The sequence below is a fragment of the Aquimarina sp. I32.4 genome (assembly GCF_002924285.1).
GTDB lineage: Bacteria > Bacteroidota > Bacteroidia > Flavobacteriales > Flavobacteriaceae > Aquimarina.
In genome coordinates, this window is sequence record NZ_PGUB01000025.1 from 1 (window position 1) to 51322 (window position 51322).

The window sequence follows — 51322 nt, forward strand, 5'->3', positions numbered from 1 at the left end:
TTTATTTCTTCTTCTCACAACCTAAAAATAAGGATTTTTAAAACAAAAGATAAACTAATTTATGCTCTTATTAATAAGTGAAACAATACAGTAATGGTTACTATCTCACTTGTAGCCATTCTAAATTTTCGATTTCTGGTCTTTTTGCCTGTAGTAACTTGTCTTTTTCGCATAGCAGGCTCATAAACAGCACAAAAATCATCAATAGAACAAAATATTTCAGTAATTTTATCTTTAAAAATCATAAGTAGAATTTAATTTAAATATTTGAATGTTAGATACTTAAATATAATTATTTTCTGCTTTTTCTACAAGTAAAAAAAACTATTCCTTACGTCGAACTCAGGTTGATAGGTAAAGGTTGGTAATTTCTTTTTGAGATATACCTATGAATTCATTGGATGTAAAATGAGTTTTTTTTAACGCTATTATTTGTTTAGCAGGGTATATAATGTATGCATTTTTGAATGATGGAGCTATTTCTGGAAAATTGTTTTTTTGATGAGAATAGTGTGATAAAAAATCATTTAACTCTTTGTATCCTTCATTGTTTTTGGCAAGTCCTACATATAAAGGTTGATGATTGTTTCTGAAATCGATACCTATAATTGGTTTGATATGATGTTCTTTTGCTTTTCTAACAAAATTTAAACAGGCAGATGTGTTATTGATATCAGTTAGTGCAAGGCAGTCTATATTGTTTTTTTTTGCTAGTTCCAGAAGGTCTGTTTCAGAAAAGGTTCCATAACGTAAACTATAGTATGAGTGGCAGTTGAGATACATAATAGGGATTTTTGTTTTTACTCCTGATTATTGTTTTCTGTGTGCTAATACAATTGGTGGTTTACCATCGAATGGGTTTTGTATTCTGCCTATGGTGGATGCTCCTATAGCAGCAGCTCTGATAACACTGCGATCACCGTATCGCCCTCTTATAGTATCTAGTGCTTGGTATAGGTTAAGTTGTTTTTGATCATCGTCAAATAGATTAATTTGATAGTTACCACTGACTAGGTGGCTATATCGTATGCCTATTAATCTAATTAGTAATCGTTTTTGATATAGTTTTTCAAATAATTCTAGAATTTTAGGAATCAGAATATGATCTGCACTGGTATATGGTATTTTAACTTGTTTGGTATAGGTGTTAAAATCAGAGTATCGAATTTTTATGGCAATACATGCTGTTAGCTTATTTCCTCTACGCAATTGGTAGGAGAGGTTTTCTGTCATTGCTATGAGTAGGTTTCTGAGCATATGTATGTTGGTAGTATCTTTGTCAAATGTTCTTTCTGTAGATATTGATTTACGTTCAGAAAAAGCAATAACTGGAGTGTTGTCTATTCCGTTTGCTCTTTTCCATATGGTTACTCCATTTGTACCTAGTACTCTTTTCATAAGATCAGGGGGCATATCTTGAACGGTTTTTATATAACGAACTCCTAAGTTGCGCAAGATTTGATATGTTTTGTTACCTACCATTGGTATTTTTTTGACTGATAAAGGAGCAAGAAATGGTTTTTCTGTGCCAAAATCTATTTTTAATTGATTATTAGGTTTGGCTTCATTGGTAGCTACTTTGGATACTATTTTGTTACTAGAGAGGCCAAAAGAGATGGGGAGTCCAGTTTCTGTAATTACTTTTTGTCTCAACTCTAGTGAGTATTTATAGGCGCCAAAAAATTTATCCATACCTGATAGGTCAGCATAGAATTCATCGATACTTGACTTTTCAAGTACAGGAACATTCTCTTTGATTATTTCTGTAACTAGATCAGAGTATTTGCTATATGTATTGGTATTTCCTTTTATAACAATAGCTTCAGGACAGAGTTCTTTGGCTATTTCCATAGACATGCCAGAGTGGATACCATAGGATCGTGTCTCATAGCTACAGGCGGCTACAACACCTCTATCACTTACTCCACCAACTAGCAGAGGTTTTTTTTGTAAGGTGCTATTAATCATGCGTTCTACGGATACGTAGAATGTATCTAGGTCAAGGTGTAGTATAGTTCTCAATATAAAATATTATGGAATAATTCCATTTAATTATATGGTGATGTGAATTTTTTATTCACAAAAGAGATAAAAAAAACGACACCTTGGAGAAGGTGCCGTTTCCGAAAAAATTTTATTTTGGGGCTACAAAATAAAATTCAGTATCGATTAATTTTCTGCCATATTATAGGTGGCAAATTGTTGCATAGCGGTTTGGGTTAGTTCTTTTGCTCTATTTACATAGAAGTTTTTTGTATCATCGAGAGATTCGTTTTTCAACTCGTTTTCACTTCGTACGTAATCGGCTTGTGCTTCGAATTTGGATTCTTCATTTAGTACAACACTTAATTCTTGTAGTGCGTTTTCTAATTTTTGAAGAGCTTGTTCTGCTTTTGATTTTATAAGGGATTGTTTTTCTAATTCAACAGCTCGTTTTGCTTCAAATTCAGCTTTTATTTTATTTTGTTCAGCTATTCGTTGTTCTAGCTTTTGTTGTTCGATTTCTAATTGACGACGTTTTGCTTCTAATTCTTTTTGTTTATTTGCTACTTCTTGCGTTGCTTCAGCTAATACATTATCCTCTTCGATAGATGCTTCTTCTGTATTAGAGTAGCTAGCGCCGTTAGCTTGGCAAGAGGTGAGTTGTTCTAGAAGTTTGGCTCCTAGTTCTTTTGCGCGTTTAGCATAATACCTACTACGCTCATAGGTGTCTTGTTCTAATGAGCTTTCCATATCTACTCGAGCTTGATATGCAGTTTCATTTGCTGGTTTGCAATCACATTTATCTGATAAATCTTCTACTTTAATAAAGGCAGTTATGGCTTTGTCTGCATATTCCTGTGTATGGAAGACATTATTCGCCCCATGTGCTTTCTTACTATGTGAGTATGCATAACTAGCAGCTGTCAACGCGTCTTCATATGCGTCTTGTGCATTAGTTGTTGGTATAAGAAATAACAATACTATGGGGAGTGCAATTTTTTTCATTCTTTTGGGGCTTTTAAATCACATACAATAATACAATATTTTATTAGTAAACTCCAAGAAAAAACGTCATTAATCGATAAAAAGCGCATTTTACCTTGATTTTTACGGTAAAACCTTGATAAAGGTGATAAATATCCTACTGTATGTGAGGGAATAGGGGGTTTATATTCTGTGTTGCTAATAGAAACGATGGGATATATGTAATATTATGTTTTTTCGTAATTTTTTAAAAATAAATTAATGATTTGTGGTATTCTTTTGTAAGCTAATTACGTACCTTACGTCTAAATACCTTATGAAACAATTAGTTATATCTTCAATAAATCATAATCTTAATAATGCGATTGCTTTACTTAAGGCTATAGATACTGGTACGTATCAAAACAACTCTGTAGGTCCGTATTATTCGAGTATAGGTTCTCATATACGTCATACGCTTGATTTTTTTGATTGTATTATTAGTGGATTAGACTCTAATAATATTGATCTTACTGCTCGTAAACGGGATGAATTATTAGCGACCAATAAGGAGGTTGCAATAGAATATATATACAAACTTCAAGAAACATTAGTTTCCTATATTGATGTAAACACGGGATACCTGATTCATGTTACAGATAATATGGGGAAAGGAAAGATAACTGTTAATTACACTTTAGAGAGTATCCTTTTGCATGCAAATAGCCATGCAGTACATCATTATGCTACTATTGGATATATTCTTGATCGTTTGGGTGTGCGTATAGAAATTCCTGAATTTGGTTATAATCCTACGACTCCGATCAATAAAAGAGAGGGGATATAGTCAAGGTTATATTATAGGGAGTTATTTTTTTTGCCAAACATTGATTCCATAATAGTTTTTAGACCTCTAAAAGCCATAAAAATGGCAAATGCGGCACCAATTATTCCTAGTATTAGTATTAGAATATATAATGGGTGATCTTGGTTTTTGAAAGCAGAATGAATAATCACTGGGCTGATAAACATGAAAATAAAAGCAATTGCCATGCGTTGTACGCCTTTACCTAATATTTCTTTATTTGTTCTTTTGGGTTCCATAATTTTTTATTGCATTGCGTACACTTTTGTACTGTTTCAATAATTTTTCTGCTTGCTCATAGTTGATAGTCAATTCTTCCATGATCATTCGTACTCCTCTGTCAACTAATTTGTTATTGCTTAATTGCATGTCAACCATTTTATTGCCTTTTACATGCCCTAATTGAATCATAGTAGCTGTAGAAATCATATTCAGGACTAATTTTTGGGCTGTTCCTGCTTTCATACGAGAGCTTCCAGTTACAAATTCTGGGCCTACTGTAACTACAATAGGAAATTGTGCGGTGGTTGACAAAGGGCTTCCTTCATTGCATGTAATGCACCCAGTGGTTATATTATTTTTGTTACAATGTTGTAATGCATGGATAACGTATGGGGTGGTTCCTGATGCGGCAATACCGATTACAACATCATTTTTTGAAATATTTTGTTCTTCTAGGTCTTTCCACCCTTGATTAATACTGTCTTCTGCATATTCTACTGATTTTCTGATTGCGGTATCACCTCCAGCAATTAATCCTATAACAACATCATGGGGAACGCCAAAAGTAGGAGGACATTCACTGGCATCTACAATACCTAATCGACCACTTGTTCCAGCACCTATGTAAAAAAGGCGACCTCCTTGCTTAAGTTTTTGTACTGTTTGAGTAATCAGGTTTTCAATTTGAGGTATTGATTTCTCTACAGCGTCAGGAACTGTTTTGTCTTCTTTGTTGATGTTGGTAAGCAATTCATTGATATTCATTTTTTCTAAATGATTATATGTTGAGGATTGCTCGGTAGTTTTTATAAAAGTCATGTTTCAAAAATACTGATTTTTGATTTAGAGAAAGGCTTGCTTTTCTTTTTAATATTGAAATACTATTTTTTTATTGTTACATTAAATTTATCAGCCTCAGAAAGGTTAAAATATCCTAATGCATAATTATCTGTATTGGTAGTGTTAATGATATTACCTCTTAATTGTGCAGGGGGTGTTTGAAAAGGATTTCCTCCTTGTTGATCACTTTGCTCAATAAGTAAACTAGTATACTTATAATACCGTTTATCGATTCCTAAAATCTTGATAGTTACATCACGCCCGTTGACCATATCTTCATAAAAATAAGAGAAATTAAATGGTTTGCCTTGATAGAAACGATCTTCACTTGCCAAAAATAAATCAAAGTCAAAGTCAAAAAGATAAAAATCATTTCGGGTTCCGTCGTCTGTAAAAAAGATTATAATTTCTGTTTCATCATTAAATAAGGTGTTTTCTCCTTGCTTTATAGTATCAATAGGAACTGTAGGAATAAGTTGTGTTGTTGCTTTATAAGTTTCGTTATTGTACACTACAGTTAGTTCATAGAGAGTACCAAATTGTGGGGTAGGAAATTCTTCTGCGGGAACATATAAACCACTATCTGGTACTTGCTCAAAATTGATAATTGTATTATTATTTGTATTGGTAATATAAACTATTGCACCTTGTACTTCTGGGATGTTTTGATCAAAGAATGGAGCAGAAAGAGTAAGCCGTACTTTGGGGGCAAATTCTATAGGGGTTTCATTAAGGTATAGTTCAAAAGAGGCATCGATTACTAGTTTTGGTTCTCCGTTTGGAACATCTACTTCTACAACATCTTCACAGCTTACCAATACTAATATTCCAAGTATAAGAATTATTAATTTCTTCATTTTTTTTAAAATTTAAAATTATAAGCTATCGCAGGTATAATACCAAAAATAGAAGTCCTGACAGCTTCATTTGCATAGGTGTCTTTGTTTCTTGCAAAATTAATTGATGCTGCATTTTTGCGATTATATAAGTTATAAATACTGAATACCCATTCTCCTTTCCATTTTTTTGTTTTGTTCTTTCTAGGAGTGAGTGTAGCAGATATATCTACTCTGTGATAGGCTGGTAACTGCTCGCTATTTCTTAGCCCATCAAATAGTGGAATTGATAGTCCTTGATATTCAAATTGACCTGTGGGGTAGTTGGTAGGTTGCCCTGTTTGAAACACAAAATTAGCTCCAAATTTCCATTTTTTATTTACCTCATAACTTCCATTAAAAGAGATGTCATGAGTTTTATCATAAGAGGTTCTATACCATTGCCCGTTATTAATTCCAGGCTCTTGATTTGTTCGGCCTAATGTTTTTTGTTCTGATCTTGATAGGGTATAGGCTAACCAACCTTTAAACTTGCCTTCATTTTTTCTGACTAAAAATTCTAGACCATAAGCGCGTGCTTTTCCATTAAGAATATCTTGTTCGATGGCATTATTAGCGATCAAGTTTGCACTGTCAATATAATCAATACGGTTTTTGATGTCTTTATAAAAAAATTCTGTTTCTATTGTGTACTTATCATCGTTTATGCTTTTGAAATATCCTACTGCGTATTGATTAAGCAATTGTGGTTTTATGTATTTACCACTGGGGGTCCAGACATCTAGTGGAGTCGGGGAGTTGGTGTTGGAGAGTAAGTGAAGGTATTGTGACATTCTGTTATAACTTGCTTTTATAGAGGTATTGTTATTAAAAGCGTAGGCAAGGGTAATTCTGGGTTCTAGATTGGTAAAAGTCTTGATGATATTACTTCTGCTATATTTTTTGATACCAATACGATCGTTTCCTTCATAGAATTGTAGTTCTTGATTATAAGAAAGAGGGTTGTCATTTTGATATATGTTTAATTCTTCTTGCCCAAATCTGATAAAATGACTTGCTCTAAGACCGTATTGAAGTGTTAAATTGTTTGATATTTTATGCTGTGCATCTATATATACAGCGGATTCATTGGCGTATTTATCGATAAGTTTTTCTCTATTGATTCCCGATTTTTTGTTATTAGGTTTAATTTCACCAGGGTTAAACTTAAAATAAATGGAGTTGATTCCGTAATTGAGTTGAAAATTATCACTTATATAATGCTTGAAATCGTATTTGAGATTAAAGTTTCGTATACCAGAATCCCATTTGAATCCTACAAAATCTAGTTCTAATCCATAAAAATAATCAGAGTATATAAGGGATAGATTAGAGAATAATTTATCAGAAAAAAGATGATTCCATCTAAGATTAAGTACAGTATTACCATAGGTGTTTGTGAAAATTTCATCTAGTGCAAATACATCTCTACCAAAATATCCAGATAGATAGAGGTTGTTGTTACCATTGATTTTGTAATTGAGTTTGGTGTTTAGATCATAGAAATATGCAATGTTATCATTATCAAAAAGAGGTAAAAATAGATGTGCGTATGATGCTCTTCCTCCTACCAAAAATGCTCCTCGGTCTTTTGCAATAGGGCCTTCTGCGAGTAATCTACTGGCTACAGCACCTAAACCTCCATTGATTTTATATTTTTTACTGTTCCCTTCTTTTTGGTATATGTCTAATACAGAGGATATACGCCCCCCATATTTTGCAGGAATTCCTCCTTTGTAGAGTTTTATATCTTTTATAGCGTCGGGATTAAAAACAGAGAAGAAACCAAAAAGGTGTGATGAGTTAAAAATCATAGCTTCATCCAATAGAATTAGATTTTGATCGGCTGCTCCCCCTCTTACATTAAAGCCAGAGGCACCCTCACCACCACTAGTAACTCCTGGTAAAAGAATGATGGATTTGATAATATCAGCTTCTCCCAAAACAACAGGTATTTGTTTGATGGTTCCTGCAGTAAGTTTATTAATACTCATTTGAGGGGTCTTGATATTTAGTTTTTCTGTTTTTTCTGTAAGGATTATTTCATCAAGCATTTCTGATGCTTCTGTAAGCTGAATGTTTAGTTTTTTGTCTGTATTCAAATCGATTTCCTGTATGTTGTCTTTGAATCCTAAATAGCTAATTTGTAATTTGTATTTTCCTTTGGGTAGGGTTATAGAATAAAAACCATATTCATTGGTAACGACTCCTTTTGCTATTTCTGGAAATAAAACATTGACACCAATTAGTGTTTCATTACTGGATTTTTCTGAAATAATACCATTAAGAGTAAATTTCTCCTGACTGTAGATAGAGAATGGTGTTATAAATAAGAGTAGTCCAAAGAGAGTGTATATCTGTTTTTTCAAAAGAAACTATTTTATCGATTAAGATTTAATACTGTGGTTCTGTAAAGGAAAAGATATGTTAGGAGTTCTACAACTATTATTTTGTTAATTCTGATTTTTTTGGTATTGGTTTTTTGTATCAAAAAATAGTTGTTATTGTTTAGGTAACATATGATATGATTATGACATAAATAGTTACTTATTTATTATATATTAAAATTATTTAATTATAAACTATTATTTAAAATACAAGTTTTTATGTGCAGAACCCCATTTTTATTAAAAATAGTAATTTTAGTTAATATTCTATCTTGTGGAGTCTCTATACAAGCTCAATATTTAGGAAGAACAGTGTATAAACAACTTACGAATAATGATTTTAAAGAAGTAATTTCTCTGCAATCAGATACTCTTGATGTTATTAGTGGCAAATTAATAAGGCCTGTCAAAATAAAGTTATTAGGTAATTATCTACTGGTTGCTGATATCAGTGCCCAAAAAAATATACATATCATAGATGTTAAAGAAAACACATATTTGGGAGGGTTTATTGATATAGGCAGTGGCCCTGATGAAATATCAAGCCAATGGGGTTTATCAAAAAGTAGTGATACCACTTTTATACTATCAGATACGTATTACAAGAAGTTTCTAGGGTTTAATATTAATGAATTATTGGCTACAGGAAAATTTTTTATACGTGGTAAAATCAATAAAGACGAGATCCCTTATTTTTTTGATTATAATGATGATAAGAATAGTTTGTTATATGCTGGACATTCAACAAAAGAATTTCGTTTACATGAAAAAGACCTAGGCTCTGGAGTAATTAGTGGTTATGGTGGGATATTACATACTCCTGATGGCAAATCGAATGTAATTGAAGTTAGAAATTTTTTATCAGTAGCAAATGTATCCAGTAATAAGACTCATGTTGCTTTTGCATATATTTTTGCTCCAATGGTGGAAGTTTTTGATTATCAAAAAAAAGAAATGAAAACTATTTTATTGCCAGATAATAAAGAACCAACATATCATGTTCGTGAGGAAGAAGGAGGGTTAAGTGTGGGGTCTGCCAGAGATACAACTTTTGAATTTGATGATATCGCGATGTCTGATAATTACATTTAAGCTCTTTACACAAGAAGAAAGATAAGCAATGACCACCCAAAAAATAGTAAGGTTTATGTGTTTGATTATGACCTAAACCCAATAAGAATATACAATTTGGATCGGTATATTCAATTTCTTGATGTGGATAAGGATACTATGATTTACGGATTGCATACAGAACAATTAGGGTGGGAAAGTGCTAAGCAAAAAGTGTTTATCTATAATTTAAAACATTGATAAATAAGGCTGTTTTATGAGTCAATATTTGGTTGCTTAAATTGATTACAATCAATGCTTTATAAATCCACCTGTACATTGTATTTATTAAGGATTTCTAGGTGTTCCTCAATCTCGAATTCTGATTCTTTAAATCGATTACGCCTAGTAATACTTTCTTCTTTGCGTATGATACTTCTTACAAAACGACGCACAGCAGTTTTATCTTCTATAATTAATCCAGGGATAGGGGTGCTTTTGCCTTTATTGTTTTTTGCTACCATTGTAAAATAGCTAGAATTGCAGTGTTTTACTTTTCCTGTTTGTATGTTTTCTGATTCTACACGTACGCCTACTACCATAGATGTATTTCCTACATAGTTTACAGATGCTTTGAGAGTTACTAATTCACCTACTTCTATTGGTTTTAAGAAGTCTACCTTGTCTACGCTTGCAGTAACACAATATGTTTCTGAATGTTTGGAAGCGCATGCAAATGCAATTTGATCCATAAGAGACAAAATATAACCACCATGTATTTTACCACTAAAATTAGAATGAGAAGGAAGCATCAGCTCAGAAATGGTTACTCTGGCTTCTCTATTGGTTTTATGTTTTTTCATAGTGTTTAATTTTACAAGGTTTACAAGGAGATTACTTACTTATTCCTAAAATGAGGAGAAACTTCTTCGACAACATCGATTACAAAATATTTGGTATCCCCAAGCCAAGAGATTTTGGCAAAGCGTTCTTTGTATTTTAATTTTACATATCTACCTTGAAACTTCTCTAGTTTTTTTATGACGTCTTCATTCTTATCTTCAACAGAAAAACTAAATATTTGTGCCCCAGAGATTCCTTGACTAATTTCACCTTCCCAGGTTTTTATTGCTGCTCCTTTGTAGCTAAACTTGATTAATTCACCACTTCGAGTTCCTTCACTATACGAAGCGTAATATATAAATGCATACCATCCTGTAAAAAGCAGTGTAATGGATATTATGATTATAATAAGTATTTTTTTCATGATCAAAGAAATTATAGTATTGGCTCTTCTTTATTTGATAAATCAGTTTTGTTTTTTTACTGAAACAACTTTTCTGATTAATAAAATAAATCCAATTGTAAATATGATTCTGGCTATAATAGAAATAACATTAACACCCATTATAAGTTTAGCATAGGTTTCAACTCCCCATTGGCGACTTACATAAAAAGCGCCTATTAGAGATGCAATAGCGCATAATAACTCAAGTATAGATCCAATAACTAATAGAACACCAGATGGCGATATTCCTTTTTTTGCAACATAGTATAAACAGCTAATTAGAATAAGAATTTGAGCAATAGGACCTATTATACCAATAATTACCCCAGATAGTATTTCAACAAAATTCTGCTCCATTTTTTATGTCGTTGTATTATTTCCTTTTATTGCTTTTTTGATAAGTAAATAAAAACCTATAATAAAAAGTATAGATCCTATAAAAGCAATAAAGTTCACTCCTGAATTAATGATACTATATAGGTTGAATCCCCATGAATCTACTAGCATAAAAAGGAATTGATGTATAATGGCTACAATAAATAATAATATATTACCTATAAGAATTAAGATTCCTTCTTTTGTAGAACCAACTTTACTTATATAATAGATGGCAAGAATTATAAATACAATAATTGGTATGATATAGAATATAATCCCTGTGATTCTAAGTAGGATTTCTGAAAAATCAGTATCGATCATGATTAATTTTTTTTGATTAATTTTTTATGTATTGTTTTATTCATTCTCTTCTGTAGCTCTTTTTATAACAGCTTCGGGAAGAGATTTTTTGGCTTTGGCTCCCATTTTTTTGAGTTTTTCTACACTTGTGATAAGATTACCTCTACCATCTACCAGCTTATTCATAGCTGCAGAATAATCTTTTTTTGCATCATCAATTTTTTTACCAACTCCTGTAAGGTCTTTTACCAAACCTTCAAATTTATCATATAATGCTCCTGCTTGTCTGGCTATCTCAATTGCATTACGTTGTTGTTTTTCATTATTCCACATAGAATCAATAGTACGTAGTGTGGCCAGAAGGGTAGATGGGGTTACGATAACTATATTTTTCTCAAATGCTTGATTGTATAATTTGTTATCTTGATTGATGGCAATAGCAAAGGCAGGTTCTATAGGTACAAACATGAGAATAAAATCAGGAGATTCTATATCGTATAAATCCTGATAGTTTTTTTCTGATAATTGGTCTACGTGACGTTTTAAAGAAGTAATATGCTCTTTAAGATGTACTATTTTTAGCTCTTCATTCTCTTCATTAACATAGCGTTCGTATGCAGTAAGTGCAACTTTGGAGTCAATAATCATTTTTTTATTGTCGGGAAGATAAATAACCACATCAGGCATCACTCGTTGACCGCTGTCTAATGTAAAACTTTGTTGTACAAAATATTCACGGTCTTTTTCTAATCCTGATTTCTCTAATACACGTTCAAGTACCAATTCACCCCAGTTTCCTTGCATCTTACTATCCCCTTTTAGTGCTTTAGTAAGATTGGTAGCTTCTTTACTCATTTGTTCATTAAGGTCTTTAAGCCCTATTATTTGTTGACGCAATGCAGCATGATAGTCTATACTTTCTTTATGAGTTTGTTCTACTTTTTTCTCAAAAGTATTGATCTTTTCTTGTAGAGGGTTTAAAATATTTTTGATATTTTCTTTATTCTGCTCAGTGAATTTATTTGATGTTGAATCTAATATTTTATGAGCTAGGTTCTCAAAATCTTTGGTGAATTTATCTTGAAGCTTTTCTACTTCTTCTTTTTGAGAAGCGTTTTTGAGCATCAGATTTTCGTATTCAGAATTGCGACGTGTGAGCTCTGTGTTGAGAAAATCCTTTTCTCTACGAATCTCTTCACGTTCTTTTGATAATTCTGTATATCGATTTTCTGAAGCTTTTTTGAATTCATCAAATTGAGACTGAATCAAATTTGATCGCTCATTGATAGCACTTTCGTCACTTTTTTTTTGTAATTGGGTTACATATTTACCAATAAAAAAACCAGCAATAATTGATATAATGATTCCTCCAATAGCAATGAAGATGGGTGTGTATTCTGACATGTAACCTATTGTTTATTTTGTTCAAATATAAAGAAGTGAATTCAACTTTTTTCAATTCATTATAAAAATGCCCTTTTTCTCTCAATTTTCCTCTTTTTTTAGCTTCGTAGGGTTGCTATCAAGTGTGAAAAACACTTCAATAGTGCAAAAAAAACTATTTTTTGTTAGAATCAACCAATTAAACTACTCAAAAGATACACAATGAAACTGCTGAAGAGGTATAAGAAATTTGACTATTCATTTTGAGTATTATTTTTCTAGCTTTTTTCTTTCCCGAAGCGGTAATTTTTTGACAATTAAATTATAAGAATCATCAATCCATTGTTTGATAAGTGTATCTGGGATAGAGTGATCTATTATTACTTTGTTCCAATGTTTTTTACTCATATATGAAGGAGGCACTATAGCAGGGTATGTTTCTCTAAGATATTCTACATGATCTGGATTACATTTTACACTGATCGACATAAATGTAGATATATCGGTAGCGGTAAACATTTTTCCTAGTACTTTGAAAACCAAAACATCAGGCAGTCTACTGAAAGGGAAAGATTCTGTAACTCCTTTTTTTGCAATACAATACTCTCTGTATTCTTCAATATTCATTACGATGTGATTTGTAGTGAAATTATGAAATTAATTTCAATAGAAAATTAGTATAACTTGAAAGATTTGTATGCTTTAAATCAACACAAAAAAAAGAGGCTATCTTTTTATGGATAGCCTCTGGATTTTTTTTAAAGAATGGATTCTCTTAAAAAATTATGGATTTACTTCTGTTAATGTTGTTGTTTGCACTTTTACATCAAATGTAATTTGACCATTATTTCCATCACCAGCAACTAATGCTGTGATTTTTATCATTCCCTTATTACCATAGCTGTCTACAAAGTCAATTACATCACCAACTGCCAAGTTATTTATTCTCTGGCTTGCAGGTTGTGTAATGAAATCTAAGTCACTTTTTGTGCTTATTGCATCAAAATCAGCAATAGTTTTAGAGGATAAACCAAAATAAACTTTGTTTAACTCTTCAGTAGTTACACCTCCTATAGTTGGCACATCTATAATATTAGTTGGGTAGTTATTAGAAGAAGCTAAAGAAGCTTTTCCTGTTAGTCCATAGTAATACCCAAAATCCCACAAAGCACTATATTCTTCTCCTTGGTTAATTTTATATACCTTACCATCAAAAATAGACATAAAAGTAGATGAAGAACCATCTCCAAGAGGAGCTTCTAAAAGAGTTTGAGTATAAGATTTTACACCATTACCAACAGCACCATTTCCTGCTTTGATCGTAATTGTACCAAAGTCGTAATCTCCGATAGCATTTCTTTTTGATACATTTCTAAAATCACCTCTTCCTGTAGTTGCCCATAATACATAGGTTACAGTACCGTTTGCACTAGAAGGTGTATCAAAGTCAATATTGAATGTGAATTCTTTTTTATTATCACCTACTAAATCAATAGAGCCATCCTTTTTTTCATCAACAGCTTGATTAGTGAATGCAAATGGCTCATTGGCAGTACCATCTACGTTTTTAGAAATATAGAGTCTTTTCATTGACTTATCTGCAGTAAAAGTCACATTTACTTTTACTGTAGAATTAAGTTTATCTGTTGTGATCTGTATATCACGTTCTGTAGTATTACTGGCATTGGTAGTGTTTACGATAAGATCATAAGTGGTTTCCTCACTAGGGCCTTCTATATCTGTATTGTCATCAGAGCTACAGCTAGTGATCAATGCTGATGAAGCCACTAAAAAGAAGATTGATTTAAGTTTTAACATGTTGTTCATAATAGATTTGATTTTTTGATTCTGCGCAAAAATATTGCTTTTTAAAATAAATTGTACGCATAAGTAACGCCAAAATTGTACAGTTATTCCGTAATATGCTTATTTATTCGATAAAAAGCATGGATAAAGAAGAAGGTAAGAAAGATAATGGAGTTAGGGATGCTTAATTTCTTACCTTGTATGTACCAGATTTAGTGTCAAAATGGATTAGGTCTTCAGGGAAAAGAGAAGAAAACGCACGACATTGTATAAGTTCTTTTGGTCTACCGAATTCAAAACCATCTGGATTCATTACAATCATCTTATCACATAGCTGTATGGCAAAATCAATCTCATGGGTTGAGAAAAGAATTGTTTTCTTGGTCTCAAAAGCTAAACGCTTCAATAGTTTCAAGATGTATGCTTTATGATATATATCTAAATGTGTTGTAGGTTCATCTAGGATGATAAATGGAGTGTCCTGCGCTATTGCTCTGGCAATAAGGACTTTTTGAAGTTGCCCGTCACTAAGTTCAAAACACCGTTTGGTAATAAGATCTGTAATATGAGTAACTTCTATTGCTTTTTGTGTTTTTTTAAGATCTTCTTCTGCCATTTTACCTACCCAGTTGGTGTAAGGTTGTCTACCCAGTGCTACTAATTCCTGAACAGTAAGATTTTTTGAGGCAATTTGTTCTGTAAGAACAATACTGAGTTGTGAGGCGAGTTCTGTAGACTTATAGGATTTTAATTCTCGGTCAGATAATAAAATTTTTCCGTGTAACTGTGGTTGTACTTTTGATAGTGTACGTAATAAGGTAGATTTTCCGATACCATTGGCTCCAACTAATCCAACTAATTCCCCTTCGCGTAACTTTAGATTGATATCAGTAGCAATGACATTAAGCTTTTTGTGTGTACGGTACCCTATAGAAAGGTTTTCTGTTTTGAGAACGATATTTATAGTTTCAGAATTAATAGATTCGTTTTTTATGTTTGGTTATAGTCGTATATCAAATAAGCTTAAATTACTTTAAAGATAAAAAATAGAATTTTAATCTGCTTTTTGATATTTTTTCTTTCTTATAAATAGGAATATCGCTCCAAAAATCAAAAGTATAAGTAATGGGATTAGAATATTGATAACTTGCCATAATGTTTTGTCGGTTACAACTTTTTCAACATTCAAAAATGGAATGTTTACTTCTTTACTTCTGATTTCTATAAGACCTGAATCATCTAGTAGGTAATTTACAGCATTTAATAAAAACTCTTTATTTCCATATTTCAGATTCATAGTAGGGTCATATCCTAATTCTATTGGTCGTCCTTTTTGAGTCTGATTTTTGATAATATCTCCATCTGCAATAACAATCATTTTTGATGAGGTACTCTTATCTTTGTGAGATTCTATTTTATATGGTTTTATACGATCTTTATAGGTTGATTTAAAGTTTCCTTCTAGCAATACGGCTAGGTTTTGTGGTCCTTCTATATAACTTGCCATATTTGGCTTACGTCTAATGATATCTTCTAGTCGGATTTCTTTGGGTACTCCTTCTACTTTGGATTTGTCAGAACTGGTAAGTAATATGGTTTTTTTTATATCATTTTTTAAAGTATCTATTTGGTTTGAAAACTCAAATTTCACAGATTCAATATTTTTTACAATAGGATGGTTTTCTGTACTTTTTGTTAGTGATCCATAATACCAAGGATATGGGGTAAATTGAGTGTCGTTACCTTGGCCAGATGCTAATACTAGTGGTGCAGAGTATAGGTCATTAACCAAAACAGGATTGACTCTTACTCCGTATGAAAATAAAGCGTCCCCAAGTCTTAAATCTTGCATAATTGCAACGGCAGAACCTTCTGGATTCATTAGACTATCAATCTCCATTGTTACAGATTCTAGCAACCATAATGATTTTCCGCCATTCATAATATATTGATCGAGTACGTACTTTTCTTTTTCAGAAAAAGCTTGTGTAGGCTTGGCATTGATTACGAGATCAAATTTTTGTAGCTCTTGCAACGTTTTTTTAGGATTACTGGCTACAGAATCAAGAGTGAATGCTCCTATAAAGTAATAATCTTGTAGTGTTTTGATAAAATCAGCAATATTGATATCAGGCATTTGCCCATTACCTTTTAGGACTGCTATTTTCTGTTTTTTAGGATGTAAAAGTTTGGTTAATCCATCTGTAAAAACATATTCTAATTGCTGTATTGAATTCAGTACACGCTCTTCTGAGGTGGCTCCTATTGTATTTTTGATCAAAGGAATCTTGACACTCCTTTTTTGGTAGCTTATGATTGCCCAGGGAACTACGGTTTCTATTTCTGTTTTTCCGTTTTCTTGTACACTTACTTCCATTGGAGTAAGACCATATTTTTGTAACTCTGTAATAGTTTGAGGGCGTATTTCTTCCTCTTCTAATGGATTTGTAAAAATGTACCGTATATTAGGGTTTATAGCATTGAATTCTTCTAATAATTGTTTAGTTTCTGATTGTAAACGCTTGAATTCTGAAGGGAAATCTCCTTCTAGTAATACATCTACAAGTAGAGGAGCAGAGGCTTCAAATAGGAGGTTTTCTGTAGCTTCTGATAGTGTAAAACGGTGATCTTGGGTGAGGTCAAAACGTTTATAGAGAGAGTTTCCTAGAGATATTATTGCAATAGAGGTGATCAATGTGATACCAACAAATTTTAGTTTTTGTAGTAGTGTTCCTTTCTTTAAGGTGATAACTGTAAGGACGATAAAGAAAAAAATGATTCCTATAAAATAAAGAACATCTCTAGTATCAAGAATACCTTGACTCATTCGCTCATAATGCATTTGCATTCCTAATTGTTCAAAGGTATTATTCAAGATTGCTAGTAAATCATAAGATGCTAATCCGCTAAAGCCAAAGAAAAAGCTAAAACATAAAAAAAGAGCTACCAAAAAAGCAACAATTTGATTATTGGTTATTGCAGAAGAAAATATTCCGATAGCAGTGTATGATGCACAAAGAAGTATGAGAGAGATATAAGATCCTACAATACTTCCTATGTCAAGATTTCCTACGGGATTTCCTAATTGATAAATGGTATATATAGAAATAACACTGGGAATCAGAGAAATACAAATAAGAGATAGACTTCCTAGGTATTTACCTGTTGCCAAATGCCAGTTTTTGATAGGTTTGGTGAGTAATACTTCGAGGGTTCCTTGTTTTTTTTCTTCAGAAAAACTTCTCATGGTTATTGCAGGGATAAGAAATAATAATATCCATGGTGCTATTCTGAAAAAAGGAGAGAAATCAGCAAATCCACTATCTAGAATATTATATTGCCCTTTGAATATCCATAGAAAGAGTCCGTTCAGAATTAAAAATATGGCAATAACCAAATATCCTACAGCAGAGGAGAAAAAGGTATTGATTTCTTTACGTATTAATGCAAACATAGGCTTTCTAAATGTTATTTTTTTAAATATTACGGGTCTTATTTTAACAGTTGGGGTATATGGTATAACTATTTTTTTAAACTTGACTTAGACTCCATGCTTCTGGTTTCTGATTGAATTTATTTTTGGTATTTGCCCAAACACCTTTGAATAACGTAGAGTTTCTATAGTTATTGAGATGCTCTTCTGATTCCCAGTAGCTATAGGTAAAAAATTGAGTTGGTTGGTGTATATCTCTTACTAATTGTAGGTGACTACAACCTTCAAAATTTCTAATTTTGTCTTTGTTTTGTTCAAAATTGTTTAAGAAAGCATCAATTTGATCGGGTAAAAATCCCATTTTTACTATACGTATAATCATTTTTTTTGTTTACATGTTATTCAAAACTAACGCTTACTGTATCTCTATAGTGTAACCCAAAGAGGCTTGAGGCTCCTCCTACAGTTTTGGGATTACTTTTATATATAGCTAATTCTAAATATCCAGAAGAATTAAAAACAGCTAACTTTTTACCATCTTCTTCTCGTTTACTTTTTTCGATATCAAAATTGATAGCATCACTATATCGTTGATATACATTTTCAAATACAGCGGTACGAGCGGTAATTTTAAATTTTCGTCCTTTTCCTATTTCTTCAAATAATTTACGAGTGATATTGGTAATCAAATTTCCATAATTATCTATATAGATAATACTACCTACAATTTGTTTATCACCTAAATTTACAATTGGAGTGATTCCTGTAATAGTTTTGATGTCTGATATCGTTTTACCAATCACTTCTAGAGTTCCTCCTCTGGCAATGTGGCAAGCTACTGTTACAAAAACATCTAATACAGGAAAATTAGATACAATAGTATCGTGAATATTTATTTCTACAATTTTTTCTGGATTGAATTCTGATGTGATCAAACAAATTAATCCATTGTTGGCACAAATAAAATAATGATCATCTAATTTTACTGCAATATGTTTATTCTCAGGATTAAGTTCACTATCAATCCCTATGATATGAATGCTTCCTTTTGGAAAACTTTTATAAGCGTTTTGAATAATATAGGCAGCTTCTGTAATATGAAAAGGTGATATTTCATGAGATATATCAACAATATTAGCTTCTGGTAACTCAGAATAAATAGCACCTTTGACCGCAGATACAAAATGATCTTTAGTTCCGAAATCCGTAGTTAAGGTGATAATTGACATGTACAAGAATTGTTAATATCTTTTGGTTGTAAGCGCTTAAAAATATGTAAATTTGTTATGAAGTTATTCAAAGTTTTTCTTGGGATAACAAAACAAGGTAAAAATCATACGCTATTGTATTTTTTTAATGACTCTGTTGCAGAGTGATTTGATAAATATTTTGTTTCGTTTTAATACTTATTTTGTTTTCCCTATAAAAACATAAAAAAACTTTAGCAAACTTAGTCAATCCTAAAAAAAAATCATACTAAAATCCGTATAGCTTTTGAATGAACTTATTATTGAACTAACAGAAATCAATCCGAGAGAGTTTTTCGGACTTCAGAATAGCAATATTCAATTATTAAAAAAATACTTTCCTAAACTAAAAATTGTAGCAAGAGGTAGTAAGCTGAAGGTGTATGGAGATGAAGATATGCTCGAAGAGTTTGATATGCGCCTCAATATGCTTTTAGAGCATTTTGGAAAGTATAACAAGTTGGATGAGAATGTAATAGAGCGTGTTCTTACTAGTGATAGCAAAGCAGATTATGAAACTTCTGCCAATAGTGGAGAAACATTACTGCATGGAGTAGGAGGTAAATTGATTAAGCCTCAAACGGCAAATCAACGCAAGCTAGTAGAGTCTTGTGGTAAGAACGATATGGTTTTTGCTATTGGTCCTGCGGGAACGGGAAAAACATATACAGGAGTTGCATTGGCTGTAAAAGCACTAAAAGAAAAGCAGGTTAAACGTATTATTCTTACACGTCCTGCTGTAGAAGCAGGAGAAAACTTAGGTTTTTTACCTGGTGACCTCAAAGAAAAACTGGATCCTTATATGCAACCTCTTTATGATGCACTACGTGATATGATTCCTAATGAAAAACTAGATAGCTTTATAGAAAAAGGGGTCATCCAGATTGCTCCAATGGCATTTATGAGAGGAAGAACCTTGGATAATGCCTTTGTTATATTAGATGAAGCACAAAATACTACGCATGCGCAGATGAAGATGTTTTTAACTCGTATGGGTAAGAATGCCAAGTTTATTATTACTGGTGATCCTGGACAGATAGATTTGCCAAGAAGAGTAACTTCGGGACTTAAAGAGGCTTTATTGGTGCTTAAGAATGTACAAGGAATTGGTATGATTTATCTTGATGATAAAGATGTAATTCGTCATAAATTGGTTAAAAAAGTTATTGCTGCCTATAAAGAAATAGAACATAGAAACGAATAAAACAAGTTAGATACTAGTGTTTGATAGGTGGTAATAAACATACAAACATATATTTGACCATAGAATAACGCTTATAAATCACGTGACCCTAATATTCACAAATTAACAAATGAGTACGATACTAAATACAAACTATAATTTTCCTAACCAAAAATCTGTTTACAAGGGAAAAGTAAGAGAGGTGTATAATATAAATGATGAGCTATTGGTGATGATCGCTACAGATCGACTATCTGCATTTGATGTAGTAATGCCAAGAGGAATTCCTTTTAAAGGACAAATTCTTAATCAGATTGCCACCAAAATGATGAAAGATACCGAGGATTTGGTGCCAAACTGGCTAATTGCTACTCCTGATCCCAATGTTGCTGTAGGTCATCTGTGTGAGCCTTTCAAAGTAGAGATGGTTATAAGAGGATATCTTTCTGGTCATGCTGCCAGAGAATACAAAGCTGGTAAACGAACCTTGTGTGGTGTGGCTATGCCAGACGGTATGAAAGAAAATGATAAGTTCCCTGAGCCAATTATAACTCCTTCTACAAAAGCAGATAATGGAGCGCATGATGAGGATATCTCTAGAGAAGAAATATTGTCTACCAATATTGTGTCTGAAGAAGATTATATCGTGCTAGAAGATTATACACGCAAATTGTTTCAAAGAGGAACAGAGATTGCAGAAAAAAGAGGGTTGATCCTAGTGGATACTAAATATGAGTTTGGAAAAACAAAAGAGGGTAAAATTGTGTTGATTGATGAAATACATACTCCTGATTCTTCTCGTTATTTTTATAAAGAAGGGTATGAGGAAAGGCAACAAAAAGGAGAATCACAAAAGCAATTGTCTAAAGAGTTTGTAAGACAGTGGTTGATTAGTAATGGTTTTCAAGGAAAAGAAGGACAACAAATCCCTGAGATGACAGATGAGTATATTCAATCTGTATCAGAACGCTATATTGAGTTGTATGAAAATATTGCGGGTGCTGGCTTTGAGAAAGGAGCAATTACCGATATAGAAAGACGAATTGAGGATAATATTTTAGAATATTTGAAAGGATAACCTTGTCTATAGAGTTATATAGAATTAAAGCTGTTATTTGTAATGAATAACAGCTTTTTTTAATGTTTTTTGTCTCGTGATAAAATATTATGGGTATCTGTTGTATGTAACTAATACCAACTAAAATTTAAAATACCATATTGAATGCCTTTAGACGGATGAATAGAAAAAGAAAACCAATGTTGGTATTTCAAGGCTAAAGCACTAAGTGACTACAAAGGCAAATATTTAAGAAAAAATAACAAACATAATTTATGAGTTACGAATTTAGGGCGTTACTTAATGTAGTACTTTACAGACATACAAGTGGTTTTATATTTTTCCTTTTTAAGAATATCAAAGTCTATAACCCACTGATAACATACCCGAAAAGGCATTGTTTTTTAAATCCATAAACTCTGTACTTGCTGCTGTTGTTAAATCGTGTAGATACGAAAAATTTATCCCTATTCGATATTTATCAAAATCATGAACCAACCCCATTTCAGCTTTTCCTCCAAAAGTGGTAGTATTCATTTTAAAACCAGAAGAGTATAAGGAACTTTTAAATTTTTCTGACCCTACTAAAAAATCCATTTTTGGCCCAATACCGATAAAAATATGTGTATTGTCTTTTAATTTGAATGGAAACCTCATGGTTGTATTTAAGTGAATATAATTCCAAGCTTCTTTGAATTTTGCTTGATCTCCACTCAATAAGGGGTTTTCTTCTTTTCCTCCTTTTCGTAAATAACCAACTTGACTAGAAAGGTAAAAAGATTTAGTCTCCCAATAATCCATCCCGATCAATGCAGAATAAGTAATTATTTTTTTGTTCAAAACATCAATTGCACCATCACTCATAGAACTTGCAACAACTCCGTTCTCTAATTTGATAACTTGTGCAAAAAGTAAAGGTTTTGTAAAAAATAAAATTAAACTAAAGATTATGAGTTTTTTCATAAAAAAATGATTTTTAAGTATGACAAAAATTAATTTTTATTTAAAAAGGAACTGTGAAATATTTTACAGTTCCTTTTTCGATTTTTAAATCTATATCTTTAATATTTAAGGTAATAATATTTATAATTAACTCGTTGAAGAGAACTCGGAATCTTTACAGAAAGACTCTGCCCCAAAACATTACTTCTAACATGAATCATTAATGTATAAACAATAAATTCATTTTTAGTTGGACCACTATTTTGGTAACTAGTTACTCCAAGATCTTGATCAATTAGGTTATTATATCCTACGGGACTAGGAATATTAACAATACAGGTATTAAAAAATAAATTTTCATAATGTTTGGTTTTAAGAGTTAATTATTGATGAAATTTCATTTTAGCATGAAATACTATGTACAAGTAAATGTAATTTTTTTAAGGTTATTTATTCAACTAAATCGTACTAATTTAATGTTAAAAAACGATAGCGTTCAAAACGTTTTGAATAAAACAAAAAAAAGAGAATTAGATTTTGTACCTCAAAAAGATCTTTGAGTTGCACAACAAATTTCATATTTTGACTGAATTAAACTCAGGGATCTTCAAAAATTTAGTCAAAAAGCAGAAGGCAAATAAACATTGTAAGGGATTTATTGTAAAGTAACAATGTGTCAATGCCCCTTTTCATCAAATACCAAAGAAACTTCCTGAAATAAGATATGCAGGGAGTTCTTTCTTAAAACATCTTGGACACTATTGATATAAGACTTGTATTCTATTTAAAATTAAAGTTAAGCGACTTTGTACTCTAATAATTGTATATTATCCTGTAAGCGCTCTTTTACAATATTCATCATACGTTTGTTTAAAGAAGACGAACTTTTGAGATAAGACATATACTCTTCTATGGTAAATTGCCCTATAATCATTCCTTTGAGACTGTTTCTGAATTTCATATCTTTCTGGATCGCATTTTCGATATAATCAAAACGTTTTTCTAGAGATAATTCATAAAATGTATTCTTTCTTTTTTGAATGTAATTTTTGAATACTTCAATTAATAATTCTCCTTGTAATTTTATAATAGGACGAATTGTTTTGTTCTGAAATTGTTCATCATCAGACATGTTTGCAGATACTCTTGCATTTAATAATTGTGGTCGTATTGCTAATAAATTTGTTTCCCTGTTTTCCATATTAACGAAAGTTTACTAAAAATAATTAATTTTTAGGCTTAAAATAAATACTACTTCTATAGTTTTAAATGACTTATAAACAATAGAGAAGTTGCATATGAGGATTAAGGAATAAGGTAAAGTAGTTTATAAAACTTATAAAAAATTGAAGGGTATAGCCAAAACTTAGAATGTAAAAGTATTGGCTATACCTTTCGGGTTTTTAGGTACTATGATATTTTTGATCAATTACTTATTTATAAATTCTTCTTTGGTTATTATTTTGAGAGGAGTACCTCCTGTTTTTTCAAGATATTTATTGAGTTTAGTAATCTGTTTGTTTTCTATATTTTTATATGCTTCTTTAGCATTGTGTAACCTGGTTTCTAATACTTCTTTATTTTCTAATTGAGCAGATGAAGGCTTCTCGAATAAGTTTGTAACATCACTATAGACTTCTGATAGTTTTTCTCGTAACTGAGGTTCTGCCTCGGCAACATAGTTATCACCTGTTGTAACTACCAATGTTTTTTTTAAGGCTACTAATTCATTAATTACAGATGAAGTAATTTTTTGAGAAGCAGAATCTTTTTTTGATACGTTTTTTGCACTTTGTATATTTTGGTCAATTTGATATACTAGATATGCTAACTCTTGCATGTCATCAAATAACTGTTGAGCAGCCTTTCTTTGAACAATTCTATCTTTTTCTGATACTAATGAAATTGGATCATTTTGTAAGGTGATAGTACTTTTATATTGATTTTTACCTTTTGTAAGAACAATATTGTAAGTGCCAGCAGCAACTCTTGGGGCTGTAAATCCACCAAAGGTAAGTGTTTTTCCAGCGGCTACTTTAGGTGCTTTTTTTCTGAAATTCCAGTTAACAATATTGATCCCTTTGGATTTTCCAGGAACAAGATCGACAACTTTATTACCGTTTTGATCTTGAATAGAAAGTGTCATTTTTCCAAAAGTATGCCTCTTCTTTAGGTAGTAAATGATTTTTGCATTGGTATTTGGGTTTTCTCCTTTGAATTGAAGTTTTGTGCTACCTCCACCAAAACCACTTTCTTCTTTGATAGTAAAAGGTGGATTCTCAAAAAAGTGAATATTTTTGGTAAGAACTTCTTGAGTTATTTTTCGCAAAGGAGAAATATCGTCGATAATTATGATACCTCTACCATGAGTCCCTAATACCAGATCATTGGTTTTCTTTTGTAAATCAATAAAGTGAACTGCGGTTGCAGGCATATTATTGGTAAAACGAGACCAGTGTTTACCACCATCAATGGTAATGAATAACCCAAACTCTGTACCTAGATATAGAATGTCTTGGTTTACATAGTCTTCTTGGATATTTCTAGCAAATCCAACAATGTCATTGGTAACAAGAGAGCTCCATGTTTTTCCGAAATCTGTGGTTTTGTATACGTATGGCTTCATATCTCCTGTGGTATGACCATCAAAAACAGCATAGGCAGTTTCTTTGTTATGTGTACTTGCTTCTATATGATATACCCAAGTGTTTTTTGGCAGTCCTTGTATATTGGCTACTGTATTGGTCCATGATTTTCCACCGTCTTGTGTTACTTGTACGTTACCATCGTCTGTACCTACCCAAATTATATTTTGATCAATAGGAGATTCTGCAATAGTAAAAATGGTAGTATGTGTTTCTGCTCCTGATTTGTCTACAGAAAGCCCACCAGATTCCTTATCCTGTTTGGCAGGATCATTGGTGGTAAGGTCTGGTGATATTTTTTTCCAGTTATCCCCCATATCTTCGCTTATGTGCAGAAATTGACTTCCCATATAAAACCGATCAGGGTAATGATTGCTCACTGCCATAGGAGCGTTCCAGTTGAAGCGCAGTTCAGCTTCTCCTTTTATGGGTAATGGTTTTATATTTTTTGTATAGTTTCTATCAATGTCATATCTCCATACATTTTGAGCACCCTGCATTTCTGAGTAGATAATCTTTTTGCTAGGATGTCTTAATACTCTAAAACCATCACCATATCCAACAGGTTTCCAGTCTCTGGCCTCTATTCCACCTGGAGAAGATGAGGGACCCCACCAAGATCCATTGTCTTGTAGCCCTCCGTAGATGTTATATGGTTCTTCGTTATCTACACTGATATGATAAAACTGAGATATAGGTAGGTTATCTACCATGTCCATAGTAGCTCCGCCATCCCAGCTTCTATATACACCGCCGTCTGTACCAACATATATTCTATCAGAATTATTAATATCAAAAACGATATCATGAATATCAGCATGCATACTACCTAAATTCTTAAATGTCTTCCCACCATCTCGGGAGATAGATCCAAATAATCCACCTTTGATAAGAATATCAGGATTTTTGGGATCGACAACAATTCTAGAGAAATAAAAAGGTCTTACCACAAGCCCAAAATCTCCATTTAATAACTTCCAATTGGCTCCTGCATCATCAGAACGATATAATCCTTTATTTTCTTTACTTTCTATAACGGTGTATATTATTTGTGGATTTGAAGGGGAGATTGCCAATGCAAGTCTACCAAGATCTCCTTTGGGGAAACCATTGTGTATTTTGTTCCATGTTTTTCCTGCATCTGTTGATTTATATAATGCACTATTTGGTCCTCCAGAATTAAATCCCCATGGTGTTCTCCTAAACTCCCACATAGCAGCATATACAATGTTTGGGTTTTTGGGATCTATAATCACTTCATTAGCCCCAGTTTTTTGATTAATGTAGAGTATTTTATTCCATGTTTTTCCTCCATCTATTGTTTTATATACTCCTCTGTCAGAACTATCACTCCATAGCGCACCTAGGACACCTATATAAATTTCATTAGAGTTTTTTGGATTGATTTGTATACTACTGATCCGTTCTGAATTCTCAAAACCCATTTTTTTCCAGTTAGCACCCCCATCAGTAGATTTGTATAATCCATCACCAATAGATACACTATTACGAGTCCATATCTCACCAGTTCCTACCCAAATTGTAGTATCTGGATCGGTGGGGTCTACTTTTACAACTCCAATAGATTGTGCATGCTTATCAAAAACCGAAGAAAAACTAGCACCTCCGTTTGAAGATTTCCAAACACCGCCTCCTGCGGTACCAGCGTATATTATTCTGTCATTGGTAGGGTGGTTTTCTAGATCTATGATCCGTCCACTCATTAATGCGGGGCCAATCTGTCGTGCTTTTAGGTTACCAAATAATTCTTTTCCTTTTAGTACAATTTCTTGTGCCTGCAAGTTTATACAAAAGAGTATAGCCAAGCTTGCAATTATAAATTTATTGTTCATAATTACGGATTGTTTTAAATATTAAGAATAAAAAATCCCCAGTTTAATTTGGGGATGATGATTTGTGATTATTTTCCTTCAGGAAAAGCGAATAACGCTTGATCTACTTCTGGGTCGATATCAAACTCTTTAAAATCGATACTTTGTAGTTCACTGCTTTGAGAAAATGGAAAATATAGTCCTTCTACTTCTTGATAATCACTAACTGACATTTTTATTGTTTTACCTTTCATTGGTCCGTCTTGAACCGCTTCTTCTATAACAATCGGGACATAGTTTTCTGTATCAAAATAATAGTGAGAAATATTAGGCTCGGATTTACCATTGATCATTATAGGGTCTTTGGTGACCTTTATTTTGAAAGTATCTGCCCCATCTATAGTTTCATTACCTATAAGTTCTATTGAATATCCTTTTTCTTTATAATTAAGAAATGGAGAAGGCCAGTCTTTGATAAGGTTTTTCATTTTTTCGGTAGCTTCATTATCATTTTTTTCAGCTTCCATTGTCATTTGGTTTCTTGACCAAGAAGTTTCTCCATCATAAGCGGCCCAGATCATTTTATTTCCTTGTAGTTCTATTGAGGTCGATTGGCGACCATCTGTCATCATTATTTGCTCAAAAGGAATTTCCATATTTTGCATTTTCATGACTCCAGTCATTTTTATGCCTTTTAGCTTTTCCCAATTTTCTTTTCCTCCAGTATTTTCAAAATAATTGTTAATAATTTCATCAGCAGTTTGTGCTTGAAAAGAAGTGGTAATAGCTAATATAATGGCTACAAGAATTGATTTTAAAGCATTCATTAGTTGTGAATTTTGTTGTTTATAAAATTAGTCAATAGATTTATTGTTTTGTTACACTTATCTTTATTTTTTTTGTTAATTGATCATTAAAATAATAATATTAGTTTCATTTTTTTATTTAAATTTCGGGATGAAATTTTAAAAATATCAACACACATGCAGTTTGGAAAAGTAGCAGATCCTCAGAATATTGATTTTACCTTACCTCAGGATCATAAAGATACTTTAGAGATTCTAAAAAAAAGAAATGCAGGTGAGTTGTCTCTTTATGTTGGTTGCGCCAAATGGAACAGGCAAGATCTGAAAGGGTTTTACCCTAGGGGAACAAAGGATGAGTTGGAGTATTATTCGAGACAGTTCAATGCCATTGAGATGAATGCTACTTTTTATAGAATTTTTCCAGAAGAACAATTCAAAAAATGGTATAGTAAAACTCCTAAGGGGTTTAAGTTCTTTCCTAAATTAGTACAGAATATTTCTCATCTAAAAAGATTAAACGATGATGTACAACCTTATGTTGATGAATATTTGTCTAGTGTAGTTCATTTAAAAGAGAAACTAGGTACTATCTTTTTACAGTTACATGGTAATTTTGGTCCTAAAAATTTTGATAGAGTTATCCAGTTTATAGAACGATGGCCAAAAGAGATACGTTTGGCGGTAGAGTTTAGGCATACTGATTGGTTTAATGATGTTGAGGTAGCGAATGAGCTATATGATCTTCTTGAAGAGAATAATATAGCTAATATTATAACTGATACTGCTGGTAGAAGAGATTTGTTGCATATGCGCTTGACTAATGATGAGGCTTTTATAAGGTATGTGGGTGCTAATCATGAGACAGATTATGCTAGACTAGATGATTGGGTGAAAAGGCTTTCTGTATGGAAAGATCAAGGGATTTCTAGAATACATTTTTTTGTTCATCAAAATATAGAAGTAGAATCTCCTTTGTTATCTAATTATTTTATTAGAAAACTAAACGATCAGATAGGTAGTAAATTACATTTACCAAACCACTTGTCTAATGATTTGAAGTTGTTTTGAAATTAGAAAGGTAATAGTATTGTTTGTTTTTGTCAAGGATTTTACGGTAATCCCCTCATCTTTAATTGTTAAAATATAAAATAGATTTGCTTTTTAGCGATGATATATGTACTTTGCCGATGTGTTTAATATTAGTTTTGTAGGAAAATACGTAATTTGTTTCTGAAATAGCTAATTTTGAATTCATAAAATGATTCTCTATAAATTATTAAAAAAAATATATATGAATAGATTTTTACTATATCCTTTTTTATTGGTTTTTTTATTAGTTGGAGCTATAGGAAACTCACAATCAGATCATTCAATCAATCATTCTTATGACGAACAGGGTCATTCATCATCATCATACGAAGGAACTTTTCTAGTTGATAGTCAGTCAATTGTTAAAGAGAAGTCTCTTTTTTATAGTGAGAATTCTATTTTATCAGAAGATCATATGTTAGAGAGTAATCATGTACATCAAATTACTTTACTTGACATCATATCTTCTGAAGAAGAGTCAGATTTTAATTGTTCAGGAGGTTTCTGTATGAATAATTTTCATTTTCATAAGAAAGGAGTGACCTTAACAAAACAGCTTTTTGATTACTTTATATGGGTTTCCTGTTAATATAATGTCTTTTTAACTTTGGAAAAGTATAAATAGATTCAATTTCTATAGACACGATTTCAAAGTTAAAAAGGTATAATTAATAATTAAACACGTTATTTTTTGATTAAGTTGAATTATGAATAGATATTCAGTTACTTTTGCAACTTAAATTAAGCATGGTATGACGTTTTTAGAGTTAGGAGTGTCTAAGGATCTTAATAAAGGCCTTAGTGAAATAGGAATAAAAACTCCAACTAAGATTCAGGAGCAAGCAATCCCAGTTTTGATGAGCCATCAAACCGATTTTGTAGGAAAAGCTCAAACAGGAACAGGTAAGACTGCTGCTTTTGGGATTCCGATTTTATCTCAGATTGATACTTCTAAAAAACATGTTCAAGCCTTAATACTGGCCCCAACACGTGAATTGGGACAGCAGATAGCAAAACAACTTTTTAAATTTACGAAGTATACGGATAAGGTGTTTACAGAATCTGTGTATGGGGGAGAAAAAATAGAAATACAACTTACCAGATTAAAAAGGCCCACTCATATCATTGTGGCAACTCCAGGAAGACTTATTGATTTGATAAACAGAAAAGCTGTTGATATATCAAAGATACGAACATTGGTTATGGACGAGGCTGATGAGATGTTGAGTATGGGATTTAAAAAAGATTTGACTACTATTTTATCTAAAACAAAAGGAAATAGAAATGTTTGGCTTTTTTCGGCAACAATGCCATCTTCATTAGATGATATAATAAATTCTTATGTGCGCAAAGATGCTGTTAAGATAAGTATAGATAAGAATGATGCTGTAAATAAAGGGATTTCTCATCAGTTTGTGGTAGGGGATGAATCAGCCAAATTAGATACACTTACTTATTTCCTAAAAACGCAGAAAGGAAGTAGAGGGATTATATTTACAAAAACCAAAATCGCCGCAAGAACACTTAGTAAGCAATTAAAATCAAAGGATTATGAGGTTGGTTTGCTAGAGGGAGAAATGACTCAGAAAGATAGAGATAAGGTGATGAGAGCTTTTAGAAAAAAAACATTACAGTTATTGGTGTCTACTGATGTTGCGGCAAGGGGGATTGATGTTGCAAACTTGGCTTTTGTAGCACATTATCAATTACCAGATCAAATAGAGTATTATACGCATAGAAGTGGTAGGACAGCAAGGGCAGGGAAAACGGGTATATCTCTAGCTTTAATTGTGAAACAAGAAGTTCAGGTAATAAGAGAGTTAGAGAAGCAGCTAGGGATACGATTTGATCAGATCAGGTAATTATTAGTGGTAACCTGCTGATGAAGAAAAAGGTATTGTTATTGTTATGTAGTTTGTTTTCTATCAAAAGAAGCACCAATTTTGGATATTACTGATAATAATTTCTCAAAATTTACAGGTTTAGAAAAATATTTATCAAAACCTATATTTATAAAACGCTGTTCGTCTCCAGGCATTGCATAGGCAGTTACGGCAAATACGGGAATATTTTTGAGAATTTCTAATTTTCGAAATCTTTGAAGTAGTTCACAACCATCCATTTGGTTAAGTCCTAGGTTGATATCAACGAGAATAAGATCTAATTCTTCTTCTTTTACAACCTCAAGGGCTTCAGAGCCATTTTCTGCAATGATCACATTAGAATCATTTCTGGATAACATCTTATCCATTACCATTGCATTTATTTTGTTGTCTTCTACGTAGAGAACATTCATAAGCATTGTGGAATTATTATGTTAAACTGGGTGCCTTTACCTATTTTACTTTTTACTTCTATTTTACCATCTAATATCTCGATATATCGTTTTGATAAGCTTAGTCCGATACCTGTACCTTCATATTTACGACTTAAACCAATACTTTCTTGCATAAAAGGGTCAAAAATTTTCTTGAGATTCATTTTATCTATTCCAATTCCAGTATCAGTAACGGAAATATAAACATTATTTTTGGAATTTTTAGAATTAACCTTAATAATTATCCCTCCTTTGTTGGTGTATTTTACTGCATTATGGATTATATTGTTTAATGCTGCTCTAAAAAGACCTTTGTCAATACATACTGTAGGAGAAACTTGATCAAGCTCTAATTGATAAGAAAGTTCTTTTGCTTGAGCCATATGTTTGTATTCTCGAAACGAAGTTTCTATAGTGTAATTGATATCAAGTTTTTGTAGATTAATATTCTTTTTTATGGCTTCTATCTCACTAAAATTGGATAGATTATTGATGGTATCTAAAAGTCTGTTTTTACTTTCTTCTAGGTATTTAAGTAGTTTTTCTTTTTCCTGAGGGTTTTTTTCATCCAATAATAACTTGCTTACCGTCATTATTCCATTAAGAGGAGTTCTTATTTCATGGCTAAAGTTTGATAATATGTTTGATTTTAAGCTATTGAGTTCTTGTTCTTTGATATGTGACTCTTTGATGGCTATTTCTGCTAATTTTTGCTCCGTTATATCGTGAAAACTAACAAGGATAGAATTTACTTTTTCTTCTTCTTGATCAAAAATAGGTGTGTATTTTGCTTCTAGCCATTGGGTATCGCCTTTATAAGTTATGCGTTCGATTTCTTTTTTTACAATATTCCCTTTTAGAGTTTCATTAAATTCATGTGCAAAAGAGTTTTTGAAATTAAGAGGTACAACATCAATTAGTTTACATACTTGTTGCGTTGGGTCTACATTAAATCCTTTTTTGATAATCTTTACAGATTTTTCGTCTGTCATTAGGATTTCTCCTTGGGTGTTTAATAGTACAGTATAAGCAAAACCATTATTTACAATTGCTTGTAGTCTGTTTTTATTTTCTTCAATAGTTTTTTCGTTGAGCTTTTTTTGATGTACATCGATGAGGTTTCCAATAATTCTAGTGGTTTTCCCTTTTGCATTCTTTCTTTTAAAACCATAAACCTCATAGTTACGGTAGCCACCATTGAGATGTTTAATTCTATAATAATTGTAATAATGATTTCCTTTTTCGGTAAGGCTATTGTCGTATCTTTCTAGTGCGCTTTCTACATCATCAGGGTGGATCATTTGTATAAATTCTTTTCTAGATACAAAATCTTGATCCATTGGCAATCCTAGCATTTTCTTAAAATCGGTACTATAGAAAACTTCATCTTTATTAATATAGTGATCAAATAGCCCTGATTGTATGCCTTTTAAAGCTAAATGTTTAGTCTCTTCGCTGTGTTTTAGTTTTTCTATATAATTATATCTATCGGTAACATCTGCAATTGTTCCGTTTACATAGATAACTTCGTTTTTGTAGATTACAGGCAGACCAATCACTTTGATCCATTTTTCGTTTCCTTTTTCTGTAATTATTTTTTCTGTGTATTCATATGGTTTTTTGTCTTTGAGCAAATTATCAAGATAGCTTTGTACTTTTTCTCTAGAATCCTTGAGAAAAAAATGAGAAGCTTTCTCTCTAGTGATAGGAATGTTATAATCTAATTCTTTGATAGCATAACATCCTTTTGACCAGTACATCTCATTGCTTTTAGGGTTAAAATACCAAGCTCCAATTTTGGTAAGTTTAGAGATGGTCAATAACGCTTTATGTTCTTTGTATTCTTCGGTAGTGTCAATTGCAGCTGCATAGATTAGATCATCGTGCAATGTGAAATCAAATTTTAAAGAGAGAACCCCATTGTTTTCGGTAGGGAAACTTAATGAAGAATTTATAAAAGAACTTTTGTTAGAAAGATTGGTAACTAGATTATGAAATAAGGTTACATCTTGATCAATTATAAAATTAGTTATGTTTTTTCCTTTGATTTTACCTATATCAAAAGGAAATAATACTTGGCACCTGTTATTAGAAGCAACTATTTTTCCATCTTTTTTTAAAATGAATAGAAATAGTAATGTTTTTTCAGATAATACTTCGAATTGTTCTAACGTAAAAGACATATGTACTGGTTAATTCCACTTAAAGTTACAAAATGATTTGTAATTCTATGTGGGTTCCAAGTTGTAAAAGGATAATTAAGAAAAAGAGGAAGCCTTATGTAACTCAAAATTAGTGCTTAGTGTTTTTGCTTACTAAGTGATATTTTAATGCTCTGAAGCTAGCTCCGAAATTAAAGATTGATTTCAAACGAATATTTCTTGGGCATATCCTAAGATAGCTTATTAGGTTTAGTAATAGTAATGATTGATGTAATTGTAATGTTATTTTGAATACAGCTCTATTATATTTTGTTTTTTGATATACCTTACGGTATATTTGTAGTATGGTACGATCAGAAAAAACAAGACAGTTTATTATAGAAAAAACAGCATCTATCTTTAACAAGAAGGGGTATATAGGTACTTATTTGTCTGATTTAACAAATGCAACTGGTCTTACCAAAGGGAGTATTTATGGGAATTTTAAAGATAAAAATGAAGTTGCATTAGAGGCTTTTAGGTTTAACTATAAATTACAAACAGAAGAGGTGTTGTCTCAGGTGAACAAAGAAAAAAAAGCAGATAAAAAACTGTTGGCATTTCTGGATTATTATAAAAAGGAATATGAAGTTATTTTTGAAAATGGGGGATGTGCTATATTGAATGCAGCTGTAGACTCTGATGATGGAAATGTATTATTGAAACAAGAAGTAATCGGTAAAATAGAGAATTGGGTTTATAGGGTTGAGACGATTCTTGAGGAAGGAATACAGCAAAAGGAACTTAAAGAGGTAAATGCTTTAGAGTATGCATATAGAATAATTGCACAGATAGAAGGAAGTATCTTCTTGTCAAAAACATTGAGTCAACCAAGTATCTTATTAAAAAACATTGAATTATTGAAACAAGATATTGAATTATTAAAATTGAATTAAAAATTTTTTGAACACACATATACCGTAAGGTATATGTGAAAAAAACAATATTATGAAAAGAGTTGTAATAACAGGCTTGGGGGCAATTACTCCTATTGGAAATGATGTAAAATTGTATTGGGAAAACTTATTGAGAGGTGTTTCTGGTGCAAATATGATCACTCGTTTTGATACAGATAAGTTTAAAACCAAATTTGCATGTGAACTAAAAGGGTATAGTGATGTTGATTATTTTGAAAGAAAAGAAGCACGTAAGTTAGATAGGTTTAATCAATATGGTCTTATAGCAGCTACTGAAGCGATAGGGGATGCGGCTTTGGATTTTTCAAAACTAAATACAGAGAGAATAGGGGTTATTTTTTCTAGCGGAATCGGCGGTTTTGAAACTTTTGAGAAAGAAGTGATTAATCATGTAGAAGGCGAGTTTGTTTCTAGGTTTAATCCTTTTTTTATAACCAAAATAATATCAAATGCTTTGTCGGGTATGATTTCTATCAGACATGGGCTGAGGGGAGTTAATTATTGCCCTGTTACAGCCTGTGCTTCATCCACGCAAAGTATTATACATGCTTTTAATTATATCAAATGGGGCAAGGCGGATATTATTATTACAGGAGGATCTGAAGCTCCTATAACAGCATCGTCTATAGGAGGGTTTAATGCAATGAGAGCAATGTCTGTAAATAATGAAAATTATAAAATGGCATCTAGACCTTTTGATACACATAGAGACGGATTTGTAGTGGGAGAAGGTGCTGGTTCGTTGATTGTAGAGAGTTTGGATTCTGCCTTGAAAAGAAACGTAAATATCTATGCAGAGATTGTAGGAACAGGAGAGAGTTCTGATGCTTATCATATAACAGGAACACATCCTGAAGGTGAAGGTGCTTTTCTGGCAATGAAAAATGCTATACAGGAAGCTAATGTTTCTACAGATCAAATTGATTATATAAATGCACATGCTACTTCTACAGAAATAGGAGATTTGTCAGAAATTAATGCGATAAAGAAATTGTTTGCTTCAAATTTGAATAAAATCCAAGTGAGTGCAACAAAATCAATGACAGGGCATTTGTTGGGGGGAACAGGTGCTATAGAAGCAATAGCTACTTGTTTATCTATTATGAATGATAGTATTCCTCCAACAATAAATACTAAAGAAATTGATGTAAACATACCAAAGGAATTGAATTTATCACTAGGAGAGAAAACTGTTAAAACTATAAACTACGGAATTAGTAATAGTTTTGGGTTTGGAGGCCATTGTGCGGCACTGTTATTAAAAAAATATATAGAGTAAAGATGTCTCTTATTGTATCTGAAATAGACATATCAGCCTTTAGAGGACTTACATGTTTTTGGAATAGTGTAAATTGATTTTAAATTAAAATGCCTGCGGAAACATCAATACTACTAGGTAACTTCTAATATAGGTACTTTTTGTGTGCCTTTTTTATCTTAAAAAGAAAACCCCTTGAATATCAAGGGGTTTCAATAATAAGCGGAGAAAGAGGGATTCGAACCCCCGGAGGTGTGACCCTCGCTGGTTTTCAAGACCAGTGCATTCGACCACTCTGCCATTTCTCCAGTGTTTAGTCTCATCAGGTATTCCCTGAATGCGGGTGCAAATATAATATCTTTTTTAGATCTAAAAAGAATATTTTTATTTTTTTTTTAAGTTATTTTCTTTTGTGAAAATATTCGTACAATCATATACAAGGAATTAAGTATCTTGTGCTTTATTAATTAAATAATTACATGAAGAATAGTATAATATTAGTCAGTTCATTTTTAGCATGTTGTTGTGGAACTTCGCATAATTCTAAAACTAATAGTATAAAATCAGATGCTAATTCTGAAATCAAAACTGAATCTGCTACTACTTATGCAGAGAGTATTAGTCCAGAAGAGTTAAAAACGTACTTATATACTTTTGCTGGAGATGAGTTTGAAGGTAGAGATACGGGAGAACCTGGTCAGAAAAAAGCAGCTGAATACCTAAAAGAACAATACAAGAAAATGGGAATTCCTTCTCCGTTAGGAGGAGATGACTATTATCAAGAAATACCAGAAAGCTATTTTAGAGGAGGAATCAAATCATCTGAGAATGTATTGGCGTTTATAGAAGGTACAGAAAAACCAGAGGAAATTGTGGTGCTCTCTGCACACTACGATCATATAGGGGTTGATCAAAAAGGAAATATATATAATGGGGCAGATGATGATGGATCAGGAACTGTGAGTTTATTAGAGATTGCTCAAGCTTTTATGAAAGCAAAAAAAGATGGAGTAGGGCCAAAAAGATCTATTCTGTTTTTGCATGTCACGGGTGAAGAAAAAGGACTGTATGGATCAAAATTCTATACAGAAAACCCTGTTTTTCCTTTAAAAAATACTGTGACAGACCTTAATATTGATATGATAGGAAGGATTGATAAGAAACATGAAGCTAGTGATGCTAGTAATTATGTGTATCTAATAGGTAGTGACCGATTGAGTACAGAATTGCATGAGATAAGTGAAAAAGTAAATAAGGAATATACTAAGCTGAATTTGGATTATACGTTTAATGCAAAGAATGATCCGAATCGTTTTTATTTTAGAAGCGACCATTATAATTTTGCAAAACATAATATTCCTATCATATTTTATTTTAATGGAGTTCATGAAGATTATCACAAACCAACAGATACACCAGATAAGATAGCATATGATCTTTTGGCTAAACGTGCCCAATTAGTGTTTTATACAGCATGGGAAGTAGCGAATAGAAAGGAGAGAATTATTGTTGATAAAACTGAATAATATAAAACAGATTTATATATCTAAAAATGAGATACAAAAAAAGCCCTTTTATTAAAAAGGGCTTTTACAATGGGTGGAAGATCGGTTTCGAACCGACGACCTCCTGAACCACAATCAGGCGCTCTAACCAACTGAGCTACAACCACCATTTGATTTCAGGGTGCAAAAATAAAGGATTTCTTCATATCTGCAAACTTTTTTTTGAATTAAATTAAATCAAAAATAGAATTTACTGCTACAGAGCGTTCTACAGTGAATCCCTCTGCATAAGAGACACCTATTATTCTACCTAAATCGGAAGCTCTATAGGTTATGCTGTCCAAAAAATTCTTACTTGATATAGGAGTAGAAGGTTCCTTGCTGTCTATATTATAAAACTGAGAAGCGTATGCCATTACACTTTCTACCTTTTTATCTATATGGTTACTGATATCTACAACAAAATCAGGTTCTATATTCATCCATTGAATATAGTGATATACGTGTTTGGGTCTCCAAGGTTCTTGAATAACTCCATCCAGACTAGTTTCAATTTTTTTTAACCCTGATAAAAAACAGGAGTCACTAGTTAATTTACTTCCTTTACCATGATCGATATGCCGATCTGTTATGGCATTACAAAGCACGATATCTGGCTTGTATTTTCTTAATACTTTTATTATTTCTAATTGATGGTGTTGATCGTTGGTAAAAAATCCGTCTTTAAACCCTAGATTTTCACGAACATCAACTCCTAAGATTTCAGCAGCTTTTTTTGCTTCTTGATCTCTAATTTCGGGAGTGCCTCTTGTTCCTAGTTCGCCTCTTGTAAGGTCAAGTATTCCTGCTTTTTTTCCAGCAGCAATCTCTTTAGATAGTGTGCCAGAACAACTTAATTCTACATCATCGGGATGTGCTCCTATTGCTAGAATGTCTAATTTCATCTAGTGTATATTTGTTGTTTTTTAATTGTATGATAAAGTATAGTTAATCATTTTTAGGTACGTGGGTAACCTAATGTATAATCTTAATGTATAATCTTAATGTTTAAACTCAAGTGTTTTTACTTTTTCTATAGCTTGTTGTATGTCATGTATAAGATCTTCTTTTTCTTCGATACCTACACTTAGTCGTAACAATCCATCTTTTATTCCTTGTAAATTACGTTCTTTTTGAGAAAGTAGTGCGTGAGAGGTGAGATGTGGTGATAAGATTGTACTTTCTACACCAGCAAGGCTCATAGAGCTTTTGATGAGTTGTAATTCTTTTTGAAATTGTTTGGCATCTAATCCTTCTTTGAGTTCAAAAGAAAGCATTCCGCCATATCCTTTCATTTGTTTTTTTGCAATCTCATGATCAGGATGAGATTTTAATCCAGGGTAGTATACAGCAGAAATATCAGGATGTTTTTTTAGCCATTTGGCAATTTTTAGAGCATTTTTATTCTGTTGTTTTACTCTGATACCTAAAGTTTTGATACTTCTTTCTAGCATCCATACGGTAAAATCGCTCAAACTACCTCCAAAATTTTTGGCGACTTGAAAAATCTGATCAATATTTTTTTCTGTGGCAATTACTGCTCCTGCCAGAATATCACTATGACCACCTAGGTACTTAGTAGCAGAATGTAGTATGATGTCTATTCCCAGTTCAATTGGGTTTTGATTTACAGGAGAAGCAAAAGTATTGTCGATGATAGTAGTGATACCATTTTCTTTGGCCAAAGTTCCTATTCTTTTTATATTAGTGATAGTGAGTAAAGGGTTAGAAGGTGTTTCTAGATAGATAACTTTTGTATTTGGTTGTATTTTTTTTTTAAACCCTTCTACATCTTGAGTATCAGTATAAGAATACTCTATTCCATGTTTTTTAAATTCTTCATTGACAAGGTTGGCAGTACCTCCGTATAGTGTGCGTTGTAGTATAATATGATCTCCTTGTTGTAGAAAAGCAAATAATGTAGTGCTTATTGCTGCCATGCCGCTTCCAAAAATTAAAGAAGATTCCCCTTTTTCAAGTTTTGCTATTTTTTTACATAATGCTTCTTGATTGGGGGTATTAAAATACCTTGGGTAACGTTTGGTTTCTACACCTTCAAAGGCATAAGATGTAGACAGGTATATGGGAGATATTACTCCTTTGAATTGTTGATCCTGAATTTCACCCAGATGTGTGCAAATGGTATTAAAACCTATATTTTTTGTATTCATGATTTGATGCTAAATACTAATGTTATCGCATCTAAATTAAGGTATTCATAAGAAAATCAGATATAATTTAACAGATTATATGGTAGATAATATGTTTTTTATGAGCAATAAGTTCTGTAAAATTATAACATTTTGACTTTAGAGATGTTTCTCATTATAGTCTGAAAAAATTGTTGGGTATCATAAGGTTTGATAATAACATCATTCATACCTACAGATAAGGCTTGACTTCTGATTTCTCCTTCTTCTACCGCAGTCAAAGCTATTATGGGAATATTAGCATTAAAAGTACGTATAACTTTGGTGGCCTCAAGGCCATTCATCTCTGGCATATTGATATCCATTAATACCAAATCGAATTTTTCGTCTTTTAACATTTCGATAGCACTCATTCCATTACTGGCTATATTACAGGTGTATCCTTTTTTCTTTAAAATATTTTGTGTCACAATTTGATTGATTCTATTATCGTCAACAATAAGAACATAAAAATTACTTGTGCCGATACTTAAGTTTTCTCCAGTGTTTAAAGAGTTTTCTTGTTCTCTAACAGCTTTTAGGTAGAAAAGGTCAAAATAGAATTCAGATCCTTTATTTTCTGCACTGTTAATGAAGATTTCGCTATTATGCAAATGAATTAATTTTTTTACAATTGCTAATCCAAGCCCAGTTCCTTCGTATTCTTGATTTTCATTTTTTACCTGTGCAAAATTATCAAAAATAGTTTGTTGCTTGTTTTCAGGTATTCCGATACCATCATCTTTTACAATAAAACGTAATAAATATCCTTGGTTTTCACAATCTACACATTTTACAGTAATCCAGATATTTCCATCCTTAGTAAATTTCAAGGCATTACCAATTAGATTTATAAGGATTTGAGATAGTCTAACAGAATCACCAAGTAATGTAGTATCTATTCTTTTATCGATATCAATATGAACAGTATTAGCGTTACTTTTTTGTTTTGCATGAAGTGAATTTACAATTCCTTCAATTAATGTTCTGATATCAAAAGATACTTTCTCTAGCTTAACTTCATTGGTTTCTATTTTACTTAATTGTAGTACATCATTAATTAAAGCTAAAAGATAATCTCCTGAAAATTTTAAGGATTCTAGATACTCATTTGTTTTCTTTTTGTCAGGATTCTCCATTAATAATGAAGTAAGACCTATAACACCATATAAAGGTGTTCTAAGTTCATGGCTTACTGTAGAGATAAATTGAGATTTTAATGTAGATACTTGTTCTGCAGTTTCTTTAGCGCTAATTAATTCTTTGTTTTTATCGAGAAGGTCATTGTTAAGCCTTTTCTTTTGTGTGTTATTTTTGTAAGAGCTTATCAAAAAAGCAAGAGATATTAGAATAAGGATTATGCCTAAGATAATACTGATTCTCCATTTTAAAACCTCTGATTCACTTTCTTTTTGCTCTGATTCAGCCTTTTTAGCTCTTTTTTCTAATAAATCAACCTCGTATTTTATATTGGCACGTCTAAGTTCTTTTAACTTTTTGTGGTCATTAGCCATCAAAATGTTCTGAAACTGTTTCTTTTGATAAATATATGCGTTTTGAAAATTGTCTTGTTTTCTATACAATTCTGATTTTGTTTCATAAGAAGAAGCTAATTCTTCGTAATATTGAGAAATAAGCTCATCGTTATTTTCTTTATTTTTAGTTTCTCCGTTAGCATATGAAATAGCTTGGTCTGTATATTCTTCTGCTTTTTGAAATCTTCTAACACTTAAAAAATATTTCCCTAAAAGGCCATTGAGTTTTGTCTTGACAAGATTGGATGAATTTCTATGAACTAATTTTCTTGCAGGTGCCAAGTATTCATATGAGCTATCAAAATCATGTCTAGAAATATAATACTCCCCAAGGTTAAGTAAGGGTTGTATCATTCTTGAAGTATCTTTTAATTCTATTGCATATTCATAAGACTTCTTATAATATTCTACACCTTTTTTACGGGTAAGGTTGTGTTTGGTAAATACACGTGCCAAATTATTATATAGATCAGTTTCTAAATTCTTACTTTTAGAACTCTTGGCATAGGTCAGCGCTTTACGATAATTCTTTCGAGCTTTATTATCATCTTCACTGGTCTCATAATTTTTAGCTATAATATTATAGATATGACCTAAACTCTTATCATCATTGTTGTAAAGAGCATTTTGAAGAGCTGCATTGGCAATTTCAATAGATTGCTCATACTTGTATTCTTCTTGTAATTTTTCAGCTTTTTCTATGTAAGATTGAATGCTATCTGAGACTTGAATAGACTGAGAATGCATTGATAGGGTTAAACTTATTAGAAATAAGATGGTTATATGTTGAATTTTGTTTTTCAATTCACAATAATTCTTATATTTAATTACATTGACGAAAATACAAAAATAGATTTAACATAGTGTAATTCACCGTAAAAAAAGTACTATTTATCCGTAATTCTTGTAGGTAAAACCTGTATTTTGTAGGAGAGACTTAAATTTATAAGAATACAATCAATGATTAGAAAAAACTATTCAGATATAAAAAATTAAAATTATGTAGTAATTATTGTTGTATAAGTAGATGTATATTTGCGGTGTGAAAAATTAATCAATATATAAATTTTTAAAAAAAACAAAAAATATGGCATTTGTAGGTAAAAAATTTCCAAGTCTTGATGTTGATGCAATGAATGATATGGGAGATACTTTTAAGCTTAATGTTTTAGAAGAAGCTAAAAACAAAAAGAAAAAAGTATTACTTTTTTGGTACCCAAAGGATTTTACATTTGTTTGTCCAACAGAATTACATGCTTTTCAAGAGGCATTACAAGAATTTGAAAAAAGAGATACTATTGTGATTGGTGCTTCTTGTGATACCCCTGAGGTGCATTTTGCATGGTTAAATACTTCAAAAGATAATGGAGGTATAGAAGGAGTAACATATCCTATTTTGGCAGATTCTAATCGTAATTTATCTAGTACTTTAGGTATTTTAGATGTTGCAAACGAAACTTATAATGAAGAAACAGGAGTTGTAACGGTAGAAGGTGATAACGTAACATACCGTGCAACATACTTAATTGATGAAGAAGGTACTGTTTTTCATGAAGGTATAAACCATATGCCAGTAGGAAGAAATGTAGCTGAGTTTTTAAGACTGATAGATGCGTATGCACACGTACAAAAAAATGGAGAAGTTTGTCCAGCTAACTGGGAAGAAGGAAAAGATGCAATGAATGCTGATAGAAAAGGAGTAGCTTCTTATTTGGCAGCACATTAATTAATAACCTTATTGAAAACAATTCAATGTATACTCGTTGAATTGTTTTCTCCATCATTTTAATCCAAAATAATATGTTACAAGAATTAGAAACAGACAGTTTGTCTCAATTAGTTCAGGATAATGATACAGTTATCGTACAATACTCAGCTACTTGGTGTGGTAACTGTCGTATTATGAAACCAAAATTTAAAAAACTGGCTTCAGAAAATGACAATGTTACTTTTGTTATTGTTGATGCAGAAAAATATCCTGACTCTCGAAAATTAGCAACTGTAGATAACCTTCCTACGTTTGCAACTTTCAAAAAAGGAGCTTTTGTAAATCAAATTCAAACGAATAAATTTGATGTTCTTAAAGAATTAGTAGATGAAGTTACCAGTAATTAAGCACCTTACTAGTTTTATAGAAGAAAACGACGAAGATTTTGTGGTTGAAACTATAGAAACTCTAGAAGCACTCACAGAAATACCTTCTCTAAAAGATGAAGAATTAGATATCATCGGTGAATTGATCTCTAATATGTATGGAGCGTTAGAGGTAGACAAAATGATAAAAGAAGGAACTCCTAAAAAAGAAGCTCTTAATAGCTTTATGAAAAGAGTCCTTGGCTCAATCGACACTTGAAAAAACATAAAAAACCTTCTAAGTTTCCTAGAAGGTTTTTTTTATTCTGCTGCATCCTTAAAAATAAGACTAGGTATTTATTACTTTTTTGATCAAAACAAAAAGGAAAAAACCTGTACTCAATTCATACCTTACTAAGTTGATAGCAATATGTTATAAAGCGAAGTCAAGTTAAAAAAGGATAATAGAGATCAATTATTATTATGAATTGATGAAAAATTAAAATCACTTCTTTATTAAAAAGATCGATATTATGATATAATCTTATTAATTTTAGGGCACTAAAAAAACTCAAATATTTATTATGGCTTCAATCACATTAAAAGGAAACGCAATTCATACTAGTGGAAATTTACCTAAAGTTGGGGAGAAAGCCCCTGATTTTGAATTGGTAAGTACGGATTTGTCAACTGCAAAATTATCTGATTATAAAGGGAACAGAGTAGTTCTAAACGTTTTTCCGTCTGTAGATACAGGAATTTGTGCTACTTCTGTCAGAGAATTTAATAAAGAAGCTAGTAATTTATCTAATACCAAAGTACTTTGTGTTTCTCATGATTTACCTTTTGCACAGGATCGTTTTTGTGGGGCAGAAGGATTAGAAAATGTAATTAACCATTCAGATTTTAGAACAGGAAAATTTGGTAAAGATTACGGATTAGATATTGTAGATGGACCGTTACAAGGGCTTCACTCTAGAGCGGTTATTGTTCTTGATGAAAATGGTACTGTGTTATATACAGAACAGGTACCAGAGATTGTACAAGAACCAGATTATGTAGCGGCATTAAAAACCTTATCATAAGATATCGATGAGTAAAGTTTCAAAATTTATTCTTGGCAGACTACGAGGTTGTGGTTATGCTTTTAAAGGAGCTTTATTACTTATAAAAACAGAACCTAGTATACAAGTGCAATTAGGAATTGCTGTTGTTATGACTATACTAGGTTTCTATTTTAATATTACTTCAACAGAATGGATTCTGCAAATATTTGCCATAGGGTTGGTAATGAGTATAGAAGGTGTTAATACTACAGTAGAAGCTATAGCAGATTTTATTCACCCTGATTTTCATAATAAAATTGGAATTATAAAAGATATTGCGGCTGGAGCTGTTTTTATAGCAGCAATTATAGCAGTAATAATAGGAGCAATAATTTATATACCATATTTCGTTTAGAAAATTTTTCAGGCATTTTTACGTTCCAATAGAGATATTCGTATTTTTGCGATAAGATACCCAAAAAATGGCCAAAAGAAAGGTAAGTACAAAACGGAAAACAACAAAAACAACAAAGACATCTAAAACCTCAGTAAAAGAAAAAGTTACACTATCTAGACAACAAAAAGTTGTTATTGGTAGTTTTCTGTTCTTTTTAGGGATAGGATTGTTTTTTGCTTTCGTTTCATTTTTTTTCAATTGGAAAATTGATCAAAGTGAGATTTCTCAATTTTATAACAGAACATCATCCCCAAAAAACTGGTTAAGTAAATTTGGTGCTGCGGTAAGCCATTTCTTTATATTTAAAGGTTTCGGAATTTCAGCTTTAATAATTCCAGTGCTTACTTCTTTGACAGGAATATATTTATTCTTTGACCTCAATAAGAAAAAATTAGTAGGATTTTGGTTTTGGGGAACATTGGTAATGATTTGGATTGCTGTTGTTCTTGGTTTTGTAGAAAAAGGAGGAGGATTACTAGCAGGAGTTATTGGATATGAAATTAATGATTTCTTTAGAGATTATATAGGTTTTATAGGTACTGTTTTAGTATTAGCATTTTTTGCAATAGTGTATATTGTAGTACGTCTTAGATATACACCAGAGAAGATTTCTGATTCCTTGAAGAATACACAAAAATCTATTATAAAAGATACTGATACAGTACGGCAAACCCAAAGTGTAGATACAAATGCAAAGTCATCTACAGAAGATACTGATTCAAGTATCAAAGAGAGAATAGATGCTATTGTTGCAAAATCTAATGACGCACAAAAACGAGAAGATGAAGAAAAAAAGGCAATAAAAAACTCTACAAACGAGATTAAATTAAAACCTACTGTTAATGAGGTATATGGTGATGCTAGTAATAAAAATGGTGAAGTTACCGAGAAGTTAGTCATAAAATCTGAGGATAATCCAGAAGATATTGCGATGGAGGTCGAGACCACAGTAGAAGAAGAGGTGGTAGAAAATCTGAGTGCTAAATTGGTTGAAGATTTTGGAGAATTTGATCCTAAGCTGGAGTTGGGTAATTATAAATTTCCAGCAATCAATCTTTTGAAAGATTATACTGTACAAACAGGAGGAATAACGATAGATCAGGGTGAGCTTGAAGAAAACAAAAATCGTATTGTAGAGACACTTAAAAATTATAAAATAGAGATAGCTCAAATAAAAGCAACTGTAGGTCCAACAGTAACATTGTATGAGATTGTTCCTGAAGCTGGAATTAGAATATCTAAAATAAAAAATTTAGAAGACGATATCGCACTATCACTAGCGGCATTAGGGATTCGAATCATTGCACCAATACCAGGTAAAGGAACAATTGGTATAGAAGTGCCTAATAAAAAATCTACAATTGTGTCCATGCGATCTGCAATATCCTCTTCCAAGTTTCAGAATGCAGAAATGGAATTACCTTTATCTTTAGGTAAAACGATCTCAAATGAAACCTTTGTTGTTGATCTTGCCAAAATGCCACACCTTCTTATGGCTGGAGCTACTGGGCAAGGTAAGTCTGTTGGGCTTAATGCAATATTAACCTCTTTACTCTATAAAAAGCATCCAGCAGAAGTGAAATTTGTTTTGGTAGACCCTAAAAAGGTAGAACTTACACTCTTTAATAAAATAGAACGACATTATCTCGCAAAATTACCAGATACAGATGAGGCAATTATAACAGATAATACCAAAGTAATCAACACGCTGAATTCTCTTTGTATAGAAATGGATAACAGATATGATCTGCTAAAGCAAGCTATGGTTAGAAATATCAAAGAATATAACGTAAAGTTTAAGGCAAGAAAATTAAATCCAGAGAATGGACATAGGTTTTTACCATATATAGTTTTGGTAGTAGATGAGTTTGCAGATCTTATCATGACAGCAGGAAAAGAAGTAGAAACACCAATAGCTAGGTTGGCACAATTAGCACGTGCTATTGGAATACATCTTATTATTGCTACCCAAAGACCTTCCGTAAATGTAATAACAGGTATGATTAAAGCTAATTTCCCTGCGAGAATAGCATTTAGAGTAACCTCTAAAATAGATTCTCGTACGATTTTAGATAGTGGAGGAGCAGATCAATTGATCGGTAGAGGAGACATGTTATTTACACAAGGAAATGATGTTGTAAGAATACAATGTGCTTTTGTAGATACTCCGGAAGTTGAACGAATAACTGAATATATAGGTAGTCAAAAAGCATATCCCGATGCTCATTTGTTACCTGAATATATAGGTGAAGAAAGTGGCACAAGTCTTGATATAGATAAAAAAGATAGAGATAAATTGTTTGCACAAGCAGCAGAAGTAATTGTAACGGCACAACAAGGATCGGCGTCTTTATTACAAAGAAAATTAAAGTTAGGATATAACCGTGCAGGTAGACTAATAGATCAATTAGAAGCTGCAGGCGTGGTAGGTCCATTTGAAGGGAGTAAAGCAAGGCAAGTTTTAGTGCCTGATCTTATAGCATTAGAACAGTTGTTAGATAATGAATAACAGATTGTTGTAGAGGTAAAATAATTAAAATTAGTAATTAAAGAAGAACTATATAAAATGACAAAAAAGATAATATTTCTATTATTTGTATTAGGTGTAACAACAATACAGGCACAGAATGCCAAAAGTCTTTTGGATGAAGTCTCAAGCAAAGTAAGAAGCTATTCTAATATTGTAATTAGTTTTAAATATGCTATCAATAATCCAGCAGAGAATGTTTCTCAAGAAACTAGAGGAGATGTAACATTGCAAGGAAATAAATATCTTCTTAATCTGATGGGAACAAAGCAAATATATGACGGAAAAAAAATACATATAATCATTCCCGAAGATGAAGAAATTAATATTTCTTCTCAAAGTGAAGATGATGATGCCAGTGTGACACCTTCTAAAATGCTAACTTTTTATGAAGATGGATACACTTATAAAATGGATATTGTTCAAAATGTAAACGGAAGAAAAATTCAATATGTAAAATTGATACCTATTGATTCAAAAAGTGATTTAAAAGAAATATTACTTGGTATCGATAAACAAACCAAGCATATTTATAAAATGATTCAAAAACAAAATAATGGTACCAATGTAACTATAACAGTAAATAGTTTTAAAACCAATCAGCCATTATCAAAAACATTATTTGTATTTGACGAATCAAAATATGGTAATTATTACATCAATAGGTTAGATTGATACTTACAGAAAAACATTAAATTATAAAAAGAACGGGTGTAAATGATTGCACACGTTCTTTTATTTTTTAATAAATGTATACTTTTGGCTATTAGAAAAAAGAAAACGTGTGAAAATTCTTGATAGATACATTTTAACAACCTTTGTAAAGACTTTTTTTCCTCTCTTTATAATTATTATGTTTATCCTATTGTTGCAAACAATATGGTTATTCATATCAGAATTAGCAGGAAAAGATTTAGATTTTTCGGTAATCCTAAAGTTTTTGACATTTGCTACACCAAGGTTAATTCCTATGGTATTGCCGCTTACAATTTTATTAACTTCAATTATGATTTTCGGGAATTTTGCTGAAAATTATGAATTTGCCGCAATGAAATCCTCTGGGATATCTTTGCCAAGAGCTATGAGAACATTAGCTGTTTTTATCTTTTTTGTAGGAATAGGAGCATTTATTTTCTCGAACACAGTTATTCCATCGTCAGAAAAAAGGTTTATTAATCTTAGAAAAAATATTGTCAAGGTCAAACCCGCAATGGTTATTACACCAAATCAATTTAATGATTTAGGAAATATAAACATTAAAGTTGCGGAAAAATATGGAGATAATGATGAATTGCTTAGAGATGTTATTATTCATAAAAAAGCAGCACGACCTGGTAATTTTACTGTAATAAAAGCAGTAGGAGGAGAATTGAAAGGTAGTGTTAATTCTGATTTGATAACCTTGATACTTAATGATGGGAATTATTATGATGAGATACATCAAAAATCTTCTCATAAGAAAAATAAACTTCCCTTTGCCAAAACACATTTTAAGCAATATGTACTTAATATAGATTTATCATCTTTAGGTAATGTAGATATGGATGCTCAACAGTATAGTAAAGGGTTTAATATGCTTAATGTAAGTGAGCTGAAAAATGAAATAGACTCAATATCAGGTAAAGTTAATAGAGATGTCAAAAATATAAATGCCGAAATAGACAGAAGAATTGGGCATGACGGATTAAATAAAAATATAAAGATAGATACATTACAAACTGCTAATATAGATACGCTTGATGTTAGAGATTATTTTGAAACACAAGACAAAATACGAATCTACCAGATAGCATCTTCAAATGTAGATGCAGTACTTAGAAAAATAGAAACTGCACAAAAGAATGTTACATTCAGACAACGAGCTCTTAATAAATATGAAATGTCATTACATAATAAATATGCTTTAGGAATTTCCTGTATTTTATTATTTTTTGTCGGAGCTCCTCTTGGAGCAATTATTCGTAAAGGAGGGTTAGGGTTGCCTATGGTTATAGGAGTTGTGTTGTTTTTAACCTATCATTTTATAGGTATTTTTGCCAAAAATGGAGCCGAAGAAGGAGGGGTTCCTCCATTTGTTGGTTCTTGGCTTTCTACATGGATTATATTTCCATTAAGTATCTTTTTGACATATAGGGCCGCAACAGATCAAGGAATCTTTAATATGGATATTATAATTCAACCTATTAGAGATTTCTTTACTAAGAAAAAAGAACAGAAAGAGCAGAAAGAATTTCAGAGAATGATAGAATCAATAAGTAGAGTTAAATCTACCAGTGCTACCTATCAATTAATGGCGGACTATGAGTACGAGAAACTCAAAGACGTTGTGATGAATTATAAATTAGAAGGGTATGACGAAGACTATAGAATAACTGCACTAAAAATCTTAGAAGAAAAAGGAATAACTATAGAAGAATTAAAAAAGAAAGGACATTTTCAAAATGAAGATTTTGATAGAGTTACTAGTTACTATAAAATGTTTAACGGGTTCTCTATAGCCTCTTTTTTGTTTAGTATAATTAATACGGTTATTGTATCAAGTAATGTAGTTGCAGGTTTGATATGTATTGTACTTTCTTTTGTAATGTTGTATGTGGCGATGAGTTATCATGGTCATTTTTATAGAGTACTTAAAAATAGAGCCAAGCCAACCAATGTCATTTTGGTTGTAATAGGAGTTCTCTTTTATGTAATTGGGTATTTCTATTTTAAAGGGACGATGAAACAAGACATAAAAGCAACACGATAAAACCTTTTAGAAAGTCAAAAAAAAAGAATTATATAAATTACCTTTGCTCCTTAGCTTAATAAGACCCAAAAATTATGTCAAAAATTACCGAGACCAAAAATAAAGTTCAGTTGAATACTATTCAAGAAGCCATTGATGATATTCGGCAAGGAAAGGTAATTATTGTGGTAGATGATGAAGATCGCGAAAATGAAGGTGATTTTATTGCAGCCGCAGAAAAAGTGACTCCAGAAATGATCAATTTTATGGCAACTCATGGTCGAGGGCTTATTTGCGCACCACTTACCAAAGATCGTTGTGAAGAATTAAATCTTGATATGATGGTGCAGAATAATACGGTTCTTCATGAAACCCAATTTACAGTGTCTGTAGATTTGATCGGTCAAGGTTGTACGACAGGGATTTCTGTTCATGATCGTGCAAAAACTATAAATGCATTAACTCAAGAAGATACAAAGCCTCATGATTTAGGGAGACCAGGGCATATTTTTCCGCTTAAAGCAAAAAATGGAGGAGTATTAAGACGTACTGGGCATACAGAAGCAGCAGTTGATTTAGCTAGATTAGCTGGACTTAAACCTGCAGGAATTCTTGTAGAGATTTTGAATGAAGATGGTACAATGGCAAGATTAGCTCAGTTGGTAGAAGTGGCAAAAAAGTTTGATCTTAAGCTGATTTCTATTGAAGATCTAGTAGCATATCGTATGCAGCATGACTCTTTGATAGAGAAAAAAGAAGATTTTGATATAGCAACACGTTTTGGTAATTATAGGTTAAGAGCTTACAAACAAACCACCAATGACCAAATTCATATTGCATTAACATTAGGTACTTGGAAAGAAAATGAACCAGTATTGACAAGAGTAAATACGACTTTGTTTAATAATGATATATTAGGAACATTAACCAATAATGCTGATAAACGCCTAGATGCTATGTTTAAGCGTATTAATACAGAAGGTAAAGGGGCAATCATTTTTATAAATCAAGAAAGTCAATCTCTTAATATATTAGGACGATTAAGTGCCTTAAAAGAACTTCAGAACGGTAAAGAAGTACAAAAAGCACCCAAAATAGCTATGGATAGCAAAGATTTTGGTATTGGTGCACAAATCTTACACGATATTAATATTCATAAACTAAGACTCGTTTCTAATACAGTGCAGCAAAAGCGCGTAGGTATGATCGGTTATGGTTTAGAGATAGTAGAATATGTAAAATACTAATAGGTATAGGTGGCTTAAAGGATAAGATTAGTCTTTGATATCTTGTCTCTAGATTATTTGTTTATAGAGGAATACAGTTACCCTCTCTACAATTGTTTAGTAAACAATTGTAGAGAGGGTATGATTTAGCTATCAAATGTACTTATTTAGTAATTTGATTTATGATTCTTTTTTAAGATTATATATCCCCCAAATCATTATAATTAATTCTAAGATTAAACCAATTGTATATTGGATAGAGATTCCGTCTAGAAAGGTGCTTATTATTCTTCCAAAGGCTAGCCCTCCCATAAAAATAATATTGCTAATTGTAGCGTTTCTCCAATGTGTAGGTTTTATTATACCAATACTCCAGTATATTGAAAATCCAATATATAGCCCCATCATTGCTCTAAAAATATTTTTGAGTTCTAAATTGGTGACACTAAACTCAAAAAATAAAGGTAAAATTTTATTTGGATTAAGACCATAAACTAAAGCAACTATACATACAATAATTGTAGATAAGCCAAGGTGTATATTCTTAATAACCGTATTCATTCCAGTTGTTTTTACCCAAAATCATTAGAGAAAATGCTAATTTAATAAATGTTCTTGTCTTGATGAGGTAAAAGAAGCATTACTAGTACCTGTTTTATTTGCTTATAAAAAACCACCGTCTTTGACGGTGGTCATGTTTTAAAGGCTCTGCCATTTTTTAGGTTTGCCA

At 31.8% G+C, this 51322-nt stretch carries 48 protein-coding genes and 2 tRNA genes; 19 read left to right on the top strand and 31 right to left on the bottom strand.

From position 1 onward, the window contains the following. Positions 1–59: 59 nt before the first annotated feature. The 4 genes from CVD18_RS07600 to CVD18_RS07615 form a co-directional block, all read right to left on the bottom strand. Positions 60–245 (bottom strand): hypothetical protein, encoded by a 186-nt coding sequence (locus CVD18_RS07600; RefSeq protein WP_103864847.1) that lies wholly within the window; start codon positions 243–245, stop codon positions 60–62. A 97-nt stretch (positions 246–342) separates the two neighbouring features. Next, entirely contained in the window at positions 343–783 is a 441-nt protein-coding gene (locus CVD18_RS07605) for a PHP domain-containing protein (protein ID WP_103864848.1), read from the bottom strand. 27 nt (positions 784–810) lie between these two features. Then, positions 811–2025, bottom strand: a complete 1215-nt coding sequence (gene dinB / locus CVD18_RS07610) for a DNA polymerase IV (RefSeq protein WP_103864849.1) — start codon at positions 2023–2025, stop codon at positions 811–813. A 144-nt stretch (positions 2026–2169) separates the two neighbouring features. Continuing rightward, positions 2170–2988, bottom strand: a complete 819-nt coding sequence (locus CVD18_RS07615; protein WP_103864850.1) for a hypothetical protein — start codon at positions 2986–2988, stop codon at positions 2170–2172. Between the two features lie 295 nt (positions 2989–3283). On the opposite strand from CVD18_RS07615, the gene CVD18_RS07620 reads away from it, so the two are divergent. Then, positions 3284–3793 (top strand): DinB family protein, encoded by a 510-nt coding sequence (locus tag CVD18_RS07620; protein WP_103864851.1) that lies wholly within the window; start codon positions 3284–3286, stop codon positions 3791–3793. An 11-nt stretch (positions 3794–3804) separates the two neighbouring features. On the opposite strand, the gene CVD18_RS07625 is transcribed toward CVD18_RS07620, so the two are convergent. The 4 genes from CVD18_RS07625 to CVD18_RS07640 all read right to left on the bottom strand — a co-directional run bounded on the left by CVD18_RS07625 (position 3805) and on the right by CVD18_RS07640 (position 8117). Then, entirely contained in the window at positions 3805–4050 is a 246-nt protein-coding gene (locus CVD18_RS07625) for a DUF6095 family protein (protein ID WP_103864852.1), read from the bottom strand. Further along, positions 4028–4852 (bottom strand): N-acetylmuramic acid 6-phosphate etherase, encoded by an 825-nt coding sequence (murQ, locus tag CVD18_RS07630; protein ID WP_103864853.1) that lies wholly within the window; start codon positions 4850–4852, stop codon positions 4028–4030. The genes CVD18_RS07625 and murQ overlap by 23 nt, the downstream gene beginning before the upstream one ends. Before the next feature lie 62 nt (positions 4853–4914). Continuing rightward, positions 4915–5730, bottom strand: a complete 816-nt coding sequence (locus tag CVD18_RS07635) for a DUF4249 family protein (RefSeq protein WP_103864854.1) — start codon at positions 5728–5730, stop codon at positions 4915–4917. Positions 5731–5735: 5 nt separating this feature from the next. Then, entirely contained in the window at positions 5736–8117 is a 2382-nt protein-coding gene (locus CVD18_RS07640; protein ID WP_233194501.1) for a TonB-dependent receptor, read from the bottom strand. A gap of 237 nt (positions 8118–8354) precedes the next feature. On the opposite strand from CVD18_RS07640, the gene CVD18_RS07645 reads away from it, so the two are divergent. After that, positions 8355–9227 carry a hypothetical protein gene (locus CVD18_RS07645; RefSeq protein ID WP_103864855.1) on the top strand — a complete coding sequence of 291 codons (873 nt, stop codon included), beginning with the start codon at positions 8355–8357 and terminating at the stop codon, positions 9225–9227. A gap of 278 nt (positions 9228–9505) precedes the next feature. On the opposite strand, the gene CVD18_RS07650 is transcribed toward CVD18_RS07645, so the two are convergent. The 11 genes from CVD18_RS07650 to CVD18_RS07700 form a co-directional block, all read right to left on the bottom strand. Next, positions 9506–10048, bottom strand: a complete 543-nt coding sequence (locus CVD18_RS07650) for an acyl-CoA thioesterase (RefSeq protein ID WP_103864856.1) — start codon at positions 10046–10048, stop codon at positions 9506–9508. Between the two features lie 35 nt (positions 10049–10083). Further along, positions 10084–10452, bottom strand: coding sequence for a 6-phosphogluconate dehydrogenase (locus tag CVD18_RS07655; RefSeq protein ID WP_103864857.1), 369 nt, complete (start codon positions 10450–10452; stop codon positions 10084–10086). A 42-nt stretch (positions 10453–10494) separates the two neighbouring features. After that, positions 10495–10830, bottom strand: coding sequence for a hypothetical protein (locus tag CVD18_RS07660; protein WP_103864858.1), 336 nt, complete (start codon positions 10828–10830; stop codon positions 10495–10497). A 3-nt stretch (positions 10831–10833) separates the two neighbouring features. Beyond that, the gene (locus CVD18_RS07665; RefSeq protein WP_103864859.1) at positions 10834–11172 is read right to left on the bottom strand and encodes a hypothetical protein; all 339 of its coding nucleotides are present in this window, start codon (positions 11170–11172) and stop codon (positions 10834–10836) included. 36 nt (positions 11173–11208) lie between these two features. Next, a complete protein-coding gene (gene rmuC / locus CVD18_RS07670; protein WP_103864860.1) occupies positions 11209–12555 on the bottom strand; it encodes a DNA recombination protein RmuC in 1347 nt (448 codons plus the stop codon). A 249-nt stretch (positions 12556–12804) separates the two neighbouring features. After that, a complete protein-coding gene (locus CVD18_RS07675) occupies positions 12805–13161 on the bottom strand; it encodes an MmcQ/YjbR family DNA-binding protein (RefSeq protein WP_103864861.1) in 357 nt (118 codons plus the stop codon). Positions 13162–13317: 156 nt separating this feature from the next. Next, positions 13318–14361, bottom strand: coding sequence for a hypothetical protein (locus CVD18_RS07680; protein ID WP_146052730.1), 1044 nt, complete (start codon positions 14359–14361; stop codon positions 13318–13320). Between the two features lie 163 nt (positions 14362–14524). After that, positions 14525–15334 carry an ABC transporter ATP-binding protein gene (locus CVD18_RS07685; protein WP_328515276.1) on the bottom strand — a complete coding sequence of 270 codons (810 nt, stop codon included), beginning with the start codon at positions 15332–15334 and terminating at the stop codon, positions 14525–14527. Between the two features lie 60 nt (positions 15335–15394). Beyond that, positions 15395–17794 carry a gliding motility-associated ABC transporter substrate-binding protein GldG gene (gene gldG, locus CVD18_RS07690; RefSeq protein ID WP_103864864.1) on the bottom strand — a complete coding sequence of 800 codons (2400 nt, stop codon included), beginning with the start codon at positions 17792–17794 and terminating at the stop codon, positions 15395–15397. Between the two features lie 76 nt (positions 17795–17870). Next, positions 17871–18155, bottom strand: coding sequence for a putative quinol monooxygenase (locus CVD18_RS07695; protein WP_103864865.1), 285 nt, complete (start codon positions 18153–18155; stop codon positions 17871–17873). 16 nt (positions 18156–18171) lie between these two features. After that, positions 18172–19002 (bottom strand): S-adenosyl-l-methionine hydroxide adenosyltransferase family protein, encoded by an 831-nt coding sequence (locus tag CVD18_RS07700; RefSeq protein WP_103864866.1) that lies wholly within the window; start codon positions 19000–19002, stop codon positions 18172–18174. A 265-nt stretch (positions 19003–19267) separates the two neighbouring features. Here CVD18_RS07700 and CVD18_RS07705 point away from each other — a divergent pair, with 265 nt between their 5' ends. Next, on the top strand, positions 19268–20224 hold the full coding sequence (locus CVD18_RS07705) for a PhoH family protein (RefSeq protein ID WP_103864867.1): 957 nt from the start codon (positions 19268–19270) through the stop codon (positions 20222–20224). Positions 20225–20333: 109 nt separating this feature from the next. Further along, a complete protein-coding gene (locus tag CVD18_RS07710) occupies positions 20334–21281 on the top strand; it encodes a phosphoribosylaminoimidazolesuccinocarboxamide synthase (RefSeq protein ID WP_103864868.1) in 948 nt (315 codons plus the stop codon). A 336-nt stretch (positions 21282–21617) separates the two neighbouring features. Here CVD18_RS07710 and CVD18_RS07715 read toward each other — a convergent pair whose 3' ends face one another. From CVD18_RS07715 to CVD18_RS07730, 4 genes are all read right to left on the bottom strand, one after another. After that, entirely contained in the window at positions 21618–22223 is a 606-nt protein-coding gene (locus CVD18_RS07715; protein WP_103864869.1) for an outer membrane beta-barrel protein, read from the bottom strand. A 775-nt stretch (positions 22224–22998) separates the two neighbouring features. Further along, on the bottom strand, positions 22999–23403 hold the full coding sequence (locus tag CVD18_RS07720; RefSeq protein ID WP_103864870.1) for a glyoxalase: 405 nt from the start codon (positions 23401–23403) through the stop codon (positions 22999–23001). A gap of 228 nt (positions 23404–23631) precedes the next feature. Further along, the gene (locus CVD18_RS07725; protein ID WP_103864871.1) at positions 23632–26700 is read right to left on the bottom strand and encodes a sialidase family protein; all 3069 of its coding nucleotides are present in this window, start codon (positions 26698–26700) and stop codon (positions 23632–23634) included. Positions 26701–26768: 68 nt separating this feature from the next. Continuing rightward, on the bottom strand, positions 26769–27506 hold the full coding sequence (locus tag CVD18_RS07730) for an outer membrane lipoprotein-sorting protein (RefSeq protein ID WP_103864872.1): 738 nt from the start codon (positions 27504–27506) through the stop codon (positions 26769–26771). A gap of 156 nt (positions 27507–27662) precedes the next feature. Here CVD18_RS07730 and CVD18_RS07735 point away from each other — a divergent pair, with 156 nt between their 5' ends. The 3 genes from CVD18_RS07735 (at position 27663) to CVD18_RS07745 (ending at position 30436) form a co-directional block, all read left to right on the top strand. Beyond that, positions 27663–28553: a DUF72 domain-containing protein gene (locus CVD18_RS07735; protein WP_103864873.1), complete on the top strand. Its 891-nt coding sequence runs from the start codon at positions 27663–27665 to the stop codon at positions 28551–28553. Between the two features lie 223 nt (positions 28554–28776). Continuing rightward, positions 28777–29163 carry a hypothetical protein gene (locus CVD18_RS07740; protein ID WP_146052731.1) on the top strand — a complete coding sequence of 129 codons (387 nt, stop codon included), beginning with the start codon at positions 28777–28779 and terminating at the stop codon, positions 29161–29163. 163 nt (positions 29164–29326) lie between these two features. Further along, positions 29327–30436, top strand: a complete 1110-nt coding sequence (locus CVD18_RS07745) for a DEAD/DEAH box helicase (RefSeq protein WP_103864875.1) — start codon at positions 29327–29329, stop codon at positions 30434–30436. Positions 30437–30480: 44 nt separating this feature from the next. Here the strand turns inward: CVD18_RS07745 and CVD18_RS07750 are convergent, their stop codons facing one another. Beyond that, positions 30481–30870: a response regulator gene (locus CVD18_RS07750; RefSeq protein ID WP_158250411.1), complete on the bottom strand. Its 390-nt coding sequence runs from the start codon at positions 30868–30870 to the stop codon at positions 30481–30483. Next, positions 30867–33074, bottom strand: a complete 2208-nt coding sequence (locus tag CVD18_RS07755) for a PAS domain-containing protein (RefSeq protein ID WP_103864877.1) — start codon at positions 33072–33074, stop codon at positions 30867–30869. The genes CVD18_RS07750 and CVD18_RS07755 overlap by 4 nt, the downstream gene beginning before the upstream one ends. Before the next feature lie 323 nt (positions 33075–33397). Between CVD18_RS07755 and CVD18_RS07760 the strand changes: the two genes are divergently transcribed. Both CVD18_RS07760 and fabF read left to right on the top strand, forming a co-directional pair. After that, complete coding sequence (locus CVD18_RS07760; protein ID WP_103864878.1) at positions 33398–33988, top strand: TetR/AcrR family transcriptional regulator; 591 nt, start codon at positions 33398–33400, stop codon at positions 33986–33988. A 52-nt stretch (positions 33989–34040) separates the two neighbouring features. After that, positions 34041–35288, top strand: a complete 1248-nt coding sequence (gene fabF, locus CVD18_RS07765) for a beta-ketoacyl-ACP synthase II (protein ID WP_199185057.1) — start codon at positions 34041–34043, stop codon at positions 35286–35288. A gap of 202 nt (positions 35289–35490) precedes the next feature. Here the strand turns inward: fabF and CVD18_RS07770 are convergent. Beyond that, positions 35491–35575 (bottom strand) — tRNA-Ser (locus CVD18_RS07770). Between the two features lie 171 nt (positions 35576–35746). Here CVD18_RS07770 and CVD18_RS07775 point away from each other — a divergent pair. Beyond that, on the top strand, positions 35747–36793 hold the full coding sequence (locus tag CVD18_RS07775; protein WP_103864880.1) for a M28 family metallopeptidase: 1047 nt from the start codon (positions 35747–35749) through the stop codon (positions 36791–36793). A gap of 71 nt (positions 36794–36864) precedes the next feature. Here CVD18_RS07775 and CVD18_RS07780 read toward each other — a convergent pair. The 4 genes from CVD18_RS07780 to CVD18_RS07795 all read right to left on the bottom strand — a co-directional run bounded on the left by CVD18_RS07780 (position 36865) and on the right by CVD18_RS07795 (position 41282). Beyond that, positions 36865–36940 (bottom strand) — tRNA-His (locus CVD18_RS07780). A gap of 59 nt (positions 36941–36999) precedes the next feature. Continuing rightward, complete coding sequence (gene bshB1 / locus CVD18_RS07785; RefSeq protein ID WP_103864881.1) at positions 37000–37716, bottom strand: bacillithiol biosynthesis deacetylase BshB1; 717 nt, start codon at positions 37714–37716, stop codon at positions 37000–37002. Positions 37717–37812: 96 nt separating this feature from the next. Further along, complete coding sequence (locus CVD18_RS07790) at positions 37813–38982, bottom strand: PLP-dependent aspartate aminotransferase family protein (protein WP_103864882.1); 1170 nt, start codon at positions 38980–38982, stop codon at positions 37813–37815. A gap of 122 nt (positions 38983–39104) precedes the next feature. After that, the gene (locus CVD18_RS07795; protein ID WP_103864883.1) at positions 39105–41282 is read right to left on the bottom strand and encodes a response regulator; all 2178 of its coding nucleotides are present in this window, start codon (positions 41280–41282) and stop codon (positions 39105–39107) included. Between the two features lie 340 nt (positions 41283–41622). Between CVD18_RS07795 and CVD18_RS07800 the strand changes: the two genes are divergently transcribed. The 9 genes from CVD18_RS07800 to ribB all read left to right on the top strand — a co-directional run bounded on the left by CVD18_RS07800 (position 41623) and on the right by ribB (position 50613). Next, positions 41623–42261 carry a peroxiredoxin gene (locus tag CVD18_RS07800; RefSeq protein ID WP_103864884.1) on the top strand — a complete coding sequence of 213 codons (639 nt, stop codon included), beginning with the start codon at positions 41623–41625 and terminating at the stop codon, positions 42259–42261. Positions 42262–42335: 74 nt separating this feature from the next. Beyond that, positions 42336–42650, top strand: coding sequence for a co-chaperone YbbN (locus tag CVD18_RS07805; RefSeq protein ID WP_103864885.1), 315 nt, complete (start codon positions 42336–42338; stop codon positions 42648–42650). Next, a complete protein-coding gene (locus CVD18_RS07810) occupies positions 42631–42888 on the top strand; it encodes a hypothetical protein (RefSeq protein WP_103864886.1) in 258 nt (85 codons plus the stop codon). Before CVD18_RS07805 ends, CVD18_RS07810 begins: the two co-directional genes overlap by 20 nt. Before the next feature lie 304 nt (positions 42889–43192). Further along, positions 43193–43693: a thiol peroxidase gene (gene tpx / locus CVD18_RS07815; RefSeq protein ID WP_103864887.1), complete on the top strand. Its 501-nt coding sequence runs from the start codon at positions 43193–43195 to the stop codon at positions 43691–43693. A gap of 7 nt (positions 43694–43700) precedes the next feature. Then, a complete protein-coding gene (locus tag CVD18_RS07820) occupies positions 43701–44069 on the top strand; it encodes a diacylglycerol kinase family protein (RefSeq protein ID WP_103864888.1) in 369 nt (122 codons plus the stop codon). Positions 44070–44136: 67 nt separating this feature from the next. Continuing rightward, positions 44137–46620, top strand: a complete 2484-nt coding sequence (locus tag CVD18_RS07825; RefSeq protein WP_103864889.1) for a DNA translocase FtsK — start codon at positions 44137–44139, stop codon at positions 46618–46620. A gap of 57 nt (positions 46621–46677) precedes the next feature. Next, positions 46678–47313, top strand: a complete 636-nt coding sequence (locus CVD18_RS07830) for an outer membrane lipoprotein carrier protein LolA (protein WP_103864890.1) — start codon at positions 46678–46680, stop codon at positions 47311–47313. 109 nt (positions 47314–47422) lie between these two features. Then, positions 47423–49387, top strand: coding sequence for an LptF/LptG family permease (locus CVD18_RS07835; protein ID WP_103864891.1), 1965 nt, complete (start codon positions 47423–47425; stop codon positions 49385–49387). 74 nt (positions 49388–49461) lie between these two features. Further along, on the top strand, positions 49462–50613 hold the full coding sequence (gene ribB / locus CVD18_RS07840; protein ID WP_103864892.1) for a 3,4-dihydroxy-2-butanone-4-phosphate synthase: 1152 nt from the start codon (positions 49462–49464) through the stop codon (positions 50611–50613). A gap of 159 nt (positions 50614–50772) precedes the next feature. On the opposite strand, the gene CVD18_RS07845 is transcribed toward ribB, so the two are convergent. After that, on the bottom strand, positions 50773–51153 hold the full coding sequence (locus tag CVD18_RS07845) for a DUF4345 domain-containing protein (RefSeq protein WP_103864893.1): 381 nt from the start codon (positions 51151–51153) through the stop codon (positions 50773–50775). Positions 51154–51322: the final 169 nt, after the last annotated feature.

Coding starts and splice junctions, on each gene's coding strand:
- CVD18_RS07600 (WP_103864847.1), bottom strand. CDS start 245: ATGATTTTTAAAGATAAAATTACTGAAATATTTTGTTCTATTGATGAT.
- CVD18_RS07605 (WP_103864848.1), bottom strand. CDS start 783: ATGTATCTCAACTGCCACTCATACTATAGTTTACGTTATGGAACCTTT.
- CVD18_RS07615 (WP_103864850.1), bottom strand. CDS start 2,988: ATGAAAAAAATTGCACTCCCCATAGTATTGTTATTTCTTATACCAACA.
- CVD18_RS07620 (WP_103864851.1), top strand. CDS start 3,284: ATGAAACAATTAGTTATATCTTCAATAAATCATAATCTTAATAATGCG.
- CVD18_RS07625 (WP_103864852.1), bottom strand. CDS start 4,050: ATGGAACCCAAAAGAACAAATAAAGAAATATTAGGTAAAGGCGTACAA.
- murQ (WP_103864853.1), bottom strand. CDS start 4,852: ATGACTTTTATAAAAACTACCGAGCAATCCTCAACATATAATCATTTA.
- CVD18_RS07635 (WP_103864854.1), bottom strand. CDS start 5,730: ATGAAGAAATTAATAATTCTTATACTTGGAATATTAGTATTGGTAAGC.
- CVD18_RS07645 (WP_103864855.1), top strand. CDS start 8,355: ATGTGCAGAACCCCATTTTTATTAAAAATAGTAATTTTAGTTAATATT.
- CVD18_RS07650 (WP_103864856.1), bottom strand. CDS start 10,048: ATGAAAAAACATAAAACCAATAGAGAAGCCAGAGTAACCATTTCTGAG.
- CVD18_RS07655 (WP_103864857.1), bottom strand. CDS start 10,452: ATGAAAAAAATACTTATTATAATCATAATATCCATTACACTGCTTTTT.
- CVD18_RS07660 (WP_103864858.1), bottom strand. CDS start 10,830: ATGGAGCAGAATTTTGTTGAAATACTATCTGGGGTAATTATTGGTATA.
- CVD18_RS07665 (WP_103864859.1), bottom strand. CDS start 11,172: ATGATCGATACTGATTTTTCAGAAATCCTACTTAGAATCACAGGGATT.
- rmuC (WP_103864860.1), bottom strand. CDS start 12,555: ATGTCAGAATACACACCCATCTTCATTGCTATTGGAGGAATCATTATA.
- CVD18_RS07675 (WP_103864861.1), bottom strand. CDS start 13,161: ATGAATATTGAAGAATACAGAGAGTATTGTATTGCAAAAAAAGGAGTT.
- CVD18_RS07680 (WP_146052730.1), bottom strand. CDS start 14,361: ATGAACAACATGTTAAAACTTAAATCAATCTTCTTTTTAGTGGCTTCA.
- gldG (WP_103864864.1), bottom strand. CDS start 17,794: ATGTTTGCATTAATACGTAAAGAAATCAATACCTTTTTCTCCTCTGCT.
- CVD18_RS07695 (WP_103864865.1), bottom strand. CDS start 18,155: ATGATTATACGTATAGTAAAAATGGGATTTTTACCCGATCAAATTGAT.
- CVD18_RS07700 (WP_103864866.1), bottom strand. CDS start 19,002: ATGTCAATTATCACCTTAACTACGGATTTCGGAACTAAAGATCATTTT.
- CVD18_RS07710 (WP_103864868.1), top strand. CDS start 20,334: ATGAGTACGATACTAAATACAAACTATAATTTTCCTAACCAAAAATCT.
- CVD18_RS07715 (WP_103864869.1), bottom strand. CDS start 22,223: ATGAAAAAACTCATAATCTTTAGTTTAATTTTATTTTTTACAAAACCT.
- CVD18_RS07720 (WP_103864870.1), bottom strand. CDS start 23,403: ATGGAAAACAGGGAAACAAATTTATTAGCAATACGACCACAATTATTA.
- CVD18_RS07725 (WP_103864871.1), bottom strand. CDS start 26,700: ATGAACAATAAATTTATAATTGCAAGCTTGGCTATACTCTTTTGTATA.
- CVD18_RS07730 (WP_103864872.1), bottom strand. CDS start 27,506: ATGAATGCTTTAAAATCAATTCTTGTAGCCATTATATTAGCTATTACC.
- CVD18_RS07735 (WP_103864873.1), top strand. CDS start 27,663: ATGCAGTTTGGAAAAGTAGCAGATCCTCAGAATATTGATTTTACCTTA.
- CVD18_RS07740 (WP_146052731.1), top strand. CDS start 28,777: ATGAATAGATTTTTACTATATCCTTTTTTATTGGTTTTTTTATTAGTT.
- CVD18_RS07745 (WP_103864875.1), top strand. CDS start 29,327: ATGACGTTTTTAGAGTTAGGAGTGTCTAAGGATCTTAATAAAGGCCTT.
- CVD18_RS07750 (WP_158250411.1), bottom strand. CDS start 30,870: ATGAATGTTCTCTACGTAGAAGACAACAAAATAAATGCAATGGTAATG.
- CVD18_RS07755 (WP_103864877.1), bottom strand. CDS start 33,074: ATGTCTTTTACGTTAGAACAATTCGAAGTATTATCTGAAAAAACATTA.
- CVD18_RS07760 (WP_103864878.1), top strand. CDS start 33,398: ATGGTACGATCAGAAAAAACAAGACAGTTTATTATAGAAAAAACAGCA.
- fabF (WP_199185057.1), top strand. CDS start 34,041: ATGAAAAGAGTTGTAATAACAGGCTTGGGGGCAATTACTCCTATTGGA.
- CVD18_RS07775 (WP_103864880.1), top strand. CDS start 35,747: ATGAAGAATAGTATAATATTAGTCAGTTCATTTTTAGCATGTTGTTGT.
- bshB1 (WP_103864881.1), bottom strand. CDS start 37,716: ATGAAATTAGACATTCTAGCAATAGGAGCACATCCCGATGATGTAGAA.
- CVD18_RS07790 (WP_103864882.1), bottom strand. CDS start 38,982: ATGAATACAAAAAATATAGGTTTTAATACCATTTGCACACATCTGGGT.
- CVD18_RS07795 (WP_103864883.1), bottom strand. CDS start 41,282: ATGCATTCTCAGTCTATTCAAGTCTCAGATAGCATTCAATCTTACATA.
- CVD18_RS07800 (WP_103864884.1), top strand. CDS start 41,623: ATGGCATTTGTAGGTAAAAAATTTCCAAGTCTTGATGTTGATGCAATG.
- CVD18_RS07805 (WP_103864885.1), top strand. CDS start 42,336: ATGTTACAAGAATTAGAAACAGACAGTTTGTCTCAATTAGTTCAGGAT.
- CVD18_RS07810 (WP_103864886.1), top strand. CDS start 42,631: ATGAAGTTACCAGTAATTAAGCACCTTACTAGTTTTATAGAAGAAAAC.
- tpx (WP_103864887.1), top strand. CDS start 43,193: ATGGCTTCAATCACATTAAAAGGAAACGCAATTCATACTAGTGGAAAT.
- CVD18_RS07820 (WP_103864888.1), top strand. CDS start 43,701: ATGAGTAAAGTTTCAAAATTTATTCTTGGCAGACTACGAGGTTGTGGT.
- CVD18_RS07825 (WP_103864889.1), top strand. CDS start 44,137: ATGGCCAAAAGAAAGGTAAGTACAAAACGGAAAACAACAAAAACAACA.
- CVD18_RS07830 (WP_103864890.1), top strand. CDS start 46,678: ATGACAAAAAAGATAATATTTCTATTATTTGTATTAGGTGTAACAACA.
- ribB (WP_103864892.1), top strand. CDS start 49,462: ATGTCAAAAATTACCGAGACCAAAAATAAAGTTCAGTTGAATACTATT.
- CVD18_RS07845 (WP_103864893.1), bottom strand. CDS start 51,153: ATGAATACGGTTATTAAGAATATACACCTTGGCTTATCTACAATTATT.